Here is a 53907-nt window from a genome sequence, read left to right as displayed (position 1 = left end):
TCGCCGCCGTCAGCGTCGTCTTGCCGTGGTCAACGTGGCCAATCGTGCCAATGTTAACGTGCGGTTTGTTGCGTTCGAACTTTGCCTTCGCCATGATGGGCCCCTGACTTGAAGGGGGCCCGTGACGGGGCCCCGGAATTGCATCGCGGGCCGTCTAACTGTCGGGCGCGACCTTGGCAAGCCCGCGCCGCGCGTACTCGGGGTCGGATATCAGTTGTCGGTATCGTCAATTCGGGCAGGCGGTGCAGACCCGGCCGGAAGGCCGATCAGCGTCGGATTCCGCAGCATCCAGGACTGCACCTTCTTCGCCATGTTGCGGCAAAGGGTCTGCAGTTGCTCATCGGCATCCTTGACCAGGCCGGATCCGAGCAGGAGCGTCTCGGCCCCCTCGAATGTCGAAATCTGCTCGGGGCCAGCCAATTTCTCTTGCGGGTTCGCGCGCCAAAGGTTTGCCGAGACGACCAGAATCGACTTCGGCGTCAGAACGATCGGAATGCCGGGAGGTGCGAGGGCATACCCGTCGATGTTGAGCGCGATGACGTAGCCGGTGCCGCCGCGATAGTCCCCAAAGCGCCGCTCGATCTCCGTGGTCAAGACGGTCTTCAACTGCTCGGGCGTGGCGTTGCGTGTCGGCGGGATTTTCTTGGCATTTTCCGAGACGACGACGGTGAACGCCAGCTCGAAGTCGCCCATCGGCGGCAACTCCTCGTCCAGAGGGTCAGAAACTGAGCAGGCAGTCACGCTTGCCGCTGCCAGGCCGGTTGCGCCGAAAGTGCGTCTATTCATCTTGAGTGTCATCGCAGGCCCCTTTTGCATCTCGGTGGTAGCCATCCTCCTCCGCGGAGGCAAGGAAAGCCATCAGCCACAGATGCCGCGTAGCGCGGCCCAGTCCTTGGGCGTAAGCGCTGGCTGACCAATATCGGGATCGCCTATCCGGGCCGACGCCTCGATCCTAGCGGTCAGTTGAGGATGGCTGGAAAAGTGGGCGATCAGGCCGTCGGTCTCGCCCCAGATATCGCGCATTCGGGTGAAGAACGTGCCCATTGCCGAAGGCGGCAAGCCAGCTTGCGTCAGCTGATCGTAGGCGAAACCATCGGCACGCGTCTCGGCACCGCGCGAGTAATTCGCTGAAAGCGCCTGCCCCGCGACGGTGGACATCAGACCACCGCCGGTCAGATCGCCCACCAAAACCGCAAGCACCGCCTGGCTACTGGCCGCTTGCAGCGTATGACGGACGGGATCGTCGTGAACGACATGACCCAATTCATGCGCGAAGACGGCGGCGACCTCTTCGGGCGATTGTGCCGTCTGGATCAGCGAGTCGAGGAAGGTAATCCGGCCGCCCGCCACGGCGTATGCGTTGAGCACGGGGCTTTCGCGGTCGTCCAGCACCGCGACCTGTAGGGGATAGGGCAGATCCACATCCGCCGCGACCCGTGCCACCAGCCGGTCAAGCGCCGCCCGCCCCGCGGGGTCGTTGCATTCGCGAAGCGGATCGATGCCCGGACTGAACAACTCCCGGGTCATCTGATAATGGGTTTCGCCCATGGCGACTTCCGCCTCGGGGTTCATGAAACCGGCAAGCACACCGGCCAGGGCGGGCAAGACCGCAAAAACGAGGGCCGCCAGCGCAGCGCTCCCAGCCCCGGCAACGATCAGGGCGCGCGGCCAGAGCGCCGGAGCTTCCAGGTTGCGCGACGCGCCACGCCCCAGGATCGGCAACAGCGTTTCGGCCCCTTCCGCATTCAGGAACAACCGGGCCGCCCGGTTCAACGATAGGCCCAGTACCAGCGGGCCGGGGGCCTGATCGGACAGCTGGCGCACGTCCTCGACCTCCCAATGCACGACACTGCCCTGCGCCGGCTCAATCACGAGGACCCGCCCGTGGTAGGAGACATCAACCGTGATGCGGACCCGTCGTTTTAAAGCGCGTACCCCATCCACATAGTCGCCCCACACTTCGAAGCTCATATTCCTGACCCCATGTCGAACAGGTTTGCGAAGCCGTCGGCGTCAGCCATATGCGCCTTCTCCCCGTGTTGGACGCGGCTGATCTCGGTCGGGTTGCCGACAACCATTGTCGCTGCCCCATGACGGAACAGCGGGAACGACACCATCGCGATCTTGAGCGCCCCGCGCAGGACAAAGAACGTCAGAAAGAACAGAACCAAGACCGCCGCGATCAGATACGGCGAAGCCTCGCTCAGCAATTCGAGGTCGAAGTTGACCGTCGCCCCGGCCGCGAAGAACCCGAACGCGAACAAAAGCCCGACGAAGGCAGCAAGCATTAGCATGCCGGTTAAAATCCAGCCCAACAGGTGAATTCCGATGACACGCCACGTCGACAGGTTCATCCGGATCACGACTTCGTCGCCCAGCCGCAGCCCGGAGGCCAGTATCCCGAAAGATTTCACACGCCAGCGAATCCAGAATACGCCGAGGGCGGGGAGTGTCAGCACCAGCCCGACCGGCGCATAGCTGAATCCGTATTGCGCCATCCCAATGAAAATTGCCGAGACATATGCGCAGGCAAGGACTGGCGCGAAAAGAGGATAGAGCGCGCCGGCCGGCGTATCGAAGGCGAAGGGCACGTCGCCGTACAGCGTCCGTTCCGCGCGGTATTTCCATAGGCGATGCGTGCGCAACGGGATCAGAAGACCCGCAGTGAGCACCGCACCCAGCGACCAGAGCACCGCGCGCACGGCATAGCCCCCCGCCCCCGGCACCATCGAAAAGGCAATGCCGCGCCAGCGGGTGTGATTGAGCAGGTATCTCTGCCCACGGTAGACCGAGAACCAGAATACCGGCAGCAGAAGGCCGAACGCCACGACCGTGCCCAGCGTCGCCTCACCGGTCAAGTTGAGCGAGGCGAAGATCAGCAGCATCACCACAAGGCCCAGATATACCGCCACGATGACTGCCGCGATGACAAAGCCCATCAGCTTTTCCAACGGCCGACCCGCATATTCGAACGGCAGGCCGTCGATCTGCAACGACGACCATAGCCAGCGGCGGATGCGTGTGCGGGCCCAGAAACTGTAGAGCCCAAGGGTCAGGACAGTCAGGCCCGTTGTCTTGAGAACAAGCACCAGAAGATCGGTCCGGGTCCCGCTCATTCTTGCGGGGAGATGGTCTGCGGCAACCATGTCTCAGCCGAAACGGTTGTCGCGCGGGAAGCCTCGCGGAGCCATGCGCCCGGCTTGCGCCCGCGTTCCCAGCCATTCGGTCAGGTCCGGTTCGTGCCGTGTACGACCCGCCGGATCCGACCATGACAGACCATCGGCCAAGGTGATGACCTTCGCGTCGGCCAGCCCGCCGTCCTTGAACTTCTGCAGGCGCACGCCCTTGCCGCGCGGCATCTCGGGCAGATCGGCGAGCGGAAAGACCAACATCTTTCGATTGTCCCCGATACAGGCCACGTGGTCGCCCTCGGCCGCGACGGGCTTGAGAGCGGTGACACCGTTCTTGACGGTCATCACGGCCTTGCCCGCCCTGCGCATGGCAACCATTTCGTCCTCGGGCACGACGAAACCGTCGCCCGCGCTGGAGGCAAGCAAAAGCTTGCGGCCCGCCTTGTGGATCAGGATATCGACGATCTCGGTCTCGTTCGGCAGGTCGATCATCAGGCGTAACGGCTCGCCCATGCCGCGGCCGCCGGGCAGGGAATTCGCCATCATGGTGAAGGCCCGCCCGTCACTGCCCCAGACGATCAGCTTGTCTGTAGTTTCGGCATGGAACATGTAGGCCGGCCCGTCGCCATCCTTGAATTTCAATTCTTTATCGAGTGCGACATGCCCAGACAGAGCACGGACCCAGCCCATCCTGGAACATACAACAGTTACCGGCTCCCGCTCGATCATCGCCTCCAGCGGGACATCGGCAACCTCTACGGCCTCAGCGAAATCACTGCGGCGGCGGCCCAGCTCGGTGGCCTTGCCGAACTGCTTGCGCACGTCGCGCAGTTCGTCCGAAATCGTCTTCCACTGAATATCGTCGCTCTCCAGCAGATCCTGTAGGCCCGCCCGCTCCTCCATCAGGGCATCGCGTTCCCTGAGCAACGCCATCTCCTCCAGCCGCCGCAAGGCCCGCAGGCGCATGTTCAGGATGGCTTCGGATTGCACTTCGGTAAGCGTGGCCTGACGGTCGGTCGGCAGCGGCGATTGGTAGTCGGCCTCGTCCGCCGCGCGGGGGCGGCCTTCGCCCCATGGCTCGTGCATCAGCGCCTCTTTCGGGGCGTCGTCATAGCGAATGATATCGATGACCCGGTCGAGGTTCAGGTAGGCGATGATGAAGCCTTCAAGCACCTCCAACCTGTGGTCGATCTTCTCCATCCGGTAAGCCGAGCGGCGGAGGAGCACGTCGCGCCGGTGGTCGAGGAACGCCTGCAGCACCTCGCGCAGACCACAGACGCGGGGCGTCACGCCATCGATCAGTACATTCATGTTAAGACTGAAACGCGTTTCAAGCTCGGACATACGATAGAGCGTGTTCATCAGGACGTCCGGATCGACATTTCGCGACTTCGGTTCCAGCACGATGCGGATGTCGTCGGCGCTCTCGTCCCGGATATCGCCCAGGATCGGCACCTTCTTCGCCAGCACCAGTTCGGCCAACTTTTCGATCAGCTTGCCCTTCTGTACCTGGTAAGGAATCTCGGTGACGATGATCTGCCACTGGCCCTTGCCCAGATCCTCGATGTGGTGCCGCGCCCGTACGCGGAACGCGCCCCGTCCGGTGCGGTAGGCCTCAAGGATGTTCTCCCGCGGCTCCACAATAATGCCGCCGGTTGGAAAATCTGGCCCCGGAATATGGTCGAGCAGGGTTTCATCGCGAGCATTCGGTGACTTGATCAGATGCAGGCAAGCGGCGATCAACTCATCGAGGTTGTGGGGCGGAATATTCGTCGCCATCCCAACGGCAATTCCTGACGCGCCGTTCGCCAGAAGGTTCGGATAGGCCGCCGGCAGAACGATCGGCTCCTGCAAGGTTCCGTCGTAGTTATCGCGGAAGTCGACGGCATTTTCGTCCAACCCCTGCAGCAGCGCCTCGGCGGCTGCGGTCATCCGCGCCTCGGTGTACCGCGCGGCGGCCGGGTTGTCGCCGTCGATGTTTCCGAAGTTGCCCTGACCGTCGACCAGCGGATACCGAACCGCGAAATCCTGTGCCAGGCGCGCCATGGCGTCATAAATCGCGGCATCACCATGCGGGTGATAGTTGCCCATTACATCGCCCGAGATCTTGGCCGATTTACGAAAGCCCCCGGTCGACGACAGGCGCAGCTCCCGCATGGCGTACAGGATACGACGGTGCACCGGCTTCAGACCGTCACGGGCGTCCGGCAGCGCGCGGTGCATGATCGTGGACAGCGCATAGGTCAGATAGCGGTCGCCGATCGCGCGCCGCAGTGGCTCGCGCACGACGTCTCCGGCAACCGGTGGCATATCGTCAGTGTCGTTCGTATCACTCATACCCGATGATGTATCGGCGGGGCCTCGGCCACACAAGCAACGGTCTCCGCTCCGATCAGCGATCAGGGTATTTTTGCAAGCATTTTCATGCTAACATAAATAAAATTTGACAGAACCGCTGACACGGTCGAAACGTCCCTGAATTGGACTGCCGATCACGACGTCCGGGGGAATTTTACAATGTTTAAAATGACTTTTGCCCTTGCCGTGGCACTCTATTCGGTCTTTGTGATCTGGGGGACGCCGTCCGAACGCCTGACGACCGAGCGCGGGCCCCGTGACGTGGAGGTTGCTTCCGCAACGGTCGAATATGACACGCCAGTCATGATAACAAGCCAGGCGCAGGATGGGGCCGCCGTTACGCGCGCGGCCGTCATGGACATTCTGGTACCCGATGCAGCCACCGTCGCGGCCTCGGCCCCCGCGCCGGAAAGCATGCGCAACGCCCCACGTCAGATCGGTGAGCCCGTCGTTGTAAGCTTGGTCCAGCCCGATGCCTCCTCTGCTACGGCAACCGAATCCGAAGTCGAGACGCTCTACATCGTATCCGGAAGCCGCGTGAACTTGCGCTCCGGCCCTTCCACCGCCGACGCCGTTATCGACAGCCTTCCCGGCGGAACACTGACCCAGATCATCGGGCAAGAGCTGGACGGCTGGATTCAGGTACGGGACGTCACCTCCGGTCTAACCGGCTACATGGCTGCCCGCTTTCTCGAACCGGCATAAACTCCGTCCGATCCTGTATATACGGACGCGCCCCTCGGAACTGTGCCAGGTTACATTTCCGTGTCCTGCTGATATCGCGGTCGCATGACACGCTCCATCCTGATCACGGGTGCCTCGACTGGCATCGGATACGACGCAGCCAAGACGCTTCATGCACGGGGCTGGCAGGTTTTTGCGTCGTGCCGCAAGCTTGAGGACTGCACGCGTCTAGAGGAGGAAGGCCTTGCGTCCCCATTGCTCGACTATGAGGATCCCGCCACCATCGAGGCCGGGCTGGCGCATGTCCTCAACGCGACGGGTGGGACATTGGATGCGCTGTTCAACAACGGGGCCTACGCCATTCCCGGCCTTGTCGAAGATCTGCCGATCGACGCCCTGCGCGCCACGTTCGAGGCCAATTTCTTCGGCTGGCACGATCTGACCCGCCGGGTCATTCCGGTCATGCGGGCCCAAGGGCATGGGCGGATCGTGCAAAATTCCAGCGTTCTTGGCTTTGCCGCCGCGCCTTGGCGGGGGGCGTACAATGCCACGAAATTCGCGTTGGAGGGCCTGACCGACACACTCCGGATCGAGATGTCCGGAACGGGTATCGACGTCATACTGATCGAACCCGGTCCGATCACGTCCCGGTTCCGCGCCAACGCGAGTATGCAATTCGAGCGTTGGATCGACTGGAAGACCTCGGTCCGGCGCGCGGATTATGAGCAGGTATTGCAACGGCTGCACCGCGAAGGGTCAGGCAAGTTCGAGCTACCTGCGAGTGCGGTGACCCGCGTCCTGATCCATGCCATAGAAAGCCCACGGCCCAAGGCGCGCTATCGTGTCACGGTGCCAACAACACTGGCGATGCTCATGAAACGCGCTCTGCCAACTCGGCTAATGGATAGAATCGTCTCGAATTCCTGACGCAGCGACTTAGTTCACCAACCAAACAATGATAGGAGCCGATATGCGTGACGATCCCCTTTTCTACGTCGTGGCAGGTGCGTGCCTGCTGGTTCTGGTAATCCTTATGACCGGTATCGGCGGCTTCGCCAAAGGTGGTGAATTCAATCAGAAATATGCCAACAAGATCATGCGTCTGCGCATCATCGCGCAGTTTGTCGCGGTGGTCCTGCTGGTGGGTTTTGTCTGGCTTCGTTCGAAAGGCTGAACAATGGTCGTCTTGTCCAAGATCTACACCCGCACCGGCGACGCCGGCACGACCGCCCTTGGCGACGGATCGCGCGTCGCCAAGACCTCAACCCGCGTTGAAGCCTATGGCACCGTGGACGAGGCAAATTGCACCATCGGCATGGCCAGGTTGCATGCCGATGGTGATATGGATGCCAAGCTGGCGATGATTCAGAACGACATGTTCGACCTCGGGGCGGATCTCTGCCGTCCCGGCATGGTAAATGACGCGCTGGCCGAGTACCCGCCGCTTCGCATGTCGGACACGCAGGTTTCCCGGCTTGAGGCGGAAATCGACGCCATGAATGACGCGCTGGAGCCGCTGCGCTCCTTCGTGTTGCCGGGCGGATCGGCGCTTTCGGCCCACTTGCATCTCTGCCGCACCGTGACCCGGCGGGCCGAACGCCTCTGCGTGGAATTGGCGGACGGGGGCGATGTGAACGCTGCGGCAGTGAAATACCTGAACCGTTTGTCCGACTGGTTCTTCGTGGCCTCCCGCATCGCCAACGACGATGGCCGCGCAGATGTCCTCTGGGTTCCGGGCGCAAACCGGGTGTGACACAGGTCGGCGCTTCGATGGTCCGACAGTCCGCCTTGGCGTTTGGCACCATATCGGTTTTCAGCGCACGGGTTGTCCCCTCGTCCGTTGCACGGTCCAAAGATCTCAGGCACCGCAGCGCCCGTGTGGCTTTATGCCCAGAACGGCCCCGGTTCAGCGGATCAACCGCAGGAAGTTCGCCCTGCTGCCGGGGGATCATCCAAAAATCATCCTGATGCCCGTTTTTCGCCGTGATGTTTCGTTAATGGAAACAAAGCACACATTCGCGGAGAAGCAGTTCAGATGACAGATGCGCCCCTCGCGCCCGTAGCAACCTTCTGGACCGGTGCGCCACTTTCCTTCGTTGAACGTCTTTGCCTGACATCCTTCGTCGACATCGGACACGAGATCACTCTCTACAGCTATGAAGAGATAGAGGGCGTGCCGAAGGGTGTGAAACTCGCCGACGCGTCCGACATCCTGCCACGGCCCGACACCTATACCGTGCACCCCCGCACCGGAAGTCCCGCGCCCTTTGCTGACCGGTTCCGCTATCACCTTCTGCGCAAGCGGCCCGGAGTGATTTGGGCCGATACCGATGCCTATTGTCTGCGCCCCTTCACACCGAAAAACGGTTACTACTTTTCATGGGAAGACGACCATCAGGGCAGTGTCTCCAACGGTGTTCTCGCCCTGCCTGCGGACAGCGCTGCCTTGGCCGAATTGATCGCCTATACCGATGACGAATACGCGATGTTGCCCTGGCTCCCTCCTAAGGTGCTCAACGAGGCCTGCCGCCGCGCGCGAGACGGAGACCCGATGCATGTGACCGAGATGCCCTGGGCCGTCTGGGGGCCCACCGCGATCACCCACATCCTGCGCACGACAGGTGAAATAAAGCATGCCCTTGAACGCGATGTGCTCTACCCTGTCCGCTACGCCGATCGCCGCAGGTTCTTCCGCAAGGCCCGGCTTACGTGGGAGCATGTGACTCCGGAGACGCAATCAATCCACTTTTACGGTCGCCGAATCCGCAGCCGGCTGGCGCAGGATTTCGACGGCGTTCCGCCACGTGGCTCGATCCTTTCCCGCCTGGCGAAGCGTCACGGCATCGCTGCCTAGTCTCACGCCCTCAGCCGGCACCCGGAAAAACGGTGCGTCACAAGGCACCATTCGGTCGCTTTCGCCCTGTCCCAGCCCTTCCGCATCCGGTAACACGCTGCAAACAGCTGTTAGGAGGAGCGACCGATGAAAGTCCTCGTACCCGTCAAGCGGGTCATCGATTACAACGTAAAGGTTCGGGTCAAGGCCGACGGGACCGGCGTTGATCTGGCCAACGTTAAAATGTCCATGAACCCTTTTGACGAGATCGCCGTTGAAGAAGCCATTCGCCTTAAGGAGTCCGGAGCCGCGACCGAAGTCGTCGCGGTGTCCATCGGTGTGAAGCAGTCGCAGGAAACCCTGCGCACCGCGCTGGCGATGGGGGCCGATCGGGCCATCCTGATCGTCGCCGCCGACGATGTGCACACAGATATCGAGCCGCTGGCGGTCGCAAAGCTGCTGAAAGCCGTCATCGACGAGGAGCAGCCGGGCCTGGTTCTGGCCGGCAAACAGGCGATCGATAACGATATGAACGCCACCGGCCAGATGCTCTCGGCACTGCTGGGCTGGTCGCAGGCGACATTCGCCTCCGAGGTCAAGATCGACGGCGACCATGCTGTCGTGACCCGCGAAGTTGACGGCGGCCTTCAGACGATCAAGGTGAAGATGCCCTCCATAGTCACGGTCGATCTGCGCCTGAACGAGCCGCGCTACGCCTCACTGCCAAATATCATGAAGGCGAAGAAGAAACCCCTCGACGAAAAGACGCCCGCCGACTACGGCGTCGACGTTTCCCCGCGCCTGGAAATCTTAAAAACAACCGAACCCGCCACCCGCAAGGCCGGCGAGATGGTCGCCTCGGTCGACGAACTGGTTTCGAAACTCAAAGAAACGGGGGCTGTGTAATGGCTGTTCTTCTCATTGGCGAAGTCACTAATGGCGAACTGAACCTGGACGCGACCGCCAAGGCCCTGACGGCCGCCAAGCAACTGGGCGACGTGACTATCCTATGTGCGGGTGCCTCGGCAGCAGCCGCTGGCGAGAGCGCGGCGAAACTTGATGGCGTCGCCAAAGTCCTGGTCGCCGAGGGTCCGTCGCTTGGCCACCGCCTGGCGGAACCGACGGCAGCGGTCGTGGTGTCCATCGCGGGCGACTATAGCCACGTCCTGGCACCCTCCACGACCGACGCCAAGAACGTGATGCCCCGCATCGCGGCGCTTTTGGACGTGATGATCATGTCAGACGTCACCGCCATCGTGGATGCCGATACTTTCGAGCGTCCGATTTACGCCGGCAACGCGGTTCAGACGATCAAGTCGGCGGATGCGACCAAGGTGATGACCATCCGAACTTCGACGTTCGAGCTCACGGCCGAGGGAGGGGCAGCCCCGATCGAGACAATCGGCGCAGCAGATGATCCCGCCCTGTCCGAATGGGTGGAGGACAAGGTTGCCAAATCGGATCGCCCGGAATTGACGTCAGCCGGCATCGTCGTCTCCGGGGGCCGCGGCGTCGGCTCCGAAGACGACTTCGCCCTGATCGAGAAGCTGGCTGACAAGCTGGGGGCGGCAGTCGGCGCGTCCCGCGCGGCAGTCGACTCGGGCTATGCGCCCAACGATTGGCAGGTCGGCCAGACAGGCAAAGTCGTTGCCCCCGACCTTTACGTGGCCGTCGGGATTTCGGGCGCGATTCAGCACTTGGCCGGCATGAAGGACTCCAAGATTATCGTTGCGATCAACAAAGACGAGGAAGCCCCGATCTTCCAGGTCGCCGACTACGGATTGGTGGCTGACCTGTTCACCGCCGTGCCTGAATTGATCGAGAAAATCTGAACCTTGTACAATCGGTAATGACAACGCGGTCCTGAAGATGGGGCCGCGTTTTTGTATTCGGTACTCCCTCAAGAGGTCAGGCGGCCATTCCGTTCGTGCGTCGCAAGACACGCGCAAGAGCCACGGCGATCCGTTCATGCGCATCCGCAGACAGCATCCGCAGCGCGCTCTCCCGCTCAGTCTCGTCGAAAATCATGCCGTCCAATTGGCTTTCGCCACAGTCTTCCGAAACATCGCATTGCAGGAACTTGTCGAACGTCCCCTGCAGGGCCAAGATCATTTCGCTGTTGACAAAGGGCGGCTCCGGTCCAAGGCCGTAGTCGGTGCTATCCTCAATATGGAGCAAAACGCGCTTTCCCGGAATGCGTGACAACAGCGTTCGCATCCGCGCGATCCAGGCCTGCGACAATTCCGTCTCGATACGGGCAAATCGTTCCGGACTTTGCATTCGCAAGGTCGTCAGCATATGCCGCGTGAAGGAAAAGTCGCTGAAATCGACATCGCGATAGAGATCCGTCAACAAGCGGGACGCCTGAAGGAACCGGTCGTTCCGGCGCGGATGCACGGTGTAGAAGCGATTGGAGATATTATGAGCACCGGTCGTCTGAACCACGACGATCTCGGCGCTCGCGATGACCTGCATCAGCGCATCGTCCAAGGCAAACGCATCGACGCCCGCATTCATCACTCCCATATTCACGACCCGCCGTCCCGTAAGCTCGGCAAGTTGATCGGTGAACGGATCCTCCACATACTTCCCGTATACTTCGGACCCGCCGATCACCGCAGTATAGGGCCGTTTCAATTTCACCGCCGGGCCCCGGAACACGATCCGGGACCCACCATAGTGGCAGGGGTAATAGTCCAATCCCATGGGGTAACCCTCATAGCTCATAAAGTACCCGCTCAGATTCGCTCGCTAGAGGGCAGAGTCGCAGGCAAGACTTACCGATTGGTTGAGTCTGGCTTTCGTCATGAATTGTATTGATTGACGGCCACGCTTGCCCCTCCCCCGACCCCTGCTATGGTCCGGCGGAACGACAGGAGAGCGGGCATGGATATCAAGAGCATCGGCATCGTTGGCGCGGGTCAGATGGGCAACGGCATCGCTCACGTGTCGGCTTTGGCCGGCTACGACGTGATGTTGACTGACGTTCGTCAGGAGGCATTGGACGCCGCCGTCGACCTGATCACTACGAATATGGACCGGCAAGTCGCGCGCGAGAAGATCACGCAGTCTGAACGCGACCACGCGATGGACCGGATCCAAACCACGTCAACTCTGATCGATCTGGGAAAGTCGGATCTGATCATTGAGGCCGCGACCGAGCGCGAGGACATCAAGCATGCCATCTTTGCCGAACTGCTTCCGGCCCTGAAGCCCGAGACAATCCTGACGTCCAACACTTCCTCGATTTCGATAACGCGTCTGGCCAGCCGGACAGACCGCCCCGAGCGGTTCATGGGCTTCCATTTCATGAACCCCGTCCCGATAATGCAGCTTGTCGAGCTGATCCGCGGGATCGCCACCAATGAAGACACCTATCAGGCCTGCCGGGGCGTGGTGGATCGGCTGAACAAAACCTCCGCCACAGCAGAGGATTTTCCGGCCTTTATTGTGAACCGAATCCTGATGCCGATGATCAACGAAGCGGTATATACGCTCTACGAGGGAGTCGGCACTGTCACATCCATTGATACCTCGATGAAGTTGGGCGCGAACCACCCGATGGGGCCGCTGGAGTTGGCCGACTTCATCGGACTCGACACCTGTCTGGCGATCATGAACGTGCTTCACGACGGGCTGGCCGACACGAAATACCGCCCCTGCCCGCTGCTGACCAAATACGTCGAGGCCGGGTGGCTGGGACGCAAGGCGCAGCGCGGGTTTTACGATTACAGGGGCGAGACACCCGTTCCAACCCGCTGACGCAACGGTCCGTCAATTTTACGACCCCTGGGGGTCCAGCTAGGCGAGGAAATCACCCGTGCTCGGTGCTTTCGCGCTGGCTGCATGGGCGTCACCTGCTTTCGCCGAGATGCAGCGCGCCCTCACATGCCCTCACCGAAATAATCGGACACGAGCGCCGTGAGCGCGTTCATCAGTTCTTCAGCCTGCACACCTTTGGTCTCGACTTCTATTGAGGTGCCACGCGCGGCACCGAGCATCAGCAACCCCATGATCGAGTCGCCCGATGCGTCCATCCCGTCTTTCGAAACCATTGCACCGGCATCGAATTGCTCGACACATTCCACGAACTTGGCCGACGCGCGGGCGTGCAGACCCTTTTCATTAATTATATCAAGCTTGCGCGTTATCATTCGGTTCCCGATCTATTCACCCAAGGATCAGGCCGAAGGCCCCTGTGCCACATCCATGTAACGCGTTCCGGCTGCCTTGGCCAAGGCCAGCGCTTCATCGAGCGGCTTTGTTCGGCTGCGGGCCAGCTTGATCAGCGCAGGCAAGTTTGCCCCATAGAAAATCTTGCGATCGGACCCGGTGCAGGCCCCCATGGAAAGGTTCGACGGTGAGCCTCCGAAGATGTCCGTCACAATCACAACGCCATCGCCCATGTCGACGCTGTCAGCAACGGTTCGGATTTCCTGCTCCTTGCCGGCTCGGTCGCACGCAGCTGCAACCGACACAGCGCGAATGCCCTGTTGTGGTCCCATAACATGTTCGACGGCGAGCCGGTATTCCTCTGCCAAACCGCCGTGTGCAACAATCACAATGCCGATCATACGGCGCTTTCCCCGCGACCCGCTTCCCCCGAGCCAATGGTGGACCCCGCGGCGCGGCGATCCAGTTCCCGGTGTCGCTTAGACACCTGCCATCCCTGATGGGCAAGCGTCTGGGTCAGCATTTCCGTAACGGCAACGGATCTGTGTCTTCCACCGGTACAACCGAACCCAATTGCGAGATGCGCCCGCCCCTCTTCTCGATAAGCGGGAAGGAGCGATAGGATCAGCCCCTGAAGTCGGTCGTAGAAGTCAACAAATCGCGGGTCTGCGATCACGTGTGCTTGCACATCATCGTCGCGCCCTGTGCCTGCGCGCAGGGCTGGCACCCAGTGCGGATTGCTCAGGAAGCGGACGTCGAAAACGAGGTCCAGTCCCCTCGGAACTCCGCGCTTATAGCTGAACGACTGCACTGATACGGCAAGCCGACGCTGCCCGTGGCCGAACCAGCGAAGGACCTCGTCCTTTAGATCATGCACCGTAAACCCCGTGGTTTCGATCACGGTGTCCGCGTGGTCGGCGACGCCTGCCAAAATCGAAAGCTCCCTGGCGACGCCGAGCTCAGCATCCTCCTCCGGTGCCAGGGGATGCCTCCTCCGCGTTTCGGAAAAGCGGGCAACCAGTGTCGCCTCGTCACAATCAAGGTAAAGGAGCTTCGCCGCATAGGTCGGGTCGGCACGAACCTTTGCGGCCAGCGAGAGCATGGCATCGACGCTGAAATCGCGGTTCCTGATATCGATTCCAAGCGCGAGCGGACGGTCCAATCCCCCATCCAGAAGACGCGCCATCAGCGAAAGAGGCAGGTTGTCGATCACCTCGTAACCCGCGTCCTCCAAAACATGGATTGCGGTCGTACGACCGGCACCCGAGGGCCCGGTGACAAGGATCAGATCTATCGGCTCGCGGGACGATGTCATCATGCACTCTCTACCTCGGGCCGACACATAAGCGGCACGACGGGCATTTGTAAGACCTACGGTCATTCGGCCAGATCAGCGGTCAATCGCATCGCGCGCCCTCAGCCAGAGCATCAGCTTTGCCGCGAGATCGGGACTCGCGGGATGCCTAAGCACCGCGACGGGCCGATCACACACCTTGGTCATCTCAGGCTCCGGCAGGCGTGCAGCACCAATGCCGAGATAGAGAAAAGCAACAAGGTTAGCGGGGCCGGACAACGCCATGGGTATAATCCCGAGCCCCCGCAGTTCCATTGCCGCCGGTGCATTGGCAGGGGCCTCCACCATCAGGTTCTGCCCATCGGCGTTCAATACCGCAAGATCGTCCGCAACAAGGCCAGCGCCAAGTGCGATCATCTGCGCCGCCGTCCCAGACTTTCCCGCGCCGGGGGGGCCGCAAATCGCCAAAGCATGCCCATTTAACACGACAACTGTCGCTTGGCATGAAACCCGGCCATCGCCCAGCGGTGCGAAAGCCGGAAGCTCCCGGGCCACCGCCGCGTCAGATTGGAAGGCCGACCACGAACCTTGCGCCCAGCGGGTCGGACGTCAGATCCATGTCGGTCGGGCGAATATTTTCGGCCCAGATGACACCGCCGTGGGCTTCCACGATCTGTTTGGAGATCGCCAGACCGAGGCCTGAATGGTTCCCGAACTGCTTTTCGGGGCGCTCTGAATAGAAGCGATTGAACACCTTGGTCAAGGCTGCTTCGGGGATACCTGGGCCCGTATCCTCCACGACCACCAAGACACGGTTCTCACGTCGGCGCAGCCAGACCCGGACGGCGTCGCCCTCCTCGCAGAATGACATCGCGTTCGTGATAAGGTTGACGAATACCTGCGCAAGACGAGCCTCTAGGCCCATGATGACGATCGGCTCCCTCGGGAGGTCGGTGATGAAATCGATGTTGCGCAGTTCGGCTTCCTGACCGTGGTAGACACCAAGGTTCGAGATCATCTTGACTAGGTCGAACGGCTCTTCCTCTTCCTTGACCAATTCGCTGTCGAGGCGAGATGCGTTGGAAATGTCACTGACCAAGCGGTCGAGGCGGCGTACGTCGTGCTCGATCACTTCCAACAGACGCGTCCGCTGATCATCGTTCTTCGCCAGACGCATCGTCCCGACGGCAGAGCGCAAACTGGCGAGAGGATTCTTGATTTCATGCGCGACGTCAGCCGCAAATTGTTCGTTGCTATCGATGCGGTCGTAAAGCGCCGCAACCATGCCGCGCAGCGCACCGGACAAACGCCCGATCTCGTCCGGCCGTGCGGTCAGATCCGGAATTCGCACGCGCTGCGGCGACATCTTGCGGGCATGCTTGTCGCGGCCAAGTTCGGCGGCGGCAGACAGGTCGGACAGAGGATTTGCGATCGTGGAGGCCAACACAAGGCTCAGTCCGATGGAGACAAGCAGCGCAATTACGAACATCTGCAACAATTGCTCCCGCTCGACACGGACCAGCGCGTCAATTTCACCTGCCCGCGTCGTGACCGCGATCATGCCGAACGCCACCGTGCCAGTGGTGATCGGCGTGGTGACTGTGAACAGCTTTCCGTCCGCACCGTCATATCCACGGATGGCCGTCGCGTTCGGTGACGAAGCAAGCAGGGCCTGTGCCACATCCAAAGGTTGCGGATTGCTTTCGACGTTACGCTCGACAAGCCCCGAGGCCAGTTCCCAGATACCATTCAAAGCGGACGTAATGATCGTAGTCTTCCGGGTGCCTTCATTCAGGCCGACAACTTCCGCTGGAACGTCGGTACCGGTAGCCTGAGCGACAAGGTTTCCTGATGTATCAAAGACATGAACCTCTATCCCGCGAGGTAGGTTCACGCTTGTCAACAACTGCTGGAGGTCAACGCCGTCACCCGCACCGAGAGAAATCGGGGCACCTTGCGGCAGCGACGCCTGCACCACATCGGCAACTAGGCGCGCCTCGGTCACGAGACCTGCTTCCCTTTGGACGAGAAGGCTGTCTCGCGATGGATTCAGGAACAGGACCCCCGCGACAAGCATGAGAATCGCCAAAAGGTTGAAAACGATGATTTTCCGAGCCAGTGGGGACCGATCGAGACTGAACATCCCGCGCCGGGCGCGTGCTTCTCTCAATTCGCTTTCGACGGAGCCTTCGGGCCTTTCCCAATCCTCGCCCAAAACGACTTCGCCGTCAGGCTTCACGCGCTCCTTCCTACGGAAAAAGCCGCGTCCTTTGGGCGAGCCGCCGGTCAAGTCCACATCGGTCACGGAAACCATCCCCCCAGCCTCCGTTTATTCTTCGTTGTAGCGGTAACCGATGCCATAGAGCGTTTCAATCGCCGAGAACTCCGGATCGGCTGAACGCATCTTCTTGCGCAGACGCTTGATATGGCTGTCGATGGTACGGTCATCGACATAGACTTGGTCGTCATAGGCCACATCCATCAGCTGGTCTCGCGACTTCACGAAACCGGGCCTTTGCGCCAGTGCCTGCAACAACAGGAATTCCGTTACGGTCAACGTAACATCCCTGCCCCTCCACTTCACCGCGTGACGCAACGGGTCCATGGACAACTCGCCACGCTGCATCACCTGCGTATCCTCGGGCGTGTCAGTCTCGTCAGATGCAATCGCCTCCTGCCGACGTAAGATCGCGCGGATTCGTTCGACCAGGAGACGCTGAGAAAAGGGCTTTCGAACGTAGTCGTCGGCACCCATTCTCAAGCCTAGAACTTCGTCGATTTCATCGTCCTTGGACGTCAGGAAGATCACCGGAACGGAGGACTTTTGCCGAAGACGCTGCAGCAGGTCCATGCCGTCCATCCGTGGCATCTTGATGTCGAAGACTCCAAGATCAGGCATTTGGCGACTGAACGCGTCCAATGCACTCTGACCATCATTATATGTCTCAACTTCGAAGCCTTCTGCTTCGAGAGTCATGGAAACCGACGTCAGGATGTTCCTGTCGTCGTCGACTAGCGCGATACGCGACATGCCAATGTCCTTTGGTTGCCTGTTATACTGCCGTGTTTTTTTCTTACCGTCTCCGAAAAGTGGTGCGGAGATCAACACAATTCGCCCCGAAACCGATTCGCACACCAGACTGTGGCCCGTCTGCAATTAAGGCAGAGTTAATCCGCTGTTTCCAATCCGCCACATGATTGCGCTACCGCAAGCGACTGGTTGCGCTAACGGCCCCTGCCCCTCGGGACGACCGAATGCTATCCTATCATCAGGGAGTTCGAAGCCTTTTTTCCAATTTGGTCGAGGCAGTCAGTCTGTGCGGGCTCTCACAAACAGGAGTAAGATCATGACCCAGCGTGTGAACCCGAAGCAAACGCTCGAAGCCCAAGGCATCGTCGGGCTGGGTAATGTCTATTACAACCTGCTTGAACCAGCGATCATCCAGGAAGCGCTTGCTCGTGACGAAGGCACATTGGGTCAAGGTGGCGCGTTCTTGGTAACGACCGGCAAGTTCACAGGACGGTCCCCCAAGGACAAACACGTCGTCCGGTCGGCGACCACCGAGGACACGATCTGGTGGGATGCGAACGCCCCGATGGAGACGTCGGCCTACGCCGATCTCAAAGCCGATATGCTGGAGCATATGAAGGGCCGCGATTACTTCGTGCAGGACCTGTTCGGCGGATCCGATCCGGCACATCGCCTCGACGTACGCATAGTGACGGAATTGGCATGGCACAGCCTGTTCATCCGCCACATGCTGCGCAGGCCCGACGCACAAGAGCTGGCCAGCTTCGTTCCCGAATTCACCGTGATCAACTGCCCCAGCTTCAAGGCCGATCCCGCGCGCCACGGCTGTCGCAGCGAGGTCGTGATCGCCATGAATCTCGACGCCAAGGAAATCCTGATCGCGGGCACGGAATACGCAGGCGAGAACAAGAAGTCCGTCTTCACGCTGCTCAACTACATCCTGCCGGAGAAGGGCGTCATGCCGATGCACTGCTCGGCCAATCATGCCATCGGCCGCCCCACGGACAGCGCCGTGTTCTTCGGCCTTTCCGGCACCGGAAAGACGACGCTTTCGGCGGCCCCCGATCGTATCCTGATCGGCGACGACGAACACGGCTGGTCGGACCGCGGTGTGTTCAATTTCGAGGGTGGCTGCTACGCGAAGACGATCAACCTTTCTGCCGAAGCAGAGCCGGAAATCTTCGCCACGACCACTCGCTTCGCCACGGTGATCGAGAACATGGTATTCGACCCCGACACGCTGGAGCTGGATTTCGAGGACGACAGCATCACCGCCAACATGCGCGCGGCCTATCCGCTGGAGTATATCTCAAACGCTTCGCCCACCGCGCTTGGCGGCAACCCCGGAAACGTGGTGATGCTGACCTGCGACGCGTTCGGCGTTCTGCCCCCGATTGCACGTCTCACGCCGGCGCAGGCCATGTATCACTTCCTCTCGGGCTTCACCTCCAAGGTGGCGGGAACCGAGCGGGGCGTGACCGAGCCGGAGCCGACGTTCTCAACCTGCTTTGGCGCGCCCTTCATGCCGCGTCGTCCGGAAGTCTACGGAAAGCTGTTGCAGCAGAAGATCGCAAAACACGGCTCTGACTGCTGGCTCGTCAACACCGGGTGGACGGGCGGTGCCTATGGGACGGGTTCGCGGATGCCTATCAAGGCGACACGCGCCCTGTTGACTGCGGCGCTTAACGGAAGCCTCTCTGCCGGTGCGTTCCGCCGCGATCCGAATTTCGCTTTCGACGTGCCGGTCCATTGCCACGGCGTTGCCGATGTCCTGCTGGATCCGCGCCGCACATGGTCCGACAAGGAAGCCTACGACGCCCAGGCGCAAAAGCTGGTGGACATGTTCTCCGCAAACTTCGAAAAATACGTCGACCACATCGACGAGGACGTGAAGGCGTGCGCCATCGGCTGAAGTCCGGCCTGACAGGCTGTTTTATCGCGCTCTGCGCCACCCCGGCGGTGGCGCAGGTCGAGATGCTTCGGGCAGGTGTTGTCTGCCCCGACGGGCGGGACGGCCCCCTTCGCGATGCGCCCGGCACGCTAATGGGGGGCGTGCGGGAAATCGCGGACCTGACCATAGATGTCGAAACCCGCGATGTGCCGCTGATCCGCGGTCTGGGCTTGGGTGTTCAAACCCGCTGGACGGGCGCGGAGGATCAAACGGTCCAGATGGTCACGTTGCACCCGCCAATGGGTGGCGGCGGCGTGACGCGGCAAGAATACGGAAAGACGATGCAGCCAGGCGGGGTTTCGACCCGAGCCTACACGTTCGAATTTGCCTACGAGATGGTGCCAGGCGTCTGGACGTTGCAGGTGGAGGACGGGACGGGCATCCTCAACTCCGTGGAGTTCACGGTCTCGACCTCGCCGAACAGGGCAGTGACCGAGGCCTGTGGCCTGTTCTTCAACAGCTGACGATGGACTGCCGATGCACCTGACTGCCCTTCTGACCGCCCTTTTTCTTGCGAGCCCGCTTCTTGCGAGCCCGGCCTCGGCGCAGGTGCGACTTGTGGATGCCGGGATCATCTGCCCGCGCGAGTCCGAAGGGGAGTTCGTCGACGCACCGGGTACCGAGTCGGGCTTTATCCGCCGGATCCGACAGGGCCTCGCATTCGACCTGCCCGACCGTACCGTACCGACGATGGATCAACTGAGCTTTGGGTTCCGTACTACGCTTAAGGCGGGCGCGGCGACAACGCCCGTCACGGTCGTGGTGACGCACCCGCCCATGGGCGAACGCGGGATTGAGCGGGAGGAATGGACGGATGTGATGACCCCCGACGCAAGCAACCTGAACCTGTTCACCTTCGAAATGGACTACGAGAAAGTACCCGGTCCTTGGACCTTCTCGATCGAGATCGACGGCCAGCCTATAGTCACCGTCCCCTTCGAAGTTACCGAGACAGAAAACCAGGGACGCGTCGAACGCGCCTGCTTTCAGTTCATGTCCTGAAGGGCAAGGCCTTCGGTTCGTATCCAGGAAGCATCTTCGAGCACCCTGATTACCCGATGATGCCCTTTCGGATCAGGTTGAAACCCGCGATCACCAAAACCGCCAGCGTCACCTTCTTGAACAGTGCCTGGTCCATGCGGTCCTGCAAGCGAAAGCCGATCGCCATGCCGACCAACGCCGCCGGCAACATCGCGACCGAAAACCAGACAGTCTCGCTGTTGAGAATGCCCGAGCGCAGATGTGCCAGCACCAGCATGATCGATCCGGCCCCGTAGATCACGCCTTGCACCACCATTTGCCGCGCCTTGGGCGTATCGATGGCCAACAGGTAAAGCACCGTCGTCGGCCCCCATGTGCCCGCAAGACCGCCGAGCATACCGGAAATGAGGCCGATCCCCCACTCTGCCTGAACCCGGCGCGCTGGCGGGATCGACAGGCGGACGCCCGAAAGCTGCAACAGCGACAGTCCCACGACCGGCACACCCAGAATGAAATAGAACATCTCACTGGGAATTGCCGTGACCAGCTGCGCCGCCAGGAAAATCGCAACCATGACGATCAACAGGTAACGCCAGTGGAGAATCGCCGCAGCCCGTGCCGCCGGATACCCCTGCCGCGTGACCTGCCATCCGTTGGTGGCCAGCACCGAAACCAGGATCCCGGCCAAGGCAAGCTTGGGGTCAAGGAAACTGGAAAGCCCCGAAATCATGATGAGAGGCAGCGCAAAGCCGACGGATCCCTTCACCAGACCCGCAAACAAGGCAATGGACAGGGCGAGGCTCCAGGCAAAAGGTGTGATCGTTTCCATGCGCGACCGATACGCCTGCGGCGTGGCGCGCACCAGCCCGGATAGCCACATCGGGAAGGTCATTTTATTTACTTGATGACCCGGTTTGATGGAATTAAGTTTCGCTGCAACTGCACAATCGTGCACGCCAAACTTACGGACAGGAGATCCTCCATGCCCCACGATGGCCAGACCATGCCGCTTGGCAGCGACGCCCGTTTGCCCGATCTGCTCACTTTGACATCCGAGGCCTGCGTCGCAATCGACAACCTTGTCGCCAAGGCGAAAATAGCCGTCGCGGCTCAGGTGACGCGCAATGGGCGCATCGACGCAGCCCTGCTGGAAGCCGAACAGACGGCGACACATGGCTTCGCCTGGCTTGCCACCTACGCTCAAGCCTTGCGGCAAATGCAGCATTGGGCCGAACGTCTGGACGCTCAGGGCAAGTTCGGCGATATGGAAGCGCTCCTTCACCAAATCGCCTTCGGTGAGTACCTTTGGCAGTGTTACGGCGGCATTCCGATGTCGCAAGGCGAGATCGTGCGCCCGCAGGATATGCACCTGACGCAGCAGGATCAGCGCGACCTGATGACCCCTGCCGTGATGGAACTCTGCAACCGCGGCAACACGCAGGCCGCGCGGACCCGTCTGGTCGAGTTGATGCGGGACGGAACCGCCAATGCGACCTTCGGTGCGTCTGGCCTGGACGATGAGCTGGAGATGATCCGCGATCAATTTCGTCGTTGGTCAAACGACCGCGTCGCCCCGGATGCCCACGAATGGCACCTCAAGGATGAACTGATCCCGATGGACATCATTGAGGAAATGGCCGAAATGGGCGTCTTCGGACTGACCATTCCCGAGGAGTACGGCGGTCTCGGCCTGCCCAAGGCAGCGATGTGTGTCGTATCCGAAGAGCTGTCACGGGGATATATCGGCGTCGGCTCGCTTGGCACCCGGTCCGAGATCGCTGCCGAGCTGATCCTCTGCGGCGGCACAGACGCCCAGAAGCAGAAGTGGCTGCCCCGCCTGGCCTCGGGCGAGACTCTGCCCACAGCCGTCTTCACCGAGCCGAATACCGGATCGGACCTCGGCTCCTTGCGCACCAAGGGTGTGCAGGGCGCGGACGGAAACTGGACGCTGAACGGCAACAAGACATGGATCACACATGCCGCGCGCACCCATGTGATGACCGTGTTGGCGCGAACGATCCCCGACACGAAGGACTACCGCGGCCTGTCGATGTTCCTGGCGGAAAAGACGCCCGGAACCGACGCGCAGCCTTGGCAGGATCCGGGGATTTCGGGCGGCGAAATCGAAGTGCTCGGCTATCGCGGGATGAAAGAATACACCGTCAACTTCGACGATTTCGCCGTGAAGGGTGAGAACCTGCTGGGCGAGACCGAAGGTCAGGGATTCAAGCAGTTGATGCAGACGTTTGAGTCCGCCCGCATCCAGACCGCGGCCCGCGCCATTGGCGTCGCACAGGCCGCTCTGGATGCCGCGCTGTCCTATGCCGAAACACGCAATCAGTTCGGCAAGCCGCTGGCCGCGTTCCCGCGCATTGGCAACAAACTGGCGATGATGGCGGTCGAAATCATGGTGACCCGGCAACTGACCTATTTCTCGGCCGCCGAGAAGGACAACGACCGCCGCTGCGACATCGAGGCGGGAATGGCCAAGCTGCTTGGTGCACGCACGGCTTGGGCCGCCGCGGACAACGGCTTGCAGGTGCATGGCGGAAACGGGTTCGCGTTGGAGTACCCCATCAGCCGATTGCTCTGCGACGCACGCATCCTGAATATCTTCGAAGGTGCCGCCGAAATTCAGGCTCAGGTCATAGCGCGTCGCCTGTTGGGATGAAGCATCAGGGTTGTGACCGTTCAGGATCGCCTTGACGCCGAGGGCTGTCCGAATCTCGCGGAAACCGCTCGCTGGCTCGTGTTGCTTTGGCCGATGGCACCGGCAGGGTCCACCGGACGAAAGGGCCATGGCGGGGCAGGCACCACAGGGCGTTTCACGCGAAGGAGTGCCTAGACTTCCGCCGAAAGCGCCTGCACCAACCGTGCGCGCGCGGACGGCAATGATTTGTTGCCGAGAGACGGGGCCAGCTTGGTCTCAAGAAAATGGCCTGTTACGGCCAAGGCCTCCACCACACCCTCGATGCTGGGCATGCCACCGATCATCATGTCAGGCAATTTCAATAACTTGGATGCCCACTCTCCCGCACCTGATCGGCTAACCGCTCGCCCCGTGCGCGGGCTGACGTAAGCTAGGTCGTTCGCCCCGCCCGACACCGCGCAAGCCGACAGGTCCAGCCGGAACCCGGTGACCTCCAAGAGGGCCATTTCCCAATGCACGTAGTCCGTCAGCCAGCCTTTACCGTCGGAAATCGCGTCACAAAGCGCCTCGGTTTGCCGTTGGAATTCGGCCATATCCTCCCGCTCCGGGAGCGCGAACGAAGCAAGCGCGCAGGTCGCCGAAAGCGCAAACAGACGGATCGGATCACCCAATATCCCCGCAGAGCGGGAGCGTTTCAGCTCCACGGTCCAGGTGCCCAAATGACTTTCCAGCCGCGCCCGCCACGCGGCATCGACTTGGTTGCCCGGTTGAAGCATCGGAGCCTTCTTGCGCGACACCCCACCGTGGACCACCCCAAGGTGACGCCCGTGGGCCCGTGTCAGCAATTCGAGAATGACCGATGTCTCGCCGTGCGGTCGGGCCGACAGGACAATGCCTTCGTCCCGCCAATCCATCAGCCCAACCCCTCTTCGTCCAAGAGATGACGGCCTTTGCGATCCTCGACCTCCAGTACCCAGAGATCGGGATCAAAGCCCATCTGACGACCGATCGCCTCGTCGCAGGCGCGCTCATCACCTTCTACCAAAACGACCCAAATCCGCTGATCCGAGGCGAGATCAAAGCTGCGCTGATAGACGACAGCCTGACCATCGAGCGTGTTAAGCTTGATCAGGACGGCCCCGCCCATGTCATCGCCATGGCGAACGACGAAACAGGGAATGTTGAACATCTCCAGCCGTTTGCGATAGGCGGACACCCAGAAGGATGCCGTCAGCCGCATCAGGCGTTGCCGTCCTTGAAATCTAGACCCATGGCGTCGAACCGCTCGGAATCTTCTAGCCAGTTCGGCCGCACTTTCACCTGCAGGAACAGATGAACCCGGTGGCCAAGGAATGCCTCCATCTCGGCACGCGCGGCCTGGCCCACGGCCTTTGTCGTCTCGCCTTTTTTGCCCAGGACGATGCCTTTGTGCCCATCGCGAACGACATAGATCAATTGATCTATCCGCACGGAGCCGTCGGGACGATCCTCCCACTTCTCGGTCTCTACCGTAAGCTGGTACGGCAATTCCTGATGCAGCCGCAGAGTCAGCTTTTCGCGCGTGATCTCGGCGGCAATTATACGTAGCGGCAGATCCGCGATTTGATCTTCGGGGTAGAGCCATGGACCGGCAGGCACGCGGGCGGCTAAATCGGTCCGTAGGTCCTCGACGCCGTGCCCCTTCTCAGCGGAAATCAGGAACGTCCCGTCGAAGGCATAACGTGCGTTCATCTTTTCGGTCAGGGCCAGAAGTTTGGGGGCCTCGACCCGGTCGATCTTGTTTATCGCCAGCAGAACGGGCTGCCCTTCGGCACGTTTTTCTTCGAGCGAAGTCAGGATCGCCTCCACGCCTTCGGTCAGACCGCGATTGGCTTCCACAAGAAGGACGACGACATCCGCATCCGCCGCCCCGGTCCAGGCGGCGGCGACCATCGCACGATCAAGCCTGCGCTTGGGACGGAACAGACCGGGCGTATCGACGAAGACAAGCTGGCTGGCACCGGCCATCGCCACGCCACGAATGCGGGCGCGGGTCGTTTGGACCTTGTGCGTCACGATCGAAACCTTGGCTCCGACCATACGATTCAGAAGCGTGGATTTCCCGGCGTTCGGCTCCCCGATGAGGGCTATGAAGCCCGCGCGCGTCTCTTGGTCAGTCATCGCTTACCTTATCCAGCAGGGCTTTCGCCGCCGCCTGTTCTGCGTTGCGCTTGGAGGCGGCCTGCCCCTCACCGGTTCTGCCATCCTCAAGGCGAGCGGCGATACGGAAGACCGGAGCATGGTCGGGGCCGGATCGGTGCAACACTTCGTAAACCGGGGGCTTCATCTTGCGGCCCTGCGCCCATTCCTGAAGCGTGGTCTTCGCGTCGCGGGCGTCATCTTCAACGTTGTCGATCAAATCTCCCCACAGACGCAACACCAGGCCGCGCGACGCCTCTAGCCCGCCATCGACATACACGGCGGCAATCAAGGCCTCCATCGCGTCGCCCAGAAGCGCCATCTTGCGCCGCCCGCCGGTAACCTGCTCGGACTTGCCCAGTTTCAGCACCGCCCCAAGGTCAATTGAACGCGCGACCTCGGCACATGTCTCCTTGCGGACCATGGCGTTGAACCGGGGTGCCAGCTGCCCCTCGGCCGCCGCGCGATCTCCGGACATCAAAACTTCGGCCATGACAAGGCCAAGGACGCGATCGCCGAGAAACTCAAGGCGTTGGTTGTCCGGTCGCGTATCAGAGGCGATGGACGAATGGGTCATCGCGCGCACCAGCAGGTCGGGCCGCTTGAATGTGTGGCCGATGCGCGCCTGAAAGGCGTCGAGTTCCCGCGAGATCTTCAAACGATCTCCTCAAAAAACCGATCCAGCCGCCAGGTCCAGAAGAACAGCATCCGGCTGCCAGCCGAGGAGAAGACGACACGGTCAGCGCGACCGATCAAATTCTCGAAGGGTACGAATCCGACCCCCTCGATCGACCGGGGGACACGGCTGTCGCGGGAATTGTCGCGGTTGTCGCCAATGAAGAAGTACTGGCCCTCGGGCACCGTATAGACCGGCGTCTGGTCGGTGCCGCTGCGCCCAATATTCAGGATCGAATGTCCGCGTTCGTCGCCGGGGAAGTATTCGAGGGCGCGCTCCTTGATACATTCGCCTCCGGTGCCCACCGGATCGTTGGCGCAACGCGGCGTCAGGCGCTGCGGTCCCTGGGGGGCCTTGGTTTCGATGAAATCCTCGACCGGATCAGTCCGCAGGGGCTCACCGTTCAACCACAGTTGGCCATCACGCATCTGCACGGTGTCACCGGGCAGACCGATCAGGCGCTTGATGAAGTCGGAGCCGTTGACCGGGTGGCGAAAAACGATGACGTCACCGCGCTCCGGCTGCGATGCAAAAATGCGACCCGAAAACGGGCACATAGAGAATGGGCAGGAATGGCGCGAATAGCCATAGGACATTTTGTTCACGAACAGGAAATCGCCGATCAGCAGCGTGTCTTTCATGCTGCCTGACGGAATCCAGAACGGCTGGAAGAACAGGGTGCGGAAAATGCCCGCGATCACCAAGGCCCAGAAGACGGTTTTCAGCGTCTCGAACAGGCCTTCCTTCTTTTCCGCTTTCGCCATGCGCACCGTTCCATAATTGCTTCGCGTTCCAGTGCCCCCTGCCCCGGTCCAAGTCAACCGGCCAAGGCGGCTCAGACGGCGGGGCGCGCCTCGATCACGACAAAAGCCTGCGCCCAGGGGTGATCGTCGGTAAGGCTGACGTGTATCACGGCCTCATATCCTTCGGGCGTCATTCGCTCCAATCGCTCGGCCGCCCAGCCGGTTACGGCCATGACGGGCTGGCCTGTATGCAGGTTGGTCACCGCCATATCTTTCCAGGCGATTCCCATCCGCAGGCCGGTTCCCAGCGCCTTGGAGCAAGCCTCTTTCGCGGCCCAGCGCTTGGCATAGGTCGAGGCTTCGCCCCCGTCCGACTTGGAGCGGTAGGCCGCTTTGCGCTGTTCGCGGTCGGTGAATACGCGATTGCGGAACCGGTCTCCGAACCGGTCAAGTACGCCCTGCACCCGGTCGATGTTGGCCAGGTCCGTGCCAATGCCCAGTATCACGAAACGGCCACCTCGCCCGATGCGCGCCGCCCGTAATCGCAGCTACCATAAACGTGGTCCATGAGGCTCAGGGCAGCAGTGTGATTCTCGGCACCCAGTGGCACAGTACGGATCGCGCCGCTTGCAAAGGTTCGTGTCGACCGGCCCCAATTGACGTCGCACGCCCTCGGGACCCAGCTGTCGCAGTTGGTGGCGAGTTGCACAATATTTCCATCCATGAGGATAAGGCCCATTGCCGCAGGGATGGCACCCCCGCCGCCCATCAGCTGCGGCGCAATGCCGAGGAAACACCCTCGGACATCAGGCCCAGGCCGGCGGCACCAAACACCCCTGCCGCGATGCCATCGATCCAGCGCCGCATCCGTCCATAAGCGGAGCGCATTACGGGCAGCGAGAAAAACAACCCATAAAACACGTAGATCATCACCGTCACCAGCGCAGCCAACGGGACCAGAAGCCAGGCCATGCCCGGCGCATCCGGCGGTGTGCCCACGGCGATGGTTGCCGTCCAGGCAAGGATAGACTTCGGGTTTGAGAGGTTCAGCACAAGGCCTGCGCGGAACCCCGACCGCACTTGCGGCAGGTCCGAGGTGCGGCTTGCCCATGCGGATCGGCCCGCCCCCCAAGCCAACCAGAGGAGATAGATGCCGCCGAGTACTTTCAATACGATCAGCATCGAAGGCGCGGCTGCCAACACTGCGCCGAACCCCGCAGCCGCAAGCACGCCCCAAACGCCCAACGCAGACGCCAAGCCCAACGTCAGGGCAAACGACGACCGAAAGCCGCGTGACATCGCACTGGATATAACTGCAACAACGGCAGGCCCCGGCGTCGCGCAAACGGCGGCGAAAGTCAGAAGGCCGATCAGCAGTTCGTTCATGTCCATCTCCGTCTCATGTCGTTTAGCGCCAGCGTGGCCAACAGGGGCGTAGAGTCAATCAGCGGCGGTACTCGTCCGGGCCAAATCCATCAGACGGCGCATTTCACCGAGCGCATCGGGAAGCCCTCTGAATAAGGCCTCGCCGATGATGAAATGGCCAATGTTCAGCTCAACCACCTGCGGAATGGCAGCGAGGGGCGACACGGAATCATAGGTGATGCCGTGGCCCGCGTGAACCTCCAGCCCCAGATCGTGCGCCAGGGCGGCCCCGGCGATCAAACGCTCCAATTCCGCCGCCGCGTCATCGGTTCGCCCCTCGGCTACGGCATCACAGTAGCTGCCGGTATGCAATTCGACCACGGCGGCTCCGACGCGGGCTGCGGCCTCAATCTGACGCGTATCGGCAGCGATGAACAGCGACACGCGCGCCCCAACGTCGCGCAGCGGCGCGATGTAGCCGGTCAGCCGGTTGGCGTCACCGGCGACCTCAAGCCCACCCTCGGTCGTCCGCTCTTCGCGGCGTTCCGGCACCAGACAGACGGCGTGCGGTTTTGTGGCGATAGCGATGCGGGCCATCTCGTCGGTGGCGGCCATCTCGAAGTTGAGCGGAATATCAATTGCCGCTGCGATGGCGGCCATGTCGGCATCGCGGATATGCCGCCGATCCTCGCGCAAGTGCGCCGTGATGCCATCCGCGCCCGCAACCTGCGCCATCAGCGCGGCGCGAACCGGATCGGGGTTGTCACCGCCGCGCGCGTTTCGGATCGTCGCGACATGGTCGATGTTCACGCCAAGACGCAATCTGTCGGTCATGTCAGCCATTGGTCTCACCTTTCGCTTTCTTTTCGGCGGCACGCTTTGCCGCCTTGCGCCGGATTTCCTCCAGCTTTTGCCTGAGCCTTCCGCGCCGCCGTTTCTGGTAGGCCTCGATCAGCGGCAGGCAGATCGTATAGGCTGCAATGCCGGTAATGAGGCCGGGGACCAGACCGCCAACCGTCCATGGCCAGAAAACATCATTCCAGAAGACTGCAGTCGCGGTCCAATCGACCGGGTCTCCTGTCAAAGCTTTCCACGAATTCGCCATCAGGTCTTTGCCTGCTCCGAAGAACTTGGCGAATATGTTTTCGTCAACTTCGCCGCGCAACTCGGTGCCCAGCATGAAATGGCCGAGGTTCAATGACACGACGGCAATTGGCACATAGGTCAACGGGTTGCCGAAGAACGTGCCCAAAAGCGCCGCCATCACATTGCCGCGCACCATTACGGCCAGCCCCGCAGCCACGAAGAAGTGCAGCCCGTAAAGCGGCGTGAAAGTGGTGAAGACACCGACCAGTATTCCACGGCTGATCTTACGCGGAGTGTCGGGTAGTCTTCGAAGCCGATGCTTGACGTAGACCGCCGCGCGCGCCCAGCCCCCCTTGGGCCAGAGGGCCTGCCAAAGCGTCTGCCAAATCGGCAATCGGTCACGGCGCTTGAACACCGGCGGCCTCCTCAGGCGGGGGTTTCTGTCGGGCTCGCGATCCGGGGCGTCTGATGCGTCAGTCGCGCACGATGGCGGCGAACCTGCGCAACGTCGATGTCTGTATCGGCCGCCATGATCAGGCTGTGAAGATGTTCACGGTCTCTGACGTCAACGTCAATCAGAAGTCGGAAGAAATCCGGCTTGCGGTCGATAAACCGCAGGTCAGAAATGTTGGCGTTCTGCTCCGCAATCAGAAGACAGATGCGGCCCAGTACGCCGGGCGCATTGCTGATCGTCATGTCCAGTGTGACCGCATTACGCGGTGCATGGTGTCCCGGCGACCAATGCAAATCCACCCAGCGGTCCGTTTGATCCTCGAACTCGGCCATCCGGGGGCAGTCGATGGCATGGATGGTCACGCCATGACCCTTGTTGGTAATGCCAACGATCCTCTCGCCCGGAACGGGTTGGCAACAGGGCGCGCGTTCATAGTGAGCCTTGGGGTCCACGCCGACGACAGCCTTCTCCTCATCCACGTCCGGTGCGGTCGGAGTCTTGGCCAGTTCGGGGTAGAGTTCTGCCACAACAGTGCGAGAGCTGATTTGCGACGCGCCGATCGCGGCGAGCAGATCCTCGTCACCGTCATAGCCCAGCGCGACTGCCGCCGTCTCCAGCGCCTTGTCCGTCGCTTTCTTCCCGAACTGGGCGAAAGCCGCACGGGCAAGTTCACGCCCTAGGCGGACATGGCCGGTTCGCCTCTCGGCCCTCAACGCACGACGGATCGACGCCTTTGCCCGTCCGGTCGTCGCAATGTCGATCCAGGTCGCCTGTGGGGAGGAGGCCTCTGCTGTCACGACTTCGACCGACTGGCCATTGCGCAATCGTGTCCAGAGCGGAACGCGCATCCCGTCCACCTTAACCGCAACCGTCCGGTGGCCAATCCGCGTGTGGATCGCATAGGCGAAATCGATGGGCGTCGCGCCTTTGGGCAGCTTGATCACGTCGCCCTTGGGCGTGAAGCAGAACACCTGGTCGGTGTACATTTCCAGCTTCACCGCCTCCAGGAACTCGGCGTTGTCACTTGCATCGTCGAACCGCTCATTCACCGAACGTAGCCATTCGGCGGGATCAACGGCAAAGCGGTTCTCGGCCCGCACGCCGTCGCGATAGGACCAATGCGCCGCGACACCGCGTTCGGCGACCTCGTGCATTTCGCGGGTGCGGATTTGCACCTCGACCTTCTTGCCGTCACGCCCCGACACCGTCGTATGGATCGAGCGATAGCCGTTCGATTTGGGTTGGCTGATATAGTCCTTGAAGCGCCCGGGTACGGATTTCCAACGCTGATGGATCACACCCAAGGTGCGGTAGCAGTCTTCCTCTGTTCCAACGACAATGCGAAAGCCATAGATGTCCGACAGGCGGGAAAACCCAATCTCCTTCTCCTCCATCTTGCGCCAGATGCTGAAGGGACGCTTGGCACGGCCCTTGACGGTTGCCGTGATCCGGGCGCGGCCCAACTCGCTTTCGATGTCATCCGTGATGCGCCGGATAACATCACCGGACTCGCGTTGCAGCGTCACGAAGCGCCGCAGGATCGAATTGCGCCCCTCGGGGTTGATGACCGCGAAGCACAGATCCTCCAACTCCTCGCGCATCCATTGCATACCCATGCGTCCGGCCAGGGGCGCATAGATTTCCATCGTCTCATGGGCCTTCTGCACCTGCTTTTCCGGCCTCATGTGCCGGATGGTGCGCATATTGTGGAGCCGGTCGGTCAGCTTGACCAAGATCACGCGCAGATCTTTGGACATCGCCATGAACAGCTTGCGGAAATTCTCGGCCTGCTTGGTCTCGGACGACGTCAGCTCAAGGTTGGTCAGCTTGGTGACACCGTCAACCATTTCTGCGATTTCGGGGCCGAACTCAGCCTCGATCCCCGCATAGGTAGAGCGCGTGTCTTCGATCGTGTCATGCAGCAAGGCTGTCACGATCGTCGGGTCGTCCAGTCGCTGCTCGGTCAGCAGGCTGGCGACTTCCACGGGGTGGGTAAAATAGGGCTCGCCCGATCGACGTGCCTGACCTTCATGCATCTTCGCGCCATAGGCGAATGCGCGTCGGATCAGGTCGGCGTCGGTCCGGGGGTTGTAGGCGCGCACCAGCGCGATCAGGTCCTCGACCTCGATCATGTCAGGGCGCGCCTCCTATTTTCAGGGCACCGGTTACGGTTGACCCTGCGCCTCCATAAGCGCACGCAGCAACTTCTCTTCGGACATATCATCCTGTGCCGGCGCATCCTTTTCGACCCCCATCAGCAAGGCCATGGAGTCCTCTTCCGGCTCGTCCACCTCGATCTGGGTCTGGTTGGACTCGATAAGACGTTCGCGCAGGTCATCCGTGCTCTGGGTTTCGTCAGCGATTTCGCGCAGCGCAACGACGGGGTTCTTATCATTGTCACGATCAACCGTAACCGGGCTGCCGGTGGCAATTTCGCGGGCGCGGTGTGCGGCAAGCATGACCAGATCGAACCGGTTAGGGACCTTGTCGACGCAATCTTCAACTGTAACGCGGGCCATGGACGTACCTCTGTCGGGGGGCGGAGTGCGCTATCTATGCGCCACGTTTTCTATTGACAACCCCGTCCACGGTGCCAATTGCGCGGATTTCGCGCCGTTTTTCCGCCGATAGCGCATCCGCCATCGCGCGCACCGTCCGCCCCGTGACCGGATGCCGCCAATCGGGAGCCACATCCAGAAGCGGAATCAGGACAAAGGCCCGATCGGCAAGGCGCGGATGCGGCAAGACCAATGTCTCCGGGGCCTCCACCATCTGACGATCAGCAGACAAGGTCATCCAGCGATGAAACGTCGCGACATCGGGCGCGATCGCTTGTCCGGCGGCCAGCAGGTCCAGATCCAGCACGCGCGGCGCCCAACGCCGCTGCCGCACGCGGCCATGGCGTTCCTCGACCCGGTGCAACCGATCAAGGACAGCCCCCGGCGACCAGCTTGTGGACAGGACCGCAGCTGCATTTACGAAATCGGGCCCCGCGCCAGGTGGCCAGGCAGGAGTGCGGAACAGACGGGAACAAGCGATCACACGGCCAGGCATTTCCCGGAAGGCATGTGCGATATGGCGCGCGTTGGTACTACGACTAACAGATGAATTGGCTCCGAGAGCCACAAGACATAGCATCTAGCTGTTCAGCCGTGATATTGAGTTTCCGACTTATCGATATATCGTGGAGTTCTGGAAATTAAAGGGGCCCCGGGCGCATTACTCACGTCTGTTCGCCTCCGAAGGGTTTCCACAGGGGGTTTTGTTATGTTCTACCGCGACGAACGTCTCGCGCTTTTTATCGATGGTTCGAACCTCTACGCGGCGGGTAAAGCCCTCTCGTTCGAGATAGACTACAAGTTGCTTCGCGCCGAATTCGTGCGACGTGGCAAGATGCTCAGGGCGTTTTACTATACCGCGCTGCTCGAAAACGATGAATATTCACCGATCCGACCGCTGGTCGACTGGCTTCAATACAACGGCTTCACGATGGTGACCAAGCCGGCCAAAGAGTTCACCGACAGCCAAGGCCGCCGCAAGGTCAAGGGCAATATGGACATCGAATTGGCCGTGGATGCCTTGGAGACGGCGGATCACGTCGATCACATTGTCCTGTTTTCCGGTGACGGCGATTTTCGCCCGCTCGTCGAAGCGCTTCAGCGCAAGGGTGTGCGCGTCTCGGTCTGCTCCACCATCCGCAGCCAGCCGCCGATGATCGCCGACGACCTGCGTCGCCAAGCAGACAACTTCATCGAGCTGGATGAGTTGCGTGGCGTCATCGGTCGCCCGCCGCGGGAACCGCGGATTGAGGACGACGAGGCCCTCGCCGCCGAATAGTCAGCGACATGCAGTCAACGCTTCGGCGGGCGTGGTCGAAAGGCCGGCAGCGACCAGCCGAACTGAATAGAACCAGCCCGCAACAGGAACGTCACCGCCACGCACGCGCCCAGCGGGCTCAGGCCAGTCGCGCCGACCTCCCGGGCGATCACGGCCGCCGTTGCGCCGGCCAAGGCTGCAGTGATGTAAAGCTCTCCGGCCGTCAGAACCAGTGGTACCTCGTTACAGACCACGTCGCGCAGCAATCCCCCCATGCAGCCCGTGACAATTCCCATCACGACCTGCGCCCAGATCGGTTGACCAAGCCCATGCGCTACGCCCACCCCAGCCGCGACCGCAACCGAGAGAGCGACGGCGTCCAACCAGATGATCCACGTCAGCCGCGACGCCAGAAGGTGATGCGTGAAAAACACCAGCATCGCCGCAGATCCCGCTAAGGCAAGCGGGGTCGGCTCACCAACCCAAAAGACGGGATCACGGCCAAGCAACAGATCGCGCACGGTGCCGCCGCCAACGGCGGTCAGGCAGGCGATAAAGATGAAACCGATCGGATCCAACTGCGCCCGCGCCGCAGTCAGCGCACCGGTGATCGCGAAGACCAGCACCGACGCCAAATCAAGCGCGACCGTGATCGTCATGCGCCCTTCCTCGGCTTGAACGGTGCCATGCCAGCGCGGGCCAACTCATCAGCCTTTTCGTTTTCGGGATGCCCGGCGTGGCCCTTCACCCATTTCCAGGTCACATCATGCCGCGCCTGCGCCGCATCCAGCCTGCGCCAAAGATCCTCGTTCTTGACCGGCTTGCGAGTCGAGGTCTTCCAGCCGTTTTTCTTCCAGCCATGCATCCACGCGGTGATACCTCCTTTGACGTACGCCGAATCGGTCACCACAGTCAGGGTCGAGGGTCGGTCCAGCGCTTCCAGAGCGTTTATCGCGGCCAGCAATTCCATCCGGTTGTTCGTCGTTTCGGCCTCTCCGCCCTTCAGCTCCCGCTGCTTGACGACCGTCTGGCCTTCGGTTGCCACAAGCAATGCACCCCAGCCTCCCGGCCCCGGATTGCCCGAACAGGCTCCGTCCGTATAGGCGAATAACTCAGCCATGGAGCGACCCCTTCTTTCTGTCAGAATATTGCATGCACCGACGGTTCAGAACGCGACAGGCCAAAGGCAAACCACAACGCCTACAGTCAGGATCAGCCTCAGCTTTATCCACCAGCGCGGGGCCAGCCCCTGCTGCCAGAACAACCAGTCGAGGCCCAGCAGCCCGATAAACCCAGCAATCAGCGCGACCGCAGCCGAGGCCGGCCCGCCGCCCGTCATGAAAAACGCCCAGAGTGCCGGCAGCACCGAGAGCGCATATCCAGTGGCCGCCACCTGCCCCTCGGCCTTGGTTGCAAAGCCCCACAGCACGCCCGACATGAACGACAGGATCACCGAGCCGTAGAACAACCCGACATAGGGTCCGATGAAACGCGGACCTATCAACTCGACCGTACGCGCCGCCAGCGGATCGGAATAGAGCGTCACCACACCCCAGACGAAGGGCAAGAGCCCCGCGAGGCCAAGAAAGAGAACGGAGGCTGGAATGCGTGCGGTCAACATGGTCGTCAGATGCCACGCCCGCGCCGCCCGTGAAACCGCAAAAAGGTCGCGGTCAGGCGCGTTCCAGTGCCAAGCGTCCGGCAAGCGTGGCAAAGACAGCCGCAAAGCCGCGGTTGAGCCAAGCCATCGCCCGCGCGCTCGACAGCAGGCGATTGCGGAACGCTGTTGCAAAAAGTCCATAGACTGCAAAAACCGCGAAGGTCATTGCCATAAACACCCCGCCCAGCGCCGCCATTTCCAGCGCCGCAGTCGCCGGATTGCCCGAAAGGAATGGCGGTAGAAGGGCGAGAAAAAAGATCGACAGCTTCGGGTTCAACACGTTGATCATTATGCCACGCCAGGCGACCCAGGCCAGCGGATCGGGGCTGACCTCGGCAGGCTTGACGGCCAGCGTGCCAGTCTGGCGCAACGGGCCGCAGGCCATCCAGAGCAGGTAGGCCACGCCCGCGAATTTCACGACGTTGAACAGCAAGGCGGAGGCATGCAGCACCGCCGCCAGCCCCAGCGCCGCGGCCAGAAGCGCCGGGACGATGCCCAAGGGCATCCGAAGGCGGCGGCCATCGCCGCAGGTCGCACCCGGCCCAGCCCCATCGCGAGTGTGTAGAAGACGCCCGTGCCGGGCGCGATGACGACCACAAAAGCGGTCAGCAGAAACTGGAGCGTGATCATGATCGAAACCTAGGTCGGAAATGACAGGCTGGGAAGTCCGCTTCGACACAAAGGGGGAAGCGCGTCAGGCAGGCATCCGCAACACGCGGGGCACCTTGAACTCAACGTTTTCCTCGGCGGTGACCACTTTGTTGACCGTCACGTCATATCGGTCACGGAAGGCACCGATCACTTCGTCGATCAGGATCTCGGGGGCGCTGGCCCCGGCGGTGATGCCGACCGACCGGATGCCGTCCAGCGCGCGCCAGTCGATGTCGTCTGCCCGCTGCACCAGTTGGGAATACTTGCACCCGGCGCGGGCCCCCACTTCGACCAGTCGCTTGGAGTTTGACGAATTCGGTGCCCCGACGACCAGGATCGCGTCGCAGTCCGGTGCCATCGCTTTTACCGCTTCCTGACGATTGGTCGTGGCGTAGCAGATGTCTTCCTTGTGCGGGCCGACGATGGCCGGGAACCGCGCCTTGAGCGCGGCCACCACGTCGGCAGTGTCATCCACCGACAGCGTCGTCTGCGTAACGAAGGCCAGCCGGTCAGGATCGCGAGGCGTCAAATGCGCCACGTCGTCCGCTGTCTCCACCAACAGGACCTCGCCCTCGGGCAGTTGGCCCATGGTGCCGACGGTTTCGGGGTGCCCCTCGTGGCCGATCATCACCATCTGGAGTCCGGCCTCGGAATGTCGCGCGGCCTCGATATGCACCTTGCTGACCAGCGGACAGGTCGCGTCGACGTAGACCATCTCGCGCGCCTCGGCGGCTTGCGGCACGGATTTCGGCACACCGTGCGCGCTGAAGATCACGGGGCGGTCGGGCGGGCATTCGTCCAGTTCTTCCACGAAGACCGCGCCCTTCGCGCGCAGGCCGTCGACGACGTACTTGTTGTGCACGATCTCGTGCCGGACATAGACGGGCGCGCCCCATTTCTCGATCGCGATCTCGACGATCTTGATGGCGCGGTCCACGCCCGCGCAAAATCCGCGCGGGGCCGCCAGATGGAGTGTCAGGGGGGATTTCGTCATCAGGTCACCTCTTGTGTCGAGAGGTAAGGATCACGGCGCACCGCGTCCAGCCCCCTGCCCTGCGACAATGAACTCCGCCGCCCGCTCGGCAATGGCCAGCGTCGGCGTGTTCGTATTGCCCGAGGTGATCGACGGCATCACGCTGGCATCCGCCACCCAAAGGTTCCCGACACCCCGCACTGCAAGCCGGTCATCCACCACCCGTCCCATCCCGCAGGTGCCGACGGGGTGGAAGATGGAGGAGGCATTGCGCGCGACTTCGGCCAGCAACGCCTCCCGGTCGGTAAGGATTTCGCCGGGCCGGACCTCCTGCGGATCATGTGCGGCCAAGGGGCCACTGTGCATCAGGTCGCGGGTCAGCTGCATCGCACGCATCGCGGTGATCCGGTCCGCCTCCTCGGCCAGGTAGTTCGGCTGGATCGCCGGGGCCTCCGACGGATCGGGCGACACGGCCTGAACTGACCCACGCGACTGCGGGCGCAAGTTGCAAACACTGGCGGTTATCGCGTCGAATGGGTCGAGCGGATCACCAAACTGCTCCAACGACAGCGGTTGAAAGTGGTATTGCAGGTCGGGCGTCGCCAGGTGCCCTGCGGAGCGGACGAAAGCGCCCAACTGACTCGGGGCCATCGACAACGGTCCGGAGCGGTGCAGCGCGTACTCCATTGCGATGCGCGCCTTTCCCAGAAGCGTTCCCGCCCGACGGTTGAGCGTGACGGCATTGCGCACGCGGAAAACCGGGCGCATCTGAAGATGGTCCTGCATGTGCCGGCCGACATCAGGATTGTGGTGGAGTACCTCAACGCCCAAGCCACGCAAATGCGTCCCGTTCCCGATGCCGGAAAGTTGCAGCAGATGCGGCGACCCGACGGAACCTGCGGAAAGAACGACCCGCCCCGCGCGAATGATCCGCCCGTCGGTCAAGGCCACGCCCCGCGCCTGCCCGTTTTCGATAACAACGCGTGCGACCGGTGCCGAGACGGTAACGCGCAGGTTCTGCCGCCTGCGAACCGGCTTCAGGAACGCCGTCGCTGCCGAGAGCCGCCAGCCCCCCGTCTGCGTGACGTGGTAGTATCCAACGCCTTCGTTATCGCCACGGTTGAAATCACGCGTAATCGGAACACCACGCGCCGCCATCGCATCGCGCACCGCGTCCAGGATCGGCCAATGAAGACGCTGCTCGTTAATCTGCAATTCACCTTCGCCGCCATGCGCGTCGTCCGCCCCGCCAAAGAACGCCTCGTGCCGCCTGAAATGCGGCAGCATGTCGTCCCAGCCCCAACCGCGATGGCCCGCCTGCGCCCAACCGTCCCAATCGGCAGCCTGCCCGCGCATGTAGATCATGCCGTTGATGCTGCTGCAGCCGCCCAGCACACGGCCACGGGGATAGTTGAGCGAACGCCCCGCAAGCCCCGGAATCGCCTCGGTCCGGAAGCACCAGTCCGTGCGCGGGTTGCCCATCGTATACAGATACCCGGCGGGAACATGGATCCACGGATAGATGTCGCGCCCCCCGGCCTCCAGCAACAGAACGCGGGTGTCGGCATCGGCGCTCAGCCGATTGGCCAGCAAACACCCGGCCGTGCCGGCACCAACGATGATGATATCATGATCCATTTTGTCAGTGGATCACGGCCGATCGGCGCGGGAAAGAACGAAGCCGGGGAAAGTCGCCCCAGCGATCGTCAAGCGACGGATAAGGGCGAAATATCACCACTCGTCCGACCACCGATTTGGCTGGATCGCCCGCTGCCCAACCCCACAGGACACTGACCTTCGCAGCCGCGTCATTTGCGCCAGTGCGTCGGTACGATGATCAACGCCCCTACGGACGAAAGGATCGCGTTCATGCCCGAAGACCGGAAACCGATCCCGAACATCAAGGTGATGAAGAAAAACAGGAATGCGCCACCGATGCAGATGATGATCGACGGGATGTAGCCGTTGTGCGTGAACTCCATGCGTTCGGACGCGTAGCCCACGATGCCCGCGATCACGACGGTGCCGAATAGGGTTAGGAACATGGACGGGGGCTTTCCGGAGTCAAGTGAGCGACAGGTTGCCGCAAAGGGGGGACGGTGGCAATCGCACTAGCCATCTAGCACGTCGCCGGGCGACAGCCGCGCGCCGTTGCGGAACGCGGCCGGATCCTGCGGGGGCTTGCCCGCCGGTTGAACCGAAAGAAGCCGCAGCGCGCCCTGCCCCGTCGCGACCACGAGGCCCGGCGCGTCCAGAAGCGTTCCGGGGGCGGCATCGGCATCTATTTCCGCCACCTCGGCCCGCAGCAGCTTGAGCCGCGCGCCATCCCGCTCGATCCACGAACCGGGAAAGGGCGACAGTCCGTTGATATGCCGCGCCAGCGTGCTCGCGTCCCAGGCAAGGTCGACGCGCGCCTCGGACTTGTCGATCTTAGCGGCGTAAGTCACGCCCTCCGTCGGCTGCGCCATCGGGGAAAGACGGCCAATCTGTGCGATTGCCTTCGCCGCAAGCCGCGCGCCCATCTCCGACAGCCGATCGTGCAGGTCGCCCGTTGTGTCCGCCGGACCGATGTCCGTCCCCTCGCGGAGCAAAACGGGGCCGGTGTCCAATCCCGCTTCCATCTGCATGATGCAGACCCCGGTGCGCGGATCACCCGCCATGATCGCACGGTGAATCGGCGCGGCCCCGCGCCAGCGCGGCAACAGCGAGGCATGAACATTGATGCAGCCGTGTTCCGGCGCGTCGAGGACGGCCTGCGGAAGCAGCAGACCATAGGCCACGACAACTGCGATCTCGGCTTCCAGCGCAGCGAAAGCGGTCTGAGCGTCTTCCCCCTTGAGGGAGACCGGCGTGCGCACTTCGATCCCCAGCGCCTCGGCGCGGGCCTGAACGGGTGATGGCCGGTCCTTCTTGCCACGCCCTGCGGGCCGGGGCGGTTGGGAATAGACGGCGACGACATCGTGCCCGGCATCGACCAGAGTATTCAACACCGGCACCGAAAACTCGGGCGTTCCCATGAAGATCACACGCATGTTGTTGTTTCCCCCGTCCAAAAAGTCAGGCACCGCGATGCCCGCGACCCTATGCGAGTCGCTTTGCCCGCTTGAGCAACATGTCGCGTTTGAGCTTGGACAGGCGATGGAAATACATCCGCCCGTCCAAGTGGTCGATCTGATGTTGCACGCTGGTGGCCCGCAACAGCACGAAATCCTGTTCCCGCGCCGTGCCCGTTTCGTCGATATAGGCCACGGTGACGGCCCGTGGTCGCTTCACCTTTGCCGACACGCCCGGCAGGTTCGGAGAGGCCTCCTCGTGTTCGCGCAACTCCACGCTGGCGTGCAGGATGCGCGGATTGGCCAGCCGCGTGACGCCGAAGCCATCGTCCGCGTCGACCACGGCCAGACGCTGCATTATGCCCAGTTGCGGTGCCGCCAGACCCACGCCCGGCATGGCACGCATCGCGGCAATCATCTCGTCCCAGATGAGACGCGTCGCGTCAGTCACTTCGGCCACGTCCTCGGCTGGGGTCGTCAGCCGCTTGTCGGGCCACATCAGAAACGGGCGATGGCTCATGCCGGTGGCTCCTCCGCGACTTCCGGCAGGTCGAGGATCAGCACGCCGTTCAGGTGATCCATCTCGTGACAGACGCAGGCGGCGGCAAAGCCGCTGAAATCCTCACTCCGGCGCCCGGTGGGGCCGTCGAAGGCCAGCCTGACCCGTGCCGGACGCTCAATGCGCCGCGGCGTGTCGGGAATGGACAGGCACCCCTCGATGTTGACCTGCCGTCCCTGCCGCTGGGTGATTTCGGGGTTCACGAAAACCCGCGGGTCCGGAACGCCCGTCTTCCAACCGCAGTCCATCACGAACATCCGCTCGGTCACGGCGACCTGCGAAGCGGCAAGGCCGCGCCCGTTGGCCGCATACATGGTATCGAGCATGTCGCGCGACAGCGCTGCCGCATCGCCGGTCACCAGGGCACAAGCCGCGGCCAGAATGGGGTCGGGATACATAACGATCGGGCGGATCATGGTCTTTCACCAAAACGAAACAAGGGCCCCGAAACGGAGCCCCTTGATGTCGCCCCCTTAGCCACGCGCCAATTCACGCTTCATCTTGACCATTCGCCGGGTGATCAGCTGACGCTTCATCGGGCCAAGGTAATCGATGAAGAGCTTGCCTTCGAGATGATCGATCTCGTGCTGCACGCACGTGGCCCAAAGACCGTCCATGTCCTCGGAGTGTTCGTTTCCGTCAAGGTCGATCCAGCGCACCGTGACCTCGGACGGGCGGGTCACGTCGGCGTACTGGTCGGGGATGGAAAGGCACCCCTCTTCGTAGACGGACATCACGTCCGAGGCGGCAACGATCTCGGGGTTGAACATGACTAGCGGACGCGGGGCGGTCCCCTCTTCCTTTACGCAGTCGATCACGATCAACCGCTCCAACACACCGACCTGTGGCGCGGCAAGGCCGATGCCCGGTGCGTCGTACATCGTTTCCAGCATGTCGGCGGCCAGCAGACGCCGTTCATCCGACAGGTCGGGCACGGCGGCGGCAACCCGTTTCAGGCGCGGGTCAGGATGGAGGAGGATCGGGCGTTTCATGCGCGCGGAGATAGTCTGCGCGTGCGCACCTTGCAACCGGTGTCTCAGCAAGTAAGGTTCGCGAAAATGGAGATACTCATGAACGCAGACCCCCGTTTCGACCACCTCATCGACCGCCGAGGCACTGACTGTGTGAAGTGGGACATGATGGAGAAACTGTATGGCGTCCCAGCCGATGAAGGGATCGCGATGTGGGTCGCCGACATGGATTTCCAGCCACCGCAAGTGGTTCTGGATGCCGTGCGCAAACAGCTGGACCACGGCATCATCGGGTATTACGGCGACGACAGCGACTACCGCGCCGCGATTTGCTGGTGGATGAAGGAACGGCACGGCTGGACAGTCGACCCCGCTTCGATTTTTACGGCGCACGGCTTGGTCAACGGCACAGCCCTGTGTATCGACACGTGGTCTGAAAAGGGCGACGGCATCGTGCTGTTCACACCAGTCTATCATGCCTTCGCCAGGGTCATTAAGGCGAATGATCGTCGCGTGATCGAGTGCGAGCTTCCATTTGACGGCAAAAGCTATTCCGTCGATTTCGATGCCTGGGACAAGGTGATCGAAGCGGACGGTGGCGCGAAGATGATGATCCTCTGCTCACCCCACAATCCAAACGGGCGCGTCTGGTCGCGCGACGAACTGGAAGGCTTTGCCGCTTTTGCCCGCCGGCACGACCTGATCCTCGTCTCGGACGAAATCCACCACGACCTGGTCTTTCCCGGCAACACGCATGTCCCGATGGCCCTGATCGACGGTGTGGCCGACCGGCTGGTGATGATGACGGCCACGACCAAGGCGTTCAACATCGCCGGCTGCCATTCGGGCAACGTGATCGTGGACGACGACAAATTGCGCGCGGCCTTCGCCAAGAAGATGAGCGGCCTGGGCCTGTCCCCCAACTCATTCGGCCTGTTCATGGCCAAGGCCGCCTATTCGCCCGAGGGGGCGCAGTGGTTGGACGGGCTGATCGAATACCTAGACGGCAACCGAAAGATCTTCGACGAGGGGATTAACGCGATCCCCGGCCTGAAGTCCGTACCTTTGCAATCGACCTACCTGTCCTGGGTCGACTTCTCTGGAACGGGGATGACGCGCGAGGAATTCACCCGCCGGACCGAGCAGGGTGCCAGGATCGCGGCGAACCACGGCCCGACGTTTGGCAAGGGCGGCGAAAATTTCTTGCGCTTCAACATCGCCACACCCCGCGCCAACGTCGTCGCGGCGGTTGAACGGATGCAGAAAGCCTTTGGCGACCTTCAGTAAGCCAAGGTGGGGGGTAGTGCCCCCGCCCCGGCTCGAACTGGGGATCTCCTGATCCACAATCGGCCGCTGACATGCTTCCTTGTGCACCGACAGGCTCTACTAACATATAAAAAAATAAAAGTTCTTGTTGACCTTCATGCGCATCGCGCACCATGCGGCAACATACAGTAACATCGTTATTGTAACAGCGGTGTCACCGTGAACCATGCCACATCTAACCTATACACGCCGGACAGATGCCTTGGCGCGGGGCCGATCCCCGTGCTAGGCCCGCTGCGATATCTTAGACGCCGAGTTGTGAAGCTTCGGAACGCGCGTCAGCCCGAGCGGAGCCAAGAGCTGGTTTGTCATGCCACAGGTCAACGGGAAACTTACCCGGAAGCTGCTCGGCAGATACCCGACGCCCTCCCTGGCCGATGAGCGCGTTCATGTGCAGGAAGCCCTTGCAAAGATGGCCCGAGGGGAGATTGACGACCGCCCGTCGTCCGCCATGCTCGGGCAGGTCATCGCGGAATGGTTGAAGAGGGATCAGGCCAGGATTCAAACGCTACACTAGGTTGAGTTCGCGCTGTCGAACGACGTTCTCCCCGCGCTGAGAGGACGGTGACTTGCGGACATCCGGAAGGCGGACATCAGCAGGATCATTGATGGCATTGCGGATCGCGGAGCGGGGTACAGGCCAACCGGACGCTCGCCTACCCTAGGGGCTTCTTCAATTGGTGTATCGAGAGGGACTACCTGGAGGCCAACCCCACGCGTGGGGTTCCCAAACCCTATCAGGAAGGCGCTCGCGAGCGGGTGCTTACGCCTGATGAGATCGAATGATTGATCGCGTGGCAGAGTCGACGGGGTGTCGGTTTGGAACATTGGTCCGGATGCTCGTTCTGACCGGTTAACGGCGCAACAAGAAAGCTGGGGGCCTCCACGTTGGCGGCTCCAGTTGACGTCCCGAAACAAGCGCACGGGGCCTATCGGAAGAACTTTGCACGAGGCGGTCTAGGGGCTGGGGATTTCGCCTTAAGCCAAGTTCATCTGACAGATCCTGCTTCAAGCCTTTCGCCCGATTATTGTGTTTGACGCAGGTCAATGCCGTAGCGCCCTGCGTGCCATACCGTCTTAACGTCGATGGTCCGCGCGCGGCCGGCAGGAGGGCCGATATTGATAAGCGCCCAAGCTCCAGTCAAGGAAAACGGGGGCGCTGAACCCAGCGCGGTCGCCTATGTTCTACGGGCTCGCGCGCTTACCAAGACCTATGGCGAGGGAGCGTCTGCCGTCCACGCCCTAAAAGGGGTCGATCTGGACCTGCGGCCGGGTGAGTTCGTCGTCATCTTGGGCCCCTCAGGGAGCGGAAAGTCCACGTTGCTGAACATTCTTGGCGGGCTCGACACGGCCACCTCCGGGCAGGTTCTTTTCAACGGGCTGGATATAACGGCCGCCGACACGTCTGCCCTCACGAAATATCGGCGCGACCGGGTAGGCTTCGTCTTTCAGTTCTACAACCTCATTGCCTCGCTTACGGCGGAAGAGAACGTGGCACTGGTCACCGAGATCGCGCGCGCGCCGATCCCCCCGGCCAAGGCCCTTGCCCTTGTCGGCCTTGGCCCGAGGGCGCACCATTTCCCGGCCGAGCTCTCCGGCGGGGAACAGCAGCGCGTCGCCATCGCGCGCGCCATCGCCAAGTCGCCGGAACTGCTCTTGTGTGACGAACCCACTGGCGCGCTCGACAGCGAGACCGGCGTCACGGTGCTCGAGGCTCTTGACCGGGTGAACCGGGAACTTGGTGCCGCGACCGCCGTCATTACGCATAACGCCGGGATCGCGGCGATGGCCGACCGGGTCATCTCCATGCGCGACGGTCAGATCGCGGAAGATCACGCGAATGCGACGCGCGTGCCTCCCCGCGAAATCAGCTGGTAAACCGGTATGCGCGCGCTCGACCACAAGCTGTTGCGTGATCTGTGGGCGCTGCGCGGGCAGGTGTTTGCTGTGGCGTTGGTGGTGGCTTCCGGGGTGGCCTTGCTGGTCATGTCGCTCTCAACCCTTACGTCACTCCGCACCACGACGGACGCCTATTACCAGCGCTACAACTTCGCCGAGGTCTTTGCCGGCGTCCGCCGCGCCCCGGAGCGGTTGGTCGACCGGATCGCCGCGATCCCCGGCGTTCAGAGCGTCGAGACGCGCATCGCCGCGCTCACCACAGTCGAGATTGCGGGAACACGCGATCCCGTTATGGCACAGCTCCTGTCGCTGCCCGAAGGACGCGCACCTTTGCTTAACCGCATCGCGCTGCGCGCCGGGCGCTCGGTGCAAGAGGGGCGCGACAACGAGGCGGTGCTGCTCGAGCCCTTTGCCGAGGCCAATGGCCTGCGGCTCGGCGACACGATCAACGTGCTGCTCAACGGGGCGCGCCGATCCGTCCGTGTGGTGGGCATCGCGCTCTCACCGGAATATGTCTATGCCATTGCCCCGGGTGGGCTAATGCCAGACGAAGCGCGCTTCGGCGTGATCTGGATGGGCCGGGACGCGCTCGCTGCGGCCTACGACATGGAGGGCGCATTCAACTCCCTGAGCCTGACGCTCTTGCGTGGCCGCGCCCCTGCTCCGGTGATCGCCGAACTCGATGCCATCCTCAAGCGCCATGGCGGGACCGGTGCCGTCGCACGGGCCAACCAGATCTCCAACTGGTTCGTGCAGAACGAACTGGCGCAGATCCGCACCATGGCAACGATCCTTCCGACGATCTTCCTGGTTGTCTCCGCCTTTCTGACCAATGCCGTCCTCGCCCGCCTGATCGCCATCGAGAGACGCGAGATCAGCCTGATGAAGGCCTTCGGCTATTCCGATGTGACCGTGGGCTGGCACTATGCCAAGCTCGCGCTTGCCATGACGGCTGTGGGGGTCATGCTCGGCTGGGGCATCGGCGCGGTTCTTGGGCGCTGGAACACCGAGCTCTATTCCGCCTTTTTCCGGTTTCCGTTCCTGTTCTACCGCCCCGGCGGTGCCGAATTCATCATCTCCGCCGGTGTAGCAATGGGCGCGGGGCTGTTCGGCACTCTCGGGGCCGTGCGCGGCGCTCTCCGGCTCACGCCCGCCGAGGCGATGCGCCCCCCCATCCCGGAGCGATTTCGCGACGTAGTTCTCCCGAAGCGGCTCACCGGCGTGCTCGACGCGCCCACACGCATCATCCTGCGCCATATGCTGCGCACGCCAGTGCGTTCGGGAGCCTCGGTCATCGGGGTAGCACTTGCCGTGGCGCTGCTCATCACCGCGATGCAATGGAACGACGCGATCACGCTCCTGGTGAGGGGCCATTTCCAGCAAAGCCAGCATCAGGACGCCGTGATCGGCTTTCTAGACCCGAAGGGACCCTCGGCGCGCCATGTGCTCGACCGGTTGCCCGGCGTGTTGGCGGTCGAACCGATGCGCATCGTCTCTGCCGACCTCTCCCATGGTCGCGTCACCCATCGCGGCGGACTGACCGCCTTGCCGCAGGGTGCCCAGCTTCAGGTCGTATATGACGTTCACGGCTGGAGCTTACCCGTGCCGGCGGGGGGCGTCGTGCTGGGCACCCTGCTGGCCGAAAAGCTGGGCGTCCGCCCCGGCGACACGATCGAGGTGGAGGTGCTGGAGCGCGATCACCCCCGTTTCACTCTCCCCGTCGCTGCCGTGCATGAAACGTGGATCGCCATGCCCGCCTATGTCTCGCTGCACACGCTCAATCGGGCGTTGGGGGATGCGCCCGCATTTGAGTATGCCATGCTGCGTGTCGACCCCGCCGGCGAACTGGCCCTGTTCGACGCAGTCAAAGATTTGCCCGGCGTAGCCTCCTTCACCGTCAAGAAGCACGCCATCGAAAAGATGTTCGAGACGCTGGGAGAAACGATCCTGATCTTCTCCGGTTTTTTCATCGTCTTCGCGGGTGCCCTTGCCTATGGCGTCGTCTACAACGCTGCGCGGGTGGCCCTCTCGGAGCGTGGCCGGGAACTGGCGACGCTGCGGGTGCTGGGCTTCACACTTTCCGAAGTTTCCTACATCCTTCTTGGGGAGACTGCGCTTCTGGTGCTGGTCGCGCTGCCGGTCGGCTGCGTGGCGGGATATGCGCTGGTGGCCCTCATCGTACAAGCCTTCGAGACCGAGCTTTTCCGGCTGCCTTTGGTCATTTTGCCAGCTGCCTACGGCAAGGCGCTGGCCGTTATTCTGCTGGCAAGCCTGCTGTCGGCCGCGGTTGTGCGCCGTCGGCTCAACCGGCTGGACCTGATCGGCGTTCTCAAGACACGGGAGTGATACGCAATGTCTCCTCATGCTGGTACCCGCCTGTTCTGGGCGATTCCGATGCTCCTCCTGGCGGCAGGTCTGGCGTTCGCCTTTTGGCCCCGCGCGGTACAGGTGGATCTGGCCACGGTGGAGTACGGCCCCATGGTGACGACGCTGTCAGAGACGGGTCGCACCCGCATCCACGACGTCTTCGTCGTCTCCGCCCCGGTGCTGGGGCGGATAAACCGGATCGAGATCGAAGAGGGAGCAATGGTGGCCGGGGGTGTCACGGTTGTGGCTGAGATCGAGCCCATTGACCCGGCCTTCCTTGATATTCGCACCGAGGCCGAGGCCCGTGCCGCTGCCGACGCCGCCCGATCCGCGCTGGCGCTTGCGCGGTCCGAGGAGGAGCAGGCGAAGGCCGAACTCGACTTCGCCACCTCCGATGTGGTCCGCATCCGCGAACTGGCCGCGCGCGGCATCGTCTCGGTGCGCGCGGACGAACTGGCAGAGCGCGCGTTTCGCACTGCCCAAGCCGCGCTGACGACCGCCAGGGCGGCGGTGGAGATGCGGCAAGATCAGTTACGTGCCGCCGAGGCGCGCCTGCTCGGACCGAGCGAGGCCAAGGCGACCTTGGGCAGTTGTCCCTGCGTCCCAATCCGTGCTCCGGTCGACGGCACGGTGCTGAGGGTGCTGCACGAGAGCGCAGGCGTCGTGGCGGCAGGTGAGCCGCTGCTGGAGATCGGCGACCCGCGCGACCTTGAGATCGTTATCGATTTCGTCTCCTCCGAAGCGGTGCGAATCGAACCCGGTCAGCGCGTCATCATCGAGGGCTGGGGAGGACCCGAGGCGCTGTCGGGCGAGGTGCAGCGGGTGGAGCCCTTCGGTTTCACCAAGGTGTCCGCGCTCGGCATTGAGGAGCAAAGGGTCGGCGTCGTCATTGACATCACATCGCCGGCTGAGACCTGGACACGCCTCGGTCATGGGTTCGAAGTCGAAGCGCGCGTGGTTCTGTGGGAAGCGTCGGAGGTGCTGAAAGTGCCGGTCACCGCGCTCTTTCGTGAGGAAGGTGCCTGGGCTGTCTTCACCATAGTAGAGGGACGCGCCCAGGCCGTCGAAGTAACGGTCGGAGAACGGACGGACACCGAGGCGCAGATCATCTTGGGCCTCGCCCGAGGCGACGTCGTGGTACGATTTCCCGACGACAGGATCGAGGACGGATTGCGACTTACCCCGCTATTATGACGGCGCGCAGCGCGTTGCTGGAGAAAACCAGGGCCATTGGGGTCCTAACCAGACTGTCATGCGAGGCGCAGCGTAGGTCCGCTACGAGCCCTAAGTGACCGATGCAGAAAATTGTTCCAAGGTCCGGTTTGGATCTAACGCTTTTCTGGTTTCCGGGCAAAGTGCGATCCGAAAAATCGGTATGACGTTGATGCACAGTAATTTTACGTCACCTCTCAGTCATCGCTTCGAAACGCGCACGAGAGGATTTTTGAGTGAAAGGATTATAGTGTGGCCGTCGCTGTGCCACACTTCCCGCGAGGGCGAACTATCGGCAGCGGCTCGTTTGAAACCGATGTCGGCTAAAAGGTGAGGCGAGCTAAGCGCAAGGCGCTCAAGATCCTTACAAGTTTGTTCCTCGGGGTTTTCAGTCACCGTTAAAGGGACAACTTTTCTAACCACCTTTTCGAGAAGATCGGGCAGTGAGGACGTCTGCGGATCTCTATGTGTGATCGATGCCATGCGTATTACCTGTTGACTATTATGCAAGTAACGTAGGTTTCCCGACGCCTTGCGGGCAAACCAAGTTTTTGGCATCCTTGGGACAGCAAATCTAATCCTATGAGGGTTGATGTCCAAACTGCCACCACTTAATGCACTGAAAGCCTTTGAAGCTGCCGCGCGACATGAAGGCTTTGTCGAGGCCAGCGAAGAACTGCACGTTTCACGCGGCGCAATCAGTCGGCACGTGAAGATCTTGGAAGAGCATCTGGGCGTTCAGCTATTCGTGCGTCATGCGCAGGGCGTTGCACTAACAACAGCTGGCAGTCAGCTTTTGCCCGTTTTGACGGAAGCCTTTGGTCTGATCGCCAAGGAGGCTGCGCGGCTCGCGACAACGGCGTCCGAGCTGCGTGTTATCTGCCCTCCGGGCACCTCAATCCGGTGGCTCATTCCCAAGCTAGAAGATTTTCGAAGGATCCACCCCGAAATTCGCCTCAAGCTGACGACAGATTTCTATGCAGGTAGCGGATTTGACCCCACCGAAGCAGACGTAGGTTTCTCTGTCACAAACTGGCCAAACCGAAAACAAGACCTCGCCATTCTAACCTTATTCCCTGCTCGCCTTACGCCGATGTGCACCGCTGACTACCGCGTACGAACATCGCTTCAGACACCAGAGGATTTGGCAAAGACAGAGTTGCTGCACGAAACGAAACAACGTGCGGACTGGGCAGCTTGGATAAACGCCTTTATGCTCGATACTGTCGATCCGACTTCAGGGCATGATTTTCCCAACATCGATATGGCTACAAAGGCCGCACTCATGGGCGTGGGCGTGGTGATGGGCGACCTGGTGCTTTGCCGTGAAGAGCTGGAATCCGGGGCACTTATTGCGCCATTTCCCGATATGGTTTGTGATTCACCCCTTGGCGGCGTGTGTCTATTGGGCGAAAGAGACAAGTGGTCCTCGCCAAAGGTCGAAGCGTTCAAGTCGTGGGCCTATGCTAGCGCCGCGCAAGACCTTGCGGCAATTGACCGTTCAGTGTCCAAGAAACTCTAAGAAAGGGTTTTGGGTCATATATTGATCACGTTGGAAAACAGACATTCCAACGTCAGTAGCGAAAGCCCGTATTGTCCGCAGAGCAAACATCCATGCCTATCACAGCGAATGACCGTTAAGATGTCGAAAGTGTCGGAAGCTGCCACCAGGACGAACTCCCACCATTCGGTTGGCTATGGCGTACGTCGGAGCTACACATAGCCAATGCCAACAACCCCTGCTTCCGAAACTATGACAATCCGCTATCGCGTATCAGGCATGGATTGCTCGAAGGATGCCGCCCAGATCGAACGAGCTGCTCAGTCAGCCGGAGTTGCGCCGGGCGCGGTGAAGGTGTCATTGGCCACCCACATCATGACCCTCGCCGCTCCCGAGGCGCACTTGCCGGAGATCGAGCTGGCAGTCGCAAAGACAGGTTATCGGTTTGATCGCATTGAGGCCAATGCCACTGAACAACAGCACGCGGCTCACCAAGACCCGGCATATCGACGCGCACTTTGGATCATCGTGATCCTCAATATTGGCTACGGCATCGTCGAGATGATCGGTGGCGTTCTTGCTGGGTCGCAGGCTGTCAAGGCGGACGCACTCGATTTCGTCGGTGATGGCCTGATCACATTCCTTGGTCTTCTCGCCATCGGATGGAGCCTCATCTGGCGGGCGCGATCCGCTTTGATCCAAGGCGTGTTCCTCGGTGTCCTTGGCCTCGGTGTGCTTGCGACAACTCTTTGGAAGGTTATCACGCAGACCATGCCGGATGCCGCTCTGATGGGGTTGTTTGGTTTGATCGCTCTCGTCGTCAATGTTCTCGCGGTGCTGCCTCTGATGCGGTTCCGCAAAGGCGACGCGAATATGCGGGCTGTCTGGCTGTTCTCCCGAAATGACGCCATCGGCAACGCGGCGGTCGTAGTCGCTGCCGGTCTCGTCGCATGGCTCGGCAGTGCATGGCCCGATCTGATCGTTGCCCTTGGCATTGCCGGGCTGTTCCTGCATTCGTCTTGGTCGATCATCCAGGACGCGCAGGCCGACCTGAAATCCAGCTAGTGAGGCCGCTCCAAAGCGATCAATATATTTATGTGCCAGACGACAGCGAAGTCCCGCACGGCAGACCCTAGTGCATGTCGCAGCGAAGGTCCGGTCCCAGCCCAAACCGGACCTTCGGACTGGTGCATCGAACGCCCGGAGCCAGCCAAAACGCGACGTTCGTTCATAACAGCCTTTAACTGACATCACCTGAAGAAATTGCCAACAGCTTTCGTGACTAGGTGTGCAGTCTCGGCATTTGGTGGATCGGGTCGAGGATGAATCGATCCGGTTCTGATGTCCAGATTTTGCAAATGTATTCGTAGGGCGTGAGACCGCTGAGTGTCTTGAGGTTTCGGACGAAGTTGTAAGCTGCCAGGAAGTCGGCGAGGTGTGTGCGCAGCTGATCATGGCTGTCGTAGTGGTAGCGTTTGACGGTCGCCTCCTTGATCGTTCGGTTCATCCGCTCAACCTTGCCGTTGGTCCAAGGGTGGTTCGGCTTGGTCAGCCGATGCTCGATCCCGTTGGCTTCGCAGATCATGTCGAAGCGCATCGGCCGGGAATACCCGTCATGGACGCGAGCACGGCAAGGCGCTTTTCTGCCACGCTGCGTGGCGCGGGCTCCAGGCTCCGGGCAAGGCACAGCAGAAGGCGAACCATCGCTTCCTGATCAACAACGGTCGGTCGAACCTCAACTGGCAGAACTGGTTCCTGGATCAGGACAACGATTTCTGCATGGATCGCTGGGCAGTGCCGTACATCCAGATCAATCCCGAGGACGCGGCCGAACTCGGTGTCGGGAACGGCGATCTGGTGGAGGTGTACAACGGTGATGGCGCGACGCAGGCCATGGCCTACATCGAACCGTCGGCAAGACGTAACGAGACCTTCATGCTGTTCGGTGCCCCGTCCGGCACGCAAGGCAACGTGGTCAATGCCGGCGTGAACGAGTTGATTCTTCCGAACTTCAAACAGACCTGGGCCGATATCCGCAAGATCGCCGATGCGAGCCCGTCCGCGAAGACGCAGAGCTTCAAATCTTGGGAAGTCGAGCTCTGAGCTTTGCCAACCACCCGCCCCCTGTCGGGGCGGGCATTTCCGCGCAGCACAGGTTGAGGATCGGTGTCTCCTGCCCGATCGGGTCAAAACGGGTAAGGTTTACGACATGAGGATCGCCTACACGATGGCCCCGGACGAGGGCGGGACGGATCGATTACTGGCAGATGTAGCCGCGACGCTCGCTTTGCGCAGCATCAGGACTTGCGGCGTCGTGCAAATCAACTCGCGTCGAGCAGGATCCCGGCGTTGCGATATGGACGTCACGATTCTGCCGGACGGCCCCGTGATCCGCATATCCGAATCCCGCGGCCCCGGGGCGCGGGGGTGTCAACTTGATGCAGGCGCTCTGGAAACGGCCGTCGAGTCGACTGAGCGGTCACTCCTGTCCGGGGCCGACGTGGTGATCGTCAACAAGTTCGGCAAGCATGAGGCGGCCGGTCGTGGCTTTCGATCGGTGATCGCCGAGGCGCTCTGCCGTGACATCCCCGTGCTGGTTGGTCTCAACAGGCTAAATGCCAAAGCGTTCATGGAGTTCACTGCGGGAACCGCGGTCGAACTCAAGCCGACGGAGGCAGCCTTGCGAGTATGGCTCACATCCCAGATTGAAGACGCAACAAGCGCAGCATAGCGCCTGCCCAAGGCGAGTATCATCCGTAGGGGGTCGTCATTGATCCAAAGCCTCAGTCCCAGAAACTGCCCGCATGTCCCAAATGATCTGACTACAGAGAGCCTCAAATTACTTCGTGATGCACCAATGGCAGTTTTGTGAGTTGGCACTGCAGCGCCAGATGGTTCCCTGAATGACCATTCTGGGCCTAAGCTGACCATCCTCACATCCGGCTGAACGGTGGTTCGGCGTGCACGGCGGGCCCTCATCTCGCTTCCTTCGAAGACAGCGATCGTCACATCGAGACACAGCAGCGTCTCTGATTGTGGTCTTGTCCTTCCCCCCTATACTTGGGCCATTAGACTGTTCGTTTAGAGCGCATCATTTCTTCGATATGCAGGGCAATTCGACCTCCCTTTGGCTTCATCTAAGGTCAATTTTCTGGAAGACGATACGGACAGACCCCGCTGCGCCCATACACCGCCACATCTCGCAGTTGTGATTTCTGAGTGATCTTCGATCAGGCCTTTGGCTGAAAATCATGCTAAGATGTCGTGGCAAAGAGGCTGTCACGGTTCGGCCCGCAACTCCCATGGGCAACAGCCAGACGTTTGATGCACGCATCGCGGAGGCTTGGAAAATGGTCAAGACAATCGGTAACCCCCTGTCTTGGGGCGCAAAGGCTCTTGGCGGGGCATCAGAGCACGTTGCCGAAAGTGCAGAGCATATCGGTGGCCGCGATTCGTCGCCTATTACCGATGACCAGATCAACACGTTGACCATGGACGATCTGTATGACGCCCTGCGTAAGGGGGCCGAAGATTTAGGCGCGGCCCGGGGTGACGTTCTGTTCCTGTGCCTAATTTATCCGATCATCGGTCTTATCTTGGTGGCGTTCGGGCTGAACATGAACCTACTGCCCCTGCTCTTTCCACTATTGGCGGGCTTTGCTCTGCTGGGTCCCATCGCTGCTATCGGGCCTTATGAAATAAGTCGGCGGCGCGAGGAGGGCCTGCCCTACGGCTGGGGTGATGCCTTTGGCCTGGTCTCGTCCCCGTCTTTTGGCGCGATCGTCGTTTTAAGCATCTTTCTGTTTGGCCTGTTTCTCGTCTGGATGCTGGTCGCCGCTGCAATTCACGCCATGACCCTTGGCGGCCCCCCACCCGCTTCGATCACGGCCTTTGCCATCCAGATCTTCACCACTGGCGCGGGCTGGGCCATGATCTTGATCGGAACGGTGTTCGGCTTTGGCTTTGCGCTTCTGGTGCTGGCCACCAGCGTAGTGTCATTTCCCCTGTTGTTGCAGCGTGACGTGGGCGTGCCCAATGCCGTCGCCACCTCGGTAAAAGTGTTCCGCAAGAACCCCCGAGTGATCCTCGTATGGGGTCTGATCGTGGCGACAGGGCTGGTGCTTGGCACAATCCCGGCGCTGATCGGACTGATCATTGTCTTGCCGTTGCTGGGCCACGCGACATGGCACCTCTATCGGCGCGCGATCAGCGTTTAGATGGGATGCAAGGGCCGTGCTGTCCGTCGTCAGGGATTTTGGGCCAGTGGGCTGCCCGATCCAAGGGAGGGTCTGGCTCATTTTGTTGTTCGGATTATGCGACGGCTTTGCGGT

58 protein-coding genes and 3 pseudogenes are annotated in these 53907 nt (G+C 61.5%); 23 read left to right on the top strand and 38 right to left on the bottom strand.

From position 1 onward, the window contains the following. The 5 genes from BLV27_RS16950 to BLV27_RS16930 form a co-directional block, all read right to left on the bottom strand. Window positions 1–94: GTP-binding protein (locus BLV27_RS16950; protein WP_018590913.1), on the bottom strand; the 94-nt coding region annotated here is incomplete at its 3' end. A gap of 116 nt (window positions 95–210) precedes the next feature. Then, window positions 211–786, bottom strand: a complete 576-nt coding sequence (locus tag BLV27_RS16945; protein ID WP_139176718.1) for a hypothetical protein — start codon at window positions 784–786, stop codon at window positions 211–213. Between the two features lie 72 nt (window positions 787–858). Further along, on the bottom strand, window positions 859–1971 hold the full coding sequence (locus BLV27_RS16940; RefSeq protein WP_092647680.1) for a M48 family metallopeptidase: 1113 nt from the start codon (window positions 1969–1971) through the stop codon (window positions 859–861). Continuing rightward, window positions 1968–3116, bottom strand: a complete 1149-nt coding sequence (locus BLV27_RS16935; protein ID WP_170831497.1) for a DUF898 family protein — start codon at window positions 3114–3116, stop codon at window positions 1968–1970. The genes BLV27_RS16940 and BLV27_RS16935 overlap by 4 nt, the downstream gene beginning before the upstream one ends. A gap of 33 nt (window positions 3117–3149) precedes the next feature. After that, entirely contained in the window at window positions 3150–5468 is a 2319-nt protein-coding gene (locus BLV27_RS16930; protein WP_092647678.1) for a DNA topoisomerase IV subunit A, read from the bottom strand. A 180-nt stretch (window positions 5469–5648) separates the two neighbouring features. Between BLV27_RS16930 and BLV27_RS16925 the strand changes: the two genes are divergently transcribed. The 7 genes from BLV27_RS16925 to BLV27_RS16895 all read left to right on the top strand — a co-directional run bounded on the left by BLV27_RS16925 (window position 5649) and on the right by BLV27_RS16895 (window position 10838). After that, complete coding sequence (locus BLV27_RS16925; protein ID WP_092647677.1) at window positions 5649–6194, top strand: SH3 domain-containing protein; 546 nt, start codon at window positions 5649–5651, stop codon at window positions 6192–6194. Window positions 6195–6278: 84 nt separating this feature from the next. Beyond that, entirely contained in the window at window positions 6279–7100 is an 822-nt protein-coding gene (locus BLV27_RS16920) for an SDR family oxidoreductase (protein WP_092647676.1), read from the top strand. A 43-nt stretch (window positions 7101–7143) separates the two neighbouring features. After that, window positions 7144–7347, top strand: coding sequence for a twin transmembrane helix small protein (locus BLV27_RS16915; protein ID WP_092647675.1), 204 nt, complete (start codon window positions 7144–7146; stop codon window positions 7345–7347). A gap of 3 nt (window positions 7348–7350) precedes the next feature. Next, a complete protein-coding gene (locus tag BLV27_RS16910) occupies window positions 7351–7926 on the top strand; it encodes a cob(I)yrinic acid a,c-diamide adenosyltransferase (RefSeq protein ID WP_092647674.1) in 576 nt (191 codons plus the stop codon). Between the two features lie 282 nt (window positions 7927–8208). After that, window positions 8209–9027, top strand: a complete 819-nt coding sequence (locus BLV27_RS16905; protein WP_092647673.1) for a hypothetical protein — start codon at window positions 8209–8211, stop codon at window positions 9025–9027. Between the two features lie 126 nt (window positions 9028–9153). Beyond that, complete coding sequence (locus BLV27_RS16900) at window positions 9154–9912, top strand: electron transfer flavoprotein subunit beta/FixA family protein (RefSeq protein WP_092647672.1); 759 nt, start codon at window positions 9154–9156, stop codon at window positions 9910–9912. Next, window positions 9912–10838, top strand: a complete 927-nt coding sequence (locus BLV27_RS16895) for an electron transfer flavoprotein subunit alpha/FixB family protein (RefSeq protein ID WP_092647671.1) — start codon at window positions 9912–9914, stop codon at window positions 10836–10838. Before BLV27_RS16900 ends, BLV27_RS16895 begins: the two co-directional genes overlap by 1 nt. 76 nt (window positions 10839–10914) lie before the next feature. Here the strand turns inward: BLV27_RS16895 and BLV27_RS16890 are convergent, their stop codons facing one another. Beyond that, window positions 10915–11733: a DUF6473 family protein gene (locus tag BLV27_RS16890; protein ID WP_280140319.1), complete on the bottom strand. Its 819-nt coding sequence runs from the start codon at window positions 11731–11733 to the stop codon at window positions 10915–10917. Between the two features lie 159 nt (window positions 11734–11892). Here BLV27_RS16890 and BLV27_RS16885 point away from each other — a divergent pair, with 159 nt between their 5' ends. Continuing rightward, window positions 11893–12768: a 3-hydroxybutyryl-CoA dehydrogenase gene (locus tag BLV27_RS16885; protein ID WP_092647669.1), complete on the top strand. Its 876-nt coding sequence runs from the start codon at window positions 11893–11895 to the stop codon at window positions 12766–12768. A gap of 122 nt (window positions 12769–12890) precedes the next feature. Here BLV27_RS16885 and BLV27_RS16880 read toward each other — a convergent pair whose 3' ends face one another. From BLV27_RS16880 to BLV27_RS16855, 6 genes are all read right to left on the bottom strand, one after another. Next, complete coding sequence (locus BLV27_RS16880; RefSeq protein ID WP_092647668.1) at window positions 12891–13160, bottom strand: HPr family phosphocarrier protein; 270 nt, start codon at window positions 13158–13160, stop codon at window positions 12891–12893. Between the two features lie 27 nt (window positions 13161–13187). Beyond that, window positions 13188–13580 (bottom strand): PTS sugar transporter subunit IIA, encoded by a 393-nt coding sequence (locus tag BLV27_RS16875; RefSeq protein WP_092647667.1) that lies wholly within the window; start codon window positions 13578–13580, stop codon window positions 13188–13190. Next, on the bottom strand, window positions 13577–14494 hold the full coding sequence (gene rapZ / locus BLV27_RS16870; protein ID WP_092647689.1) for an RNase adapter RapZ: 918 nt from the start codon (window positions 14492–14494) through the stop codon (window positions 13577–13579). The genes BLV27_RS16875 and rapZ overlap by 4 nt, the downstream gene beginning before the upstream one ends. A 75-nt stretch (window positions 14495–14569) precedes the next feature. Next, window positions 14570–15028: an HPr kinase/phosphorylase gene (locus BLV27_RS16865; RefSeq protein ID WP_092647666.1), complete on the bottom strand. Its 459-nt coding sequence runs from the start codon at window positions 15026–15028 to the stop codon at window positions 14570–14572. Between the two features lie 7 nt (window positions 15029–15035). Next, entirely contained in the window at window positions 15036–16787 is a 1752-nt protein-coding gene (locus BLV27_RS16860; RefSeq protein WP_092647665.1) for a sensor histidine kinase, read from the bottom strand. Window positions 16788–16802: 15 nt separating this feature from the next. Next, on the bottom strand, window positions 16803–17504 hold the full coding sequence (locus tag BLV27_RS16855) for a response regulator transcription factor (protein WP_092647664.1): 702 nt from the start codon (window positions 17502–17504) through the stop codon (window positions 16803–16805). Between the two features lie 316 nt (window positions 17505–17820). Here BLV27_RS16855 and BLV27_RS16850 point away from each other — a divergent pair, with 316 nt between their 5' ends. From BLV27_RS16850 to BLV27_RS16840, 3 genes are read left to right on the top strand one after another with little or no spacing between them, the layout of a single operon-like run. Then, window positions 17821–19416 (top strand): phosphoenolpyruvate carboxykinase, encoded by a 1596-nt coding sequence (locus BLV27_RS16850; protein WP_425283667.1) that lies wholly within the window; start codon window positions 17821–17823, stop codon window positions 19414–19416. Next, window positions 19401–19919 carry a DUF3859 domain-containing protein gene (locus BLV27_RS16845; protein WP_092647663.1) on the top strand — a complete coding sequence of 173 codons (519 nt, stop codon included), beginning with the start codon at window positions 19401–19403 and terminating at the stop codon, window positions 19917–19919. Before BLV27_RS16850 ends, BLV27_RS16845 begins: the two co-directional genes overlap by 16 nt. A 13-nt stretch (window positions 19920–19932) precedes the next feature. Next, entirely contained in the window at window positions 19933–20457 is a 525-nt protein-coding gene (locus tag BLV27_RS16840; RefSeq protein WP_092647662.1) for a DUF3859 domain-containing protein, read from the top strand. Between the two features lie 49 nt (window positions 20458–20506). Here BLV27_RS16840 and BLV27_RS16835 read toward each other — a convergent pair whose 3' ends face one another. Next, complete coding sequence (locus BLV27_RS16835; protein WP_244504723.1) at window positions 20507–21328, bottom strand: sulfite exporter TauE/SafE family protein; 822 nt, start codon at window positions 21326–21328, stop codon at window positions 20507–20509. 90 nt (window positions 21329–21418) lie between these two features. On the opposite strand from BLV27_RS16835, the gene BLV27_RS16830 reads away from it, so the two are divergent. Further along, on the top strand, window positions 21419–23107 hold the full coding sequence (locus BLV27_RS16830; RefSeq protein ID WP_092647661.1) for an acyl-CoA dehydrogenase family protein: 1689 nt from the start codon (window positions 21419–21421) through the stop codon (window positions 23105–23107). Between the two features lie 170 nt (window positions 23108–23277). Here the strand turns inward: BLV27_RS16830 and recO are convergent, their stop codons facing one another. The 13 genes from recO to folK all read right to left on the bottom strand — a co-directional run bounded on the left by recO (window position 23278) and on the right by folK (window position 32726). Beyond that, on the bottom strand, window positions 23278–24000 hold the full coding sequence (recO, locus tag BLV27_RS16825; protein WP_092647660.1) for a DNA repair protein RecO: 723 nt from the start codon (window positions 23998–24000) through the stop codon (window positions 23278–23280). Then, window positions 24000–24329, bottom strand: coding sequence for a DUF1491 family protein (locus BLV27_RS16820; protein WP_092647686.1), 330 nt, complete (start codon window positions 24327–24329; stop codon window positions 24000–24002). Before BLV27_RS16820 ends, recO begins: the two co-directional genes overlap by 1 nt. Beyond that, the gene (era, locus tag BLV27_RS16815; protein ID WP_092647659.1) at window positions 24326–25246 is read right to left on the bottom strand and encodes a GTPase Era; all 921 of its coding nucleotides are present in this window, start codon (window positions 25244–25246) and stop codon (window positions 24326–24328) included. The genes BLV27_RS16820 and era overlap by 4 nt, the downstream gene beginning before the upstream one ends. Further along, window positions 25239–25922, bottom strand: a complete 684-nt coding sequence (rnc, locus tag BLV27_RS16810) for a ribonuclease III (protein WP_092647658.1) — start codon at window positions 25920–25922, stop codon at window positions 25239–25241. Before rnc ends, era begins: the two co-directional genes overlap by 8 nt. Then, window positions 25919–26704 carry a signal peptidase I gene (gene lepB / locus BLV27_RS16805; protein ID WP_092647657.1) on the bottom strand — a complete coding sequence of 262 codons (786 nt, stop codon included), beginning with the start codon at window positions 26702–26704 and terminating at the stop codon, window positions 25919–25921. Before lepB ends, rnc begins: the two co-directional genes overlap by 4 nt. 71 nt (window positions 26705–26775) lie before the next feature. Then, entirely contained in the window at window positions 26776–27189 is a 414-nt protein-coding gene (acpS, locus tag BLV27_RS16800) for a holo-ACP synthase (RefSeq protein WP_092647656.1), read from the bottom strand. Beyond that, window positions 27186–27452, bottom strand: a complete 267-nt coding sequence (locus tag BLV27_RS16795; RefSeq protein ID WP_092647655.1) for a hypothetical protein — start codon at window positions 27450–27452, stop codon at window positions 27186–27188. The genes acpS and BLV27_RS16795 overlap by 4 nt, the downstream gene beginning before the upstream one ends. Continuing rightward, on the bottom strand, window positions 27452–28069 hold the full coding sequence (locus BLV27_RS16790; RefSeq protein ID WP_170831495.1) for a LysE family translocator: 618 nt from the start codon (window positions 28067–28069) through the stop codon (window positions 27452–27454). The genes BLV27_RS16795 and BLV27_RS16790 overlap by 1 nt, the downstream gene beginning before the upstream one ends. Before the next feature lie 54 nt (window positions 28070–28123). Beyond that, a complete protein-coding gene (locus tag BLV27_RS16785; RefSeq protein ID WP_092647685.1) occupies window positions 28124–28882 on the bottom strand; it encodes a pyridoxine 5'-phosphate synthase in 759 nt (252 codons plus the stop codon). A gap of 1 nt (window position 28883) precedes the next feature. Next, window positions 28884–29549 (bottom strand): DUF2062 domain-containing protein, encoded by a 666-nt coding sequence (locus BLV27_RS16780; RefSeq protein ID WP_092647653.1) that lies wholly within the window; start codon window positions 29547–29549, stop codon window positions 28884–28886. A gap of 11 nt (window positions 29550–29560) precedes the next feature. Further along, window positions 29561–31720 (bottom strand): RelA/SpoT family protein, encoded by a 2160-nt coding sequence (locus BLV27_RS16775; protein ID WP_092647652.1) that lies wholly within the window; start codon window positions 31718–31720, stop codon window positions 29561–29563. Window positions 31721–31753: 33 nt separating this feature from the next. Then, entirely contained in the window at window positions 31754–32107 is a 354-nt protein-coding gene (gene rpoZ / locus BLV27_RS16770) for a DNA-directed RNA polymerase subunit omega (protein ID WP_092647651.1), read from the bottom strand. A gap of 34 nt (window positions 32108–32141) precedes the next feature. Further along, window positions 32142–32726 (bottom strand): 2-amino-4-hydroxy-6-hydroxymethyldihydropteridine diphosphokinase, encoded by a 585-nt coding sequence (gene folK / locus BLV27_RS16765; RefSeq protein ID WP_092647650.1) that lies wholly within the window; start codon window positions 32724–32726, stop codon window positions 32142–32144. Between the two features lie 129 nt (window positions 32727–32855). On the opposite strand from folK, the gene BLV27_RS16760 reads away from it, so the two are divergent. After that, window positions 32856–33425, top strand: a complete 570-nt coding sequence (locus BLV27_RS16760) for a LabA-like NYN domain-containing protein (RefSeq protein ID WP_092647649.1) — start codon at window positions 32856–32858, stop codon at window positions 33423–33425. A gap of 14 nt (window positions 33426–33439) precedes the next feature. Here the strand turns inward: BLV27_RS16760 and BLV27_RS16755 are convergent, their stop codons facing one another. The 11 genes and pseudogenes from BLV27_RS16755 to def (BLV27_RS16705) all read right to left on the bottom strand — a co-directional run bounded on the left by BLV27_RS16755 (window position 33440) and on the right by def (BLV27_RS16705) (window position 41292). Continuing rightward, entirely contained in the window at window positions 33440–34063 is a 624-nt protein-coding gene (locus BLV27_RS16755; protein WP_092647648.1) for a trimeric intracellular cation channel family protein, read from the bottom strand. Continuing rightward, a complete protein-coding gene (gene rnhA / locus BLV27_RS16750; RefSeq protein WP_092647647.1) occupies window positions 34060–34524 on the bottom strand; it encodes a ribonuclease HI in 465 nt (154 codons plus the stop codon). Before rnhA ends, BLV27_RS16755 begins: the two co-directional genes overlap by 4 nt. Before the next feature lie 45 nt (window positions 34525–34569). Beyond that, the gene (locus BLV27_RS16745; RefSeq protein ID WP_092647684.1) at window positions 34570–35025 is read right to left on the bottom strand and encodes a DUF3429 domain-containing protein; all 456 of its coding nucleotides are present in this window, start codon (window positions 35023–35025) and stop codon (window positions 34570–34572) included. Between the two features lie 52 nt (window positions 35026–35077). Next, a pseudogene (locus BLV27_RS16740) lies at window positions 35078–35694 on the bottom strand (LysE family translocator). 64 nt (window positions 35695–35758) lie between these two features. Continuing rightward, window positions 35759–36709 (bottom strand): 4-hydroxy-3-methylbut-2-enyl diphosphate reductase, encoded by a 951-nt coding sequence (gene ispH / locus BLV27_RS16735; protein WP_092647646.1) that lies wholly within the window; start codon window positions 36707–36709, stop codon window positions 35759–35761. 30 nt (window positions 36710–36739) lie between these two features. Next, on the bottom strand, window positions 36740–38326 hold the full coding sequence (locus BLV27_RS16730) for a GMC family oxidoreductase (RefSeq protein ID WP_092647645.1): 1587 nt from the start codon (window positions 38324–38326) through the stop codon (window positions 36740–36742). Window positions 38327–38496: 170 nt separating this feature from the next. Further along, complete coding sequence (locus tag BLV27_RS16725; protein WP_092647644.1) at window positions 38497–38733, bottom strand: hypothetical protein; 237 nt, start codon at window positions 38731–38733, stop codon at window positions 38497–38499. A gap of 66 nt (window positions 38734–38799) precedes the next feature. Then, complete coding sequence (fmt, locus tag BLV27_RS16720) at window positions 38800–39720, bottom strand: methionyl-tRNA formyltransferase (RefSeq protein ID WP_092647643.1); 921 nt, start codon at window positions 39718–39720, stop codon at window positions 38800–38802. A gap of 49 nt (window positions 39721–39769) precedes the next feature. Then, a complete protein-coding gene (def, locus tag BLV27_RS16715) occupies window positions 39770–40261 on the bottom strand; it encodes a peptide deformylase (protein WP_092647642.1) in 492 nt (163 codons plus the stop codon). Beyond that, entirely contained in the window at window positions 40258–40716 is a 459-nt protein-coding gene (locus BLV27_RS16710) for a peptide deformylase (protein ID WP_092647641.1), read from the bottom strand. Before BLV27_RS16710 ends, def (BLV27_RS16715) begins: the two co-directional genes overlap by 4 nt. Window positions 40717–40773: 57 nt before the next feature. After that, a complete protein-coding gene (gene def / locus BLV27_RS16705) occupies window positions 40774–41292 on the bottom strand; it encodes a peptide deformylase (protein ID WP_092647683.1) in 519 nt (172 codons plus the stop codon). A 78-nt stretch (window positions 41293–41370) separates the two neighbouring features. Here def (BLV27_RS16705) and BLV27_RS16700 point away from each other — a divergent pair, with 78 nt between their 5' ends. The 7 genes and pseudogenes from BLV27_RS16700 to BLV27_RS16665 all read left to right on the top strand — a co-directional run bounded on the left by BLV27_RS16700 (window position 41371) and on the right by BLV27_RS16665 (window position 50641). Next, a complete protein-coding gene (locus BLV27_RS16700) occupies window positions 41371–42558 on the top strand; it encodes a MalY/PatB family protein (RefSeq protein ID WP_092647640.1) in 1188 nt (395 codons plus the stop codon). 316 nt (window positions 42559–42874) lie between these two features. Further along, a pseudogene (locus tag BLV27_RS20245) lies at window positions 42875–43114 on the top strand (Arm DNA-binding domain-containing protein); the annotation flags it as partial. A 602-nt stretch (window positions 43115–43716) separates the two neighbouring features. Further along, window positions 43717–44475: an ABC transporter ATP-binding protein gene (locus tag BLV27_RS16685; protein ID WP_425283666.1), complete on the top strand. Its 759-nt coding sequence runs from the start codon at window positions 43717–43719 to the stop codon at window positions 44473–44475. 6 nt (window positions 44476–44481) lie between these two features. Continuing rightward, window positions 44482–46842: an ABC transporter permease gene (locus tag BLV27_RS16680; RefSeq protein ID WP_092647636.1), complete on the top strand. Its 2361-nt coding sequence runs from the start codon at window positions 44482–44484 to the stop codon at window positions 46840–46842. Window positions 46843–46848: 6 nt separating this feature from the next. Further along, window positions 46849–48057 carry an efflux RND transporter periplasmic adaptor subunit gene (locus BLV27_RS16675; protein WP_092647635.1) on the top strand — a complete coding sequence of 403 codons (1209 nt, stop codon included), beginning with the start codon at window positions 46849–46851 and terminating at the stop codon, window positions 48055–48057. Between the two features lie 610 nt (window positions 48058–48667). Continuing rightward, a complete protein-coding gene (locus BLV27_RS16670) occupies window positions 48668–49597 on the top strand; it encodes a LysR substrate-binding domain-containing protein (RefSeq protein WP_092647634.1) in 930 nt (309 codons plus the stop codon). 258 nt (window positions 49598–49855) lie between these two features. Beyond that, window positions 49856–50641: a cation efflux transmembrane domain-containing protein gene (locus BLV27_RS16665; protein ID WP_170831494.1), complete on the top strand. Its 786-nt coding sequence runs from the start codon at window positions 49856–49858 to the stop codon at window positions 50639–50641. Window positions 50642–50858: 217 nt separating this feature from the next. Here BLV27_RS16665 and BLV27_RS16660 read toward each other — a convergent pair. Beyond that, window positions 50859–51167: pseudogene (locus BLV27_RS16660) on the bottom strand (integrase core domain-containing protein); the annotation flags it as partial. Window positions 51168–51286: 119 nt separating this feature from the next. On the opposite strand from BLV27_RS16660, the gene BLV27_RS16655 reads away from it, so the two are divergent. From BLV27_RS16655 to BLV27_RS16645, 3 genes are all read left to right on the top strand, one after another. Then, a complete protein-coding gene (locus tag BLV27_RS16655; protein WP_092647632.1) occupies window positions 51287–51679 on the top strand; it encodes a molybdopterin dinucleotide binding domain-containing protein in 393 nt (130 codons plus the stop codon). 106 nt (window positions 51680–51785) lie between these two features. Next, the gene (locus BLV27_RS16650; RefSeq protein WP_092647631.1) at window positions 51786–52307 is read left to right on the top strand and encodes a DUF2478 domain-containing protein; all 522 of its coding nucleotides are present in this window, start codon (window positions 51786–51788) and stop codon (window positions 52305–52307) included. A gap of 619 nt (window positions 52308–52926) precedes the next feature. Next, entirely contained in the window at window positions 52927–53793 is an 867-nt protein-coding gene (locus BLV27_RS16645; protein WP_092647682.1) for a DUF2189 domain-containing protein, read from the top strand. Window positions 53794–53907: the final 114 nt, after the last annotated feature.

The organism is Jannaschia faecimaris (assembly GCF_900107415.1).
GTDB classification, from domain to species: domain Bacteria; phylum Pseudomonadota; class Alphaproteobacteria; order Rhodobacterales; family Rhodobacteraceae; genus Jannaschia; species Jannaschia faecimaris.
This window is presented reverse-complemented; position numbering and strand designations above follow the sequence as displayed.

What these genes read in the sequence shown, in the direction of transcription:
- def (WP_092647642.1), bottom strand. Translation starts at nt 40,261, where the DNA reads ATGAGCCATCGCCCGTTTCTGATGTGGCCCGACAAGCGGCTGACGACC.
- BLV27_RS16790 (WP_170831495.1), bottom strand. Translation starts at nt 28,069, where the DNA reads ATGAACGAACTGCTGATCGGCCTTCTGACTTTCGCCGCCGTTTGCGCG.
- BLV27_RS16680 (WP_092647636.1), top strand. Translation starts at nt 44,482, where the DNA reads ATGCGCGCGCTCGACCACAAGCTGTTGCGTGATCTGTGGGCGCTGCGC.
- def (WP_092647683.1), bottom strand. Translation starts at nt 41,292, where the DNA reads ATGAAACGCCCGATCCTCCTCCATCCTGACCCGCGCCTGAAACGGGTT.
- BLV27_RS16745 (WP_092647684.1), bottom strand. Translation starts at nt 35,025, where the DNA reads ATGTTGACCGCACGCATTCCAGCCTCCGTTCTCTTTCTTGGCCTCGCG.
- BLV27_RS16880 (WP_092647668.1), bottom strand. Translation starts at nt 13,160, where the DNA reads ATGATAACGCGCAAGCTTGATATAATTAATGAAAAGGGTCTGCACGCC.
- BLV27_RS16835 (WP_244504723.1), bottom strand. Translation starts at nt 21,328, where the DNA reads ATGACCTTCCCGATGTGGCTATCCGGGCTGGTGCGCGCCACGCCGCAG.
- BLV27_RS16760 (WP_092647649.1), top strand. Translation starts at nt 32,856, where the DNA reads ATGTTCTACCGCGACGAACGTCTCGCGCTTTTTATCGATGGTTCGAAC.
- BLV27_RS16675 (WP_092647635.1), top strand. Translation starts at nt 46,849, where the DNA reads ATGTCTCCTCATGCTGGTACCCGCCTGTTCTGGGCGATTCCGATGCTC.
- fmt (WP_092647643.1), bottom strand. Translation starts at nt 39,720, where the DNA reads ATGCGTGTGATCTTCATGGGAACGCCCGAGTTTTCGGTGCCGGTGTTG.
- rpoZ (WP_092647651.1), bottom strand. Translation starts at nt 32,107, where the DNA reads ATGGCCCGCGTTACAGTTGAAGATTGCGTCGACAAGGTCCCTAACCGG.
- BLV27_RS16910 (WP_092647674.1), top strand. Translation starts at nt 7,351, where the DNA reads ATGGTCGTCTTGTCCAAGATCTACACCCGCACCGGCGACGCCGGCACG.
- BLV27_RS16795 (WP_092647655.1), bottom strand. Translation starts at nt 27,452, where the DNA reads ATGGGCGGCGGGGGTGCCATCCCTGCGGCAATGGGCCTTATCCTCATG.
- BLV27_RS16850 (WP_425283667.1), top strand. Translation starts at nt 17,821, where the DNA reads ATGACCCAGCGTGTGAACCCGAAGCAAACGCTCGAAGCCCAAGGCATC.
- BLV27_RS16730 (WP_092647645.1), bottom strand. Translation starts at nt 38,326, where the DNA reads ATGGATCATGATATCATCATCGTTGGTGCCGGCACGGCCGGGTGTTTG.
- BLV27_RS16935 (WP_170831497.1), bottom strand. Translation starts at nt 3,116, where the DNA reads ATGAGCGGGACCCGGACCGATCTTCTGGTGCTTGTTCTCAAGACAACG.
- BLV27_RS16915 (WP_092647675.1), top strand. Translation starts at nt 7,144, where the DNA reads ATGCGTGACGATCCCCTTTTCTACGTCGTGGCAGGTGCGTGCCTGCTG.
- BLV27_RS16920 (WP_092647676.1), top strand. Translation starts at nt 6,279, where the DNA reads ATGACACGCTCCATCCTGATCACGGGTGCCTCGACTGGCATCGGATAC.
- BLV27_RS16710 (WP_092647641.1), bottom strand. Translation starts at nt 40,716, where the DNA reads ATGATCCGCCCGATCGTTATGTATCCCGACCCCATTCTGGCCGCGGCT.
- BLV27_RS16645 (WP_092647682.1), top strand. Translation starts at nt 52,927, where the DNA reads ATGGTCAAGACAATCGGTAACCCCCTGTCTTGGGGCGCAAAGGCTCTT.
- rapZ (WP_092647689.1), bottom strand. Translation starts at nt 14,494, where the DNA reads ATGACATCGTCCCGCGAGCCGATAGATCTGATCCTTGTCACCGGGCCC.
- BLV27_RS16650 (WP_092647631.1), top strand. Translation starts at nt 51,786, where the DNA reads ATGAGGATCGCCTACACGATGGCCCCGGACGAGGGCGGGACGGATCGA.
- BLV27_RS16670 (WP_092647634.1), top strand. Translation starts at nt 48,668, where the DNA reads ATGTCCAAACTGCCACCACTTAATGCACTGAAAGCCTTTGAAGCTGCC.
- BLV27_RS16905 (WP_092647673.1), top strand. Translation starts at nt 8,209, where the DNA reads ATGACAGATGCGCCCCTCGCGCCCGTAGCAACCTTCTGGACCGGTGCG.
- BLV27_RS16840 (WP_092647662.1), top strand. Translation starts at nt 19,933, where the DNA reads ATGCACCTGACTGCCCTTCTGACCGCCCTTTTTCTTGCGAGCCCGCTT.
- BLV27_RS16700 (WP_092647640.1), top strand. Translation starts at nt 41,371, where the DNA reads ATGAACGCAGACCCCCGTTTCGACCACCTCATCGACCGCCGAGGCACT.
- folK (WP_092647650.1), bottom strand. Translation starts at nt 32,726, where the DNA reads ATGCTATGTCTTGTGGCTCTCGGAGCCAATTCATCTGTTAGTCGTAGT.
- BLV27_RS16890 (WP_280140319.1), bottom strand. Translation starts at nt 11,733, where the DNA reads ATGAGCTATGAGGGTTACCCCATGGGATTGGACTATTACCCCTGCCAC.
- era (WP_092647659.1), bottom strand. Translation starts at nt 25,246, where the DNA reads ATGACTGACCAAGAGACGCGCGCGGGCTTCATAGCCCTCATCGGGGAG.
- BLV27_RS16895 (WP_092647671.1), top strand. Translation starts at nt 9,912, where the DNA reads ATGGCTGTTCTTCTCATTGGCGAAGTCACTAATGGCGAACTGAACCTG.
- BLV27_RS16755 (WP_092647648.1), bottom strand. Translation starts at nt 34,063, where the DNA reads ATGACGATCACGGTCGCGCTTGATTTGGCGTCGGTGCTGGTCTTCGCG.
- rnhA (WP_092647647.1), bottom strand. Translation starts at nt 34,524, where the DNA reads ATGGCTGAGTTATTCGCCTATACGGACGGAGCCTGTTCGGGCAATCCG.
- ispH (WP_092647646.1), bottom strand. Translation starts at nt 36,709, where the DNA reads ATGACGAAATCCCCCCTGACACTCCATCTGGCGGCCCCGCGCGGATTT.
- BLV27_RS16925 (WP_092647677.1), top strand. Translation starts at nt 5,649, where the DNA reads ATGTTTAAAATGACTTTTGCCCTTGCCGTGGCACTCTATTCGGTCTTT.
- BLV27_RS16940 (WP_092647680.1), bottom strand. Translation starts at nt 1,971, where the DNA reads ATGAGCTTCGAAGTGTGGGGCGACTATGTGGATGGGGTACGCGCTTTA.
- lepB (WP_092647657.1), bottom strand. Translation starts at nt 26,704, where the DNA reads ATGGCGAAAGCGGAAAAGAAGGAAGGCCTGTTCGAGACGCTGAAAACC.
- BLV27_RS16875 (WP_092647667.1), bottom strand. Translation starts at nt 13,580, where the DNA reads ATGATCGGCATTGTGATTGTTGCACACGGCGGTTTGGCAGAGGAATAC.
- BLV27_RS16945 (WP_139176718.1), bottom strand. Translation starts at nt 786, where the DNA reads ATGAATAGACGCACTTTCGGCGCAACCGGCCTGGCAGCGGCAAGCGTG.
- BLV27_RS16725 (WP_092647644.1), bottom strand. Translation starts at nt 38,733, where the DNA reads ATGTTCCTAACCCTATTCGGCACCGTCGTGATCGCGGGCATCGTGGGC.
- recO (WP_092647660.1), bottom strand. Translation starts at nt 24,000, where the DNA reads ATGGATTGGCGGGACGAAGGCATTGTCCTGTCGGCCCGACCGCACGGC.
- BLV27_RS16860 (WP_092647665.1), bottom strand. Translation starts at nt 16,787, where the DNA reads ATGGTTTCCGTGACCGATGTGGACTTGACCGGCGGCTCGCCCAAAGGA.
- BLV27_RS16900 (WP_092647672.1), top strand. Translation starts at nt 9,154, where the DNA reads ATGAAAGTCCTCGTACCCGTCAAGCGGGTCATCGATTACAACGTAAAG.
- BLV27_RS16665 (WP_170831494.1), top strand. Translation starts at nt 49,856, where the DNA reads ATGGATTGCTCGAAGGATGCCGCCCAGATCGAACGAGCTGCTCAGTCA.
- BLV27_RS16930 (WP_092647678.1), bottom strand. Translation starts at nt 5,468, where the DNA reads ATGAGTGATACGAACGACACTGACGATATGCCACCGGTTGCCGGAGAC.
- BLV27_RS16775 (WP_092647652.1), bottom strand. Translation starts at nt 31,720, where the DNA reads ATGATCGAGGTCGAGGACCTGATCGCGCTGGTGCGCGCCTACAACCCC.
- BLV27_RS16855 (WP_092647664.1), bottom strand. Translation starts at nt 17,504, where the DNA reads ATGTCGCGTATCGCGCTAGTCGACGACGACAGGAACATCCTGACGTCG.
- BLV27_RS16885 (WP_092647669.1), top strand. Translation starts at nt 11,893, where the DNA reads ATGGATATCAAGAGCATCGGCATCGTTGGCGCGGGTCAGATGGGCAAC.
- BLV27_RS16830 (WP_092647661.1), top strand. Translation starts at nt 21,419, where the DNA reads ATGCCCCACGATGGCCAGACCATGCCGCTTGGCAGCGACGCCCGTTTG.
- BLV27_RS16785 (WP_092647685.1), bottom strand. Translation starts at nt 28,882, where the DNA reads ATGACCGACAGATTGCGTCTTGGCGTGAACATCGACCATGTCGCGACG.